At 57.0% G+C, this 57,671-nt stretch carries 45 protein-coding genes, 1 pseudogene and 2 riboswitches (1 of these 48 running past the window's edge); of the genes and pseudogenes, 23 read left to right on the forward strand and 23 right to left on the reverse strand.

The genetic code is table 11. The features are described 5' to 3' along the window. On the reverse strand, positions 1–1,954 hold a 1,954-nt coding region (locus GYRE_RS24840), incomplete at its 3' end, for a beta strand repeat-containing protein (protein WP_038256431.1). Positions 1,955–2,230: 276 nt separating this feature from the next. Here GYRE_RS24840 and GYRE_RS15445 point away from each other — a divergent pair. Continuing rightward, on the forward strand, positions 2,231–2,701 hold the full coding sequence (locus tag GYRE_RS15445) for a YehS family protein (RefSeq protein WP_038256432.1): 471 nt from the start codon (positions 2,231–2,233) through the stop codon (positions 2,699–2,701). A gap of 111 nt (positions 2,702–2,812) precedes the next feature. Here GYRE_RS15445 and metG read toward each other — a convergent pair whose 3' ends face one another. Then, positions 2,813–4,846: a methionine--tRNA ligase gene (gene metG / locus GYRE_RS15450; protein WP_038256433.1), complete on the reverse strand. Its 2,034-nt coding sequence runs from the start codon at positions 4,844–4,846 to the stop codon at positions 2,813–2,815. Positions 4,847–4,982: 136 nt separating this feature from the next. Between metG and apbC the strand changes: the two genes are divergently transcribed. After that, the gene (gene apbC / locus GYRE_RS15455; protein WP_038256434.1) at positions 4,983–6,092 is read left to right on the forward strand and encodes an iron-sulfur cluster carrier protein ApbC; all 1,110 of its coding nucleotides are present in this window, start codon (positions 4,983–4,985) and stop codon (positions 6,090–6,092) included. 49 nt (positions 6,093–6,141) lie between these two features. Here apbC and GYRE_RS15460 read toward each other — a convergent pair whose 3' ends face one another. Beyond that, positions 6,142–6,465, reverse strand: coding sequence for an RcnB family protein (locus GYRE_RS15460; protein ID WP_006820812.1), 324 nt, complete (start codon positions 6,463–6,465; stop codon positions 6,142–6,144). 163 nt (positions 6,466–6,628) lie between these two features. Between GYRE_RS15460 and GYRE_RS15465 the strand changes: the two genes are divergently transcribed. Further along, positions 6,629–7,537 (forward strand): LysR family transcriptional regulator, encoded by a 909-nt coding sequence (locus tag GYRE_RS15465; RefSeq protein ID WP_038256435.1) that lies wholly within the window; start codon positions 6,629–6,631, stop codon positions 7,535–7,537. A 10-nt stretch (positions 7,538–7,547) separates the two neighbouring features. On the opposite strand, the gene GYRE_RS15470 is transcribed toward GYRE_RS15465, so the two are convergent. Next, positions 7,548–8,891, reverse strand: coding sequence for an NCS2 family permease (locus GYRE_RS15470; RefSeq protein WP_038256437.1), 1,344 nt, complete (start codon positions 8,889–8,891; stop codon positions 7,548–7,550). Further along, positions 8,891–10,702 (reverse strand): adenine deaminase, encoded by a 1,812-nt coding sequence (locus GYRE_RS15475; RefSeq protein ID WP_038256439.1) that lies wholly within the window; start codon positions 10,700–10,702, stop codon positions 8,891–8,893. Before GYRE_RS15475 ends, GYRE_RS15470 begins: the two co-directional genes overlap by 1 nt. Before the next feature lie 125 nt (positions 10,703–10,827). Here GYRE_RS15475 and GYRE_RS15480 point away from each other — a divergent pair, with 125 nt between their 5' ends. Continuing rightward, positions 10,828–11,739: a LysR family transcriptional regulator gene (locus GYRE_RS15480; protein ID WP_038256441.1), complete on the forward strand. Its 912-nt coding sequence runs from the start codon at positions 10,828–10,830 to the stop codon at positions 11,737–11,739. Here the strand turns inward: GYRE_RS15480 and crcB are convergent. From crcB to GYRE_RS23260, 4 genes are all read right to left on the reverse strand, one after another. Further along, positions 11,736–12,110, reverse strand: coding sequence for a fluoride efflux transporter CrcB (gene crcB, locus GYRE_RS15485; RefSeq protein ID WP_006820807.1), 375 nt, complete (start codon positions 12,108–12,110; stop codon positions 11,736–11,738). The genes GYRE_RS15480 and crcB overlap by 4 nt on opposite strands. A 2-nt stretch (positions 12,111–12,112) precedes the next feature. Beyond that, a complete protein-coding gene (locus GYRE_RS15490; RefSeq protein WP_038256443.1) occupies positions 12,113–12,544 on the reverse strand; it encodes a universal stress protein in 432 nt (143 codons plus the stop codon). Between the two features lie 76 nt (positions 12,545–12,620). Then, a riboswitch (Fluoride riboswitch) is annotated at positions 12,621–12,691 on the reverse strand. 70 nt (positions 12,692–12,761) lie between these two features. Further along, positions 12,762–13,136, reverse strand: a complete 375-nt coding sequence (locus tag GYRE_RS23255; protein WP_051860969.1) for a hypothetical protein — start codon at positions 13,134–13,136, stop codon at positions 12,762–12,764. Positions 13,137–13,260: 124 nt separating this feature from the next. Further along, on the reverse strand, positions 13,261–14,079 hold the full coding sequence (locus GYRE_RS23260) for a YadA-like family protein (protein ID WP_245939537.1): 819 nt from the start codon (positions 14,077–14,079) through the stop codon (positions 13,261–13,263). A gap of 622 nt (positions 14,080–14,701) precedes the next feature. Then, positions 14,702–14,798: riboswitch (TPP riboswitch) on the forward strand. Positions 14,799–14,832: 34 nt separating this feature from the next. Between GYRE_RS23260 and thiM the strand changes: the two genes are divergently transcribed. The 3 genes and pseudogenes from thiM to GYRE_RS23890 all read left to right on the forward strand — a co-directional run. After that, the gene (thiM, locus tag GYRE_RS15505) at positions 14,833–15,615 is read left to right on the forward strand and encodes a hydroxyethylthiazole kinase (protein WP_038256445.1); all 783 of its coding nucleotides are present in this window, start codon (positions 14,833–14,835) and stop codon (positions 15,613–15,615) included. After that, positions 15,612–16,412: a bifunctional hydroxymethylpyrimidine kinase/phosphomethylpyrimidine kinase gene (thiD, locus tag GYRE_RS15510; protein ID WP_006820802.1), complete on the forward strand. Its 801-nt coding sequence runs from the start codon at positions 15,612–15,614 to the stop codon at positions 16,410–16,412. The genes thiM and thiD overlap by 4 nt, the downstream gene beginning before the upstream one ends. Before the next feature lie 78 nt (positions 16,413–16,490). Then, positions 16,491–17,225: pseudogene (locus GYRE_RS23890) on the forward strand (GntR family transcriptional regulator); the annotation flags it as partial. On the opposite strand, the gene GYRE_RS15515 reads toward GYRE_RS23890, so the two are convergent. The 3 genes from GYRE_RS15515 to GYRE_RS15525 are packed head-to-tail and all read right to left on the reverse strand — an operon-like array spanning position 17,195 to position 20,456. Beyond that, entirely contained in the window at positions 17,195–18,175 is a 981-nt protein-coding gene (locus GYRE_RS15515; protein ID WP_038256447.1) for a PfkB family carbohydrate kinase, read from the reverse strand. The pseudogene GYRE_RS23890 and the gene GYRE_RS15515 overlap by 31 nt on opposite strands. Further along, a complete protein-coding gene (locus tag GYRE_RS15520; RefSeq protein WP_038256449.1) occupies positions 18,172–19,176 on the reverse strand; it encodes an ADP-ribosylglycohydrolase family protein in 1,005 nt (334 codons plus the stop codon). Before GYRE_RS15520 ends, GYRE_RS15515 begins: the two co-directional genes overlap by 4 nt. Continuing rightward, the gene (locus GYRE_RS15525) at positions 19,173–20,456 is read right to left on the reverse strand and encodes a nucleoside permease (RefSeq protein WP_038256452.1); all 1,284 of its coding nucleotides are present in this window, start codon (positions 20,454–20,456) and stop codon (positions 19,173–19,175) included. The genes GYRE_RS15520 and GYRE_RS15525 overlap by 4 nt, the downstream gene beginning before the upstream one ends. Before the next feature lie 252 nt (positions 20,457–20,708). Between GYRE_RS15525 and fbaB the strand changes: the two genes are divergently transcribed. From fbaB to GYRE_RS15565, 8 genes are all read left to right on the forward strand, one after another. Beyond that, positions 20,709–21,761 (forward strand): class I fructose-bisphosphate aldolase, encoded by a 1,053-nt coding sequence (gene fbaB, locus GYRE_RS15530; RefSeq protein ID WP_006820796.1) that lies wholly within the window; start codon positions 20,709–20,711, stop codon positions 21,759–21,761. Positions 21,762–22,203: 442 nt separating this feature from the next. Continuing rightward, positions 22,204–22,758, forward strand: a complete 555-nt coding sequence (locus GYRE_RS15535) for a fimbrial protein (protein WP_006820793.1) — start codon at positions 22,204–22,206, stop codon at positions 22,756–22,758. A 12-nt stretch (positions 22,759–22,770) separates the two neighbouring features. After that, on the forward strand, positions 22,771–23,484 hold the full coding sequence (locus GYRE_RS15540; protein WP_006820792.1) for a fimbrial biogenesis chaperone: 714 nt from the start codon (positions 22,771–22,773) through the stop codon (positions 23,482–23,484). Further along, positions 23,471–25,951 carry a fimbria/pilus outer membrane usher protein gene (locus GYRE_RS15545; protein WP_038256454.1) on the forward strand — a complete coding sequence of 827 codons (2,481 nt, stop codon included), beginning with the start codon at positions 23,471–23,473 and terminating at the stop codon, positions 25,949–25,951. Before GYRE_RS15540 ends, GYRE_RS15545 begins: the two co-directional genes overlap by 14 nt. Next, positions 25,948–27,285 carry a fimbrial protein gene (locus tag GYRE_RS15550; protein WP_038256456.1) on the forward strand — a complete coding sequence of 446 codons (1,338 nt, stop codon included), beginning with the start codon at positions 25,948–25,950 and terminating at the stop codon, positions 27,283–27,285. The genes GYRE_RS15545 and GYRE_RS15550 overlap by 4 nt, the downstream gene beginning before the upstream one ends. Further along, the gene (locus GYRE_RS15555; protein WP_006820789.1) at positions 27,257–27,949 is read left to right on the forward strand and encodes a fimbrial biogenesis chaperone; all 693 of its coding nucleotides are present in this window, start codon (positions 27,257–27,259) and stop codon (positions 27,947–27,949) included. The genes GYRE_RS15550 and GYRE_RS15555 overlap by 29 nt, the downstream gene beginning before the upstream one ends. 54 nt (positions 27,950–28,003) lie before the next feature. Next, on the forward strand, positions 28,004–28,780 hold the full coding sequence (locus tag GYRE_RS15560; protein WP_038256457.1) for a winged helix-turn-helix domain-containing protein: 777 nt from the start codon (positions 28,004–28,006) through the stop codon (positions 28,778–28,780). After that, positions 28,767–29,237, forward strand: coding sequence for a hypothetical protein (locus GYRE_RS15565; protein WP_038256459.1), 471 nt, complete (start codon positions 28,767–28,769; stop codon positions 29,235–29,237). The genes GYRE_RS15560 and GYRE_RS15565 overlap by 14 nt, the downstream gene beginning before the upstream one ends. On the opposite strand, the gene yegS is transcribed toward GYRE_RS15565, so the two are convergent. From yegS to GYRE_RS15605, 8 genes are all read right to left on the reverse strand, one after another. Continuing rightward, positions 29,234–30,133 (reverse strand): lipid kinase YegS, encoded by a 900-nt coding sequence (gene yegS, locus GYRE_RS15570; protein ID WP_006820786.1) that lies wholly within the window; start codon positions 30,131–30,133, stop codon positions 29,234–29,236. The genes GYRE_RS15565 and yegS overlap by 4 nt on opposite strands. Before the next feature lie 266 nt (positions 30,134–30,399). Further along, entirely contained in the window at positions 30,400–31,761 is a 1,362-nt protein-coding gene (trhP, locus tag GYRE_RS15575; protein ID WP_006820785.1) for a prephenate-dependent tRNA uridine(34) hydroxylase TrhP, read from the reverse strand. Between the two features lie 138 nt (positions 31,762–31,899). Continuing rightward, positions 31,900–32,622 (reverse strand): envelope stress response regulator BaeR, encoded by a 723-nt coding sequence (baeR, locus tag GYRE_RS15580; RefSeq protein ID WP_006820784.1) that lies wholly within the window; start codon positions 32,620–32,622, stop codon positions 31,900–31,902. Next, the gene (gene baeS, locus GYRE_RS15585) at positions 32,619–34,022 is read right to left on the reverse strand and encodes an envelope stress sensor histidine kinase BaeS (protein ID WP_006820783.1); all 1,404 of its coding nucleotides are present in this window, start codon (positions 34,020–34,022) and stop codon (positions 32,619–32,621) included. Before baeS ends, baeR begins: the two co-directional genes overlap by 4 nt. Beyond that, positions 34,019–35,434, reverse strand: a complete 1,416-nt coding sequence (mdtD, locus tag GYRE_RS15590) for an MFS transporter (RefSeq protein ID WP_038256461.1) — start codon at positions 35,432–35,434, stop codon at positions 34,019–34,021. Before mdtD ends, baeS begins: the two co-directional genes overlap by 4 nt. A gap of 1 nt (position 35,435) precedes the next feature. After that, the gene (mdtC, locus tag GYRE_RS15595; protein ID WP_038256463.1) at positions 35,436–38,513 is read right to left on the reverse strand and encodes a multidrug efflux RND transporter permease subunit MdtC; all 3,078 of its coding nucleotides are present in this window, start codon (positions 38,511–38,513) and stop codon (positions 35,436–35,438) included. Then, positions 38,514–41,636 carry an MdtB/MuxB family multidrug efflux RND transporter permease subunit gene (locus tag GYRE_RS15600; RefSeq protein WP_006820780.1) on the reverse strand — a complete coding sequence of 1,041 codons (3,123 nt, stop codon included), beginning with the start codon at positions 41,634–41,636 and terminating at the stop codon, positions 38,514–38,516. Then, complete coding sequence (locus GYRE_RS15605; RefSeq protein WP_006820779.1) at positions 41,636–42,880, reverse strand: MdtA/MuxA family multidrug efflux RND transporter periplasmic adaptor subunit; 1,245 nt, start codon at positions 42,878–42,880, stop codon at positions 41,636–41,638. Before GYRE_RS15605 ends, GYRE_RS15600 begins: the two co-directional genes overlap by 1 nt. Positions 42,881–43,156: 276 nt before the next feature. Here GYRE_RS15605 and GYRE_RS24565 point away from each other — a divergent pair, with 276 nt between their 5' ends. Next, complete coding sequence (locus GYRE_RS24565; protein WP_072062224.1) at positions 43,157–43,216, forward strand: type I toxin-antitoxin system Ibs family toxin; 60 nt, start codon at positions 43,157–43,159, stop codon at positions 43,214–43,216. A gap of 102 nt (positions 43,217–43,318) precedes the next feature. Here GYRE_RS24565 and yegD read toward each other — a convergent pair whose 3' ends face one another. Beyond that, positions 43,319–44,671, reverse strand: a complete 1,353-nt coding sequence (yegD, locus tag GYRE_RS15610; protein WP_038256465.1) for a molecular chaperone — start codon at positions 44,669–44,671, stop codon at positions 43,319–43,321. Between the two features lie 148 nt (positions 44,672–44,819). On the opposite strand from yegD, the gene alkA reads away from it, so the two are divergent. Then, a complete protein-coding gene (gene alkA / locus GYRE_RS15615) occupies positions 44,820–45,668 on the forward strand; it encodes a DNA-3-methyladenine glycosylase 2 (RefSeq protein WP_038256467.1) in 849 nt (282 codons plus the stop codon). Here the strand turns inward: alkA and GYRE_RS15620 are convergent. Continuing rightward, positions 45,661–48,987, reverse strand: a complete 3,327-nt coding sequence (locus GYRE_RS15620) for a diguanylate cyclase (RefSeq protein ID WP_038256496.1) — start codon at positions 48,985–48,987, stop codon at positions 45,661–45,663. The genes alkA and GYRE_RS15620 overlap by 8 nt on opposite strands. 343 nt (positions 48,988–49,330) lie before the next feature. Here GYRE_RS15620 and udk point away from each other — a divergent pair, with 343 nt between their 5' ends. From udk to asmA, 3 genes are all read left to right on the forward strand, one after another. Beyond that, the gene (gene udk, locus GYRE_RS15625) at positions 49,331–49,972 is read left to right on the forward strand and encodes a uridine kinase (RefSeq protein WP_006820774.1); all 642 of its coding nucleotides are present in this window, start codon (positions 49,331–49,333) and stop codon (positions 49,970–49,972) included. An 88-nt stretch (positions 49,973–50,060) separates the two neighbouring features. After that, the gene (gene dcd, locus GYRE_RS15630; RefSeq protein WP_006820773.1) at positions 50,061–50,642 is read left to right on the forward strand and encodes a dCTP deaminase; all 582 of its coding nucleotides are present in this window, start codon (positions 50,061–50,063) and stop codon (positions 50,640–50,642) included. 26 nt (positions 50,643–50,668) lie between these two features. Beyond that, the gene (gene asmA, locus GYRE_RS15635) at positions 50,669–52,516 is read left to right on the forward strand and encodes an outer membrane assembly protein AsmA (protein WP_038256469.1); all 1,848 of its coding nucleotides are present in this window, start codon (positions 50,669–50,671) and stop codon (positions 52,514–52,516) included. A gap of 45 nt (positions 52,517–52,561) precedes the next feature. Here asmA and GYRE_RS15640 read toward each other — a convergent pair whose 3' ends face one another. Then, positions 52,562–54,142 carry a TerC family protein gene (locus GYRE_RS15640; RefSeq protein ID WP_006820770.1) on the reverse strand — a complete coding sequence of 527 codons (1,581 nt, stop codon included), beginning with the start codon at positions 54,140–54,142 and terminating at the stop codon, positions 52,562–52,564. 582 nt (positions 54,143–54,724) lie between these two features. Here GYRE_RS15640 and GYRE_RS15645 point away from each other — a divergent pair. The 3 genes in view from GYRE_RS15645 to wzc are tightly spaced (at most 5 nt apart) and all read left to right on the forward strand, a layout consistent with a single transcriptional unit that may run on beyond the window. Next, positions 54,725–55,858, forward strand: coding sequence for a polysaccharide export protein (locus tag GYRE_RS15645; protein ID WP_006820769.1), 1,134 nt, complete (start codon positions 54,725–54,727; stop codon positions 55,856–55,858). Positions 55,859–55,863: 5 nt separating this feature from the next. Continuing rightward, positions 55,864–56,307, forward strand: a complete 444-nt coding sequence (gene wzb, locus GYRE_RS15650; protein WP_038256497.1) for a low molecular weight protein-tyrosine-phosphatase Wzb — start codon at positions 55,864–55,866, stop codon at positions 56,305–56,307. Between the two features lie 2 nt (positions 56,308–56,309). Then, positions 56,310–57,671, forward strand: the 5' portion of a protein-coding gene (gene wzc / locus GYRE_RS15655) for a tyrosine-protein kinase Wzc (RefSeq protein WP_006820767.1). 801 nt of this gene lie beyond the right edge of the window; 1,362 of the gene's 2,163 nt are visible here — the first part of the coding sequence; it begins with the start codon at positions 56,310–56,312; its stop codon lies beyond the right edge, outside the window.

Consider the following 57,671-nt stretch of genomic DNA (forward strand, 5'->3'; position numbering starts at 1 on the left):
CGACCATAAAACCCTGAGTGGTTTGATCAAAACTGCTGCTTGCCTGATTCATACTCTGACGGTGGTTACTGCCGTAGTAGCTGCCCCAAACGCCCTCACTGTCGCTACGGCGTTCGCTATCCATACGCAGCAGCAGAGCATCTTCTTCGTCATACCACAGGTTAACCGCGGCGGCGCGGGTATCGACGACGGCCTGTGAAGCGGTAGAGAGTGTCGGACGCGGGGTAGCGTTGTTATCCGGTGTGGCATCGCCCTGGTCAGGATCGGGTACCGGATCTGGTGTCGGAGCGGGGTCAGGCTCCGGTGCTGGGGTTGGGTCTGGTGCTGGTGTTGGATCAGGATCCGGGTCCGGGGCAGGCGTGGGGTCTGGCGTGATGGTGCCGAGCACGACGCTGACTGACCCATCAGTATTGGCAACGGCTGCGGTGGTATAGCGGTAAACGCCGACATCCGTCTGCAGGCTATTAAAGGTGGCACCTGATGCATCATTGACGTGCATCACCTCATCCCCGGTCATATCACCGGCAGCGCCGCTGGTGGCAGAGGAAACGCCTACGCTAAAGCTTCCGGTGGCGCTGCCGGCGGTCAACAGCCTGGCGGCACTGGTGCTCGGATCCCATGTGGTATAGATACTGGCAGGGCCTGCATCGAAAGCCGTATCGCTTGCCAGTGAATTGACAGAAACATTCCCTCCCTCCATGACAATGGCACTACCGTTGGTCATGGTGATGTCATTGACGACAGAGTCACCGGTGGTGGTCCAGACGGCGCCGTTGCTGAGATTAAGGTTGAGTGCCCCCGTCTCTTCGTCGGCATACGTCACGGCACCTTGCCATGAGGAAGAATCCATACTGACGCTCTGGTTAGCCGCAGATGCCTGATGGATATTGCCGGTCAGTGTGGATTGGCTGAAGGAGAGTGAAGCGGTATCCCTTGAGCTGATATCGAGCGCATTGGTGGTACCAGAAATGACGGCACCGGAAGCGCTTATGTGATTGTTTGAACCGTACACCCCGAGTGCGGTATCACCTGAAACCACGGCACCGTTAGCAATAGACACGGTTTGATCGGAGCCAGCTAAATTAATGCCATACTGCTCACCGCTCACCAGAGTGCCGTTACCGTCAATGGCGATAACATCTCCGACATTTTCTTCACTAATATAAATGCCCGAACCCTGGCTAATGACATGCGCACCGTTAAAAACGTTAATGGTCGAGTCGTGACCGTAATAATTGGCGGTGATACCGGCATTCCCCCCTGCGACCACAGTTCCTTCATCAGAAATGTTGACGGTATTGTTATCCATGGTGACAGTGATACCCTCGCCGCCACCCAGTATTTGAGCTCCGCTGTCGACAGTAATATGGGTATTTGAATTGAGCGCATATATACCGTCGTAACCATCCAGCACCGCTACGGTAGCACCATCAGAAACCGTTACTGACTGATTTAACCCGCCGAGCAAAATACCGTCTCCGGCGGTAGCGGTTACCACGCTACCAGAGCCGCTGACCAGAATCGTTGAGCCAATGGATTTGCTGGTGGTATCAATACCAACTTCTCCTGATATTTTTGCGCCATTAGTGATTGTGAGAGCACTGTTAGCAGCATTCAGGTATATGCCGTTACCTTCGGCATTTATTTTGGTATCAACACCGTCAACGGTGACCTGCGCATTGCTTCCACCTACCGCAATGCCGTTGCCGGTCACATTTATCACTGAGCCATCATTGAACGTGAGAGTCTGATTTTTCCGCTTTAAGCCAATGCCGTCGCCGCTGGCTTCAATGACGGTGCCGGCAGTAAAAGTATACTCTTCATTATCGTCATTAAGGGATTGAGTATCAGTAAAAATCTCATCGGAGAAGGTATCTTCCGCCATCGCATTAACGGCAGAAAATGCACTTAACACCATGATGGAGATAATGCTTTTTTTGAAGTTTATAGCCATGATAAATACCGCTAATTTGTTAACTATTAAATGTCATTTTTATTTCCATGCATAAATTATGATGGGAGTTGTTTTGTGATGTATTAACGACACAAGCTCATATTGATTGTTTTTATTTTATGTGTTTGGGTGATGATTTCTATAAATAGTTACCTCCGATTTCAGAGTCTATTTTTATTAACCTTGAATCCTTTTTTGCAACATGAATGTCAATAAAAGAGGTGAATGCCCCGGTAATGAGGTAAACTACGCTTTTGGCCTTTTACAGAATTCAACATGCTGAGTAACGATATAATCCGCGCCCTGCGCTATGCACTGAAAACCAACAACGAAGGGCTGGCACGTCTGTGCGCGCTGAGCAATACCGACGTCACCGCCGCGCAGTTCACACCGTGGCTGCTGAAAGAAGAGGAAGAGGGGTTTCAGCGCTGCCCGGATATCGTGCTGTCGGCGTTGCTGAACGGTCTGATCTACGACAAACGCGGTAAAGACGAAAGCGCACCGCCGCTGGCGCTGGAGCGTCGGGTGAACAACAACGTGGTGCTGAAGAAGCTGCGTATCGCGTTTATGCTCAAAACTGACGATATTCTGGCTATTCTCACCGAGCAGAAATTCCGTGTCTCAATGCCGGAAATCACCGCCATGATGCGCGCGCCGGAGCATAAAAACTTCCGCGAGTGCGGCGATCAGTTCATGCGTTATTTCCTGCGCGGGTTGACCAACCGGGTGCATAACGCGAAGCCCTGAGTATTTGCCGGGTGGCGGCTTCGCCTTACCCGGCCTACAAAACCCGCAGGCCCGTGCAAGCGTAGCGCCGCCGGGCAAAAAAAAAGCCGGATTTTAATCCGGCTTTTTTATTTACTTCACCTGCTGACCCGGCTGCGCGCCGTCATCCGGGCTTAACAGGAAGATATCTTTCCCGCCAGGGCCAGCAGCCATCACCATCCCTTCAGAGATGCCGAAGCGCATTTTACGAGGCGCCAGGTTGGCGACCATCACCGTCAGGCGGCCGATCAGCGGCTGCGGATCCGGATAGGCTGAACGGATACCGGAGAAGACGTTACGCTTCTCACCGCCGATATCCAGCGTCAGGCGCAGCAGCTTGTCAGAACCTTCGACGAATTCCGCGTTTTCAATCAGCGCAATGCGCAGATCAACTTTGGCGAAATCATCAAAAGCGATGGTTTCCTGAATCGGGTCGTCCGCCAGCGGACCGGTAACCGGCGTTGCTGCGGCTTTCACTTCTTCTTTTGAGGCTTCAACCAGCGCTTCGACCTGTTTGACATCGATACGGTTATACAGCGCCTTGAAGGTGTTGACCTTGTGCGCCAGCAGCGGCTGCTGAATGCCGTTCCAGGTCAGTTCGGTATTCAGGAATGCTTCAGTACGTTCGGCAAGCTGCGGCAGTACCGGCTTGAGCCAGGTCATCAGCACGCGGAACATATTCAGACCCATGGTGCAGATGGCCTGCAGGTCGGCATCGCGGCCTTCCTGTTTCGCGACAACCCACGGTGCCTGCTCGTCGACATAGCGGTTGGCCACGTCGGCAAGCGCCATGATTTCACGTACCGCTTTACCGAACTCACGGCTTTCCCAGGCTTCGGCAATGGTGTCCGCGGCATCAACAAAGGTCTGATACAGCGCCGGGTCTGCCAGTTCAGCAGCCAGCACGCCGTCAAAGCGTTTGGCGATAAAGCCAGCGTTACGCGAGGCCAGGTTAACCACTTTGTTGACGATGTCAGCATTCACGCGCTGAATGAAATCTTCCAGGTTCAGGTCGATATCATCAATGCGGGAGGAGAGCTTCGCCGTATAGTAGTAGCGCAGGCTGTCGGCATCCAGGTGCTTGAGCCAGGTGCTGGCCTTGATGAAGGTACCGCGAGATTTGGACATCTTCGCGCCGTTCACCGTCACGTAGCCGTGAACAAACAGGTTGGTCGGTTTACGGAAACCGCTGCCTTCCAGCATGGCAGGCCAGAACAGGCTGTGGAAGTAGACAATGTCTTTGCCGATGAAGTGGTACAGGTCGGCATCAGAATCTTTCTTCCAGTATTCGTCGAAGCTGACGGTGTCGCCGCGCTTGTCGCACAGGTTCTTGAAGGAACCCATGTAGCCAATCGGCGCATCCAGCCAGACGTAGAAATATTTGCCCGGTGCGTTCGGGATTTCGAAGCCGAAGTACGGCGCATCGCGGGAGATATCCCACTGCTGCAGGCCGGATTCGAACCACTCCTGCATCTTATTCGCCACCTGCTCCTGCAGCGCGCCGCTGCGGGTCCACGCCTGCAGCATTTCGCTGAACGACGGCAGGTCGAAGAAGAAGTGCTCGGAATCACGCATCACCGGCGTCGCGCCGGAGACGACGGATTTCGGGTCGATAAGCTCGGTTGGGCTGTAGGTCGCGCCGCACACTTCGCAGTTATCGCCGTACTGATCCGGAGATTTACATTTCGGGCAGGTGCCTTTGACAAAACGATCCGGCAGGAACATGCCTTTTTCCGGATCGTAGAGCTGAGAGATCGTGCGGTTCTTAATAAAACCGTTCTCTTTCAGGCGACCATAAATCAGCTCGGACAGCTCGCGGTTCTCGTCGCTGTGCGTCGAGTGGTAGTTGTCATAGCTGATATCAAAGCCAGCAAAATCGGTCTGATGTTCCTGACTCATTTCGGCAATCATCTGCTCTGGGGTGATCCCCAGCTGCTGGGCTTTCAGCATGATAGGTGTGCCGTGAGCATCGTCGGCGCAGATGAAGTTTACCTGGTGGCCGCGCATTCGCTGGTAACGGACCCAGACATCAGCCTGGATATGCTCCAGCATGTGGCCGAGGTGGATGGAACCGTTGGCGTACGGCAGTGCGCACGTTACCAGAATTTTTTTCGCGACTTGAGTCATAGTGGATTTTACTTCTTTGAGTTGTGAAAAGGGCTTCCGATATTACCAAAAGGGCCATTATTAAGTAAGCACAAACCGTACCCTTTCAGGTAAACTTGTCGCACAGGCTTTTCTACACAATAACAAAGGAGTCGGGATGAGTTCACAATCCCAGGCCAGAACCCCTGAGCGTCTGCGCGCGATGGTTGCCGGTCAGCTTTCTAATTTTCAGCACCCCACCCTGAAGCACAATCTGACCGCCCTGAAGGCGCTGCACCACGTGGCGTGGCTTGATGACACCGTGCATATCGAAATCCAGATGCCATTTGCATGGCACAGCGGTTTTGAGGAGCTGAAAGAGCAAACCAGCGCCGACCTGTTGCGTATCACCGGGGCTAAAGCTATTGACTGGAAGCTGTCGCACCACATTGCCACCCTCAAGCGCGTGAAAAACCAGCCTGGCATCAATGGTGTTAAGAACATCATCGCGGTGAGCTCCGGCAAGGGCGGCGTCGGGAAATCTTCCACGGCGGTGAACCTGGCGCTGGCGCTGGCGGCAGAAGGGGCAAAAGTGGGCATCCTTGATGCCGATATCTACGGTCCGTCCATTCCGATGATGATTGGGGCTGAAGGCAGCCGCCCAACGTCACCCGATGGCACCCACATGGCGCCAATCATGAAGTTTGGCCTCGCCACGAACTCCATCGGTTACCTTGTTACCGACGATAATGCCATGGTCTGGCGCGGCCCGATGGCCAGTAAAGCGCTGATGCAGATGCTGCAGGAAACCCTGTGGCCGGATCTGGATTATCTGGTACTGGACATGCCGCCAGGCACCGGTGATATCCAGCTGACGCTGGCGCAAAACATTCCGGTAACCGGCGCTGTGGTGGTTACCACGCCGCAGGACGTGGCGCTGATCGACGCCAAAAAAGGCATCGTGATGTTTGAGAAAGTGGAAGTGCCGGTACTCGGCATCGTCGAGAACATGAGCATGCACATCTGCAGCAACTGCGGTCACCATGAGCCGATTTTCGGCACCGGTGGCGCCGAGAAGCTGGCGCAGCGGTACCACACCCAACTGCTGGGGCAAATGCCGTTGCACATCAGTCTGCGTGAAGATCTCGATAACGGGACGCCGACGGTTATCCACCGTCCGGACAGCGAATTTACCGCATCCTATCGTCAGCTTGCCGGGCGTATTGCCGCGCAGCTGTACTGGATGGGGGAAGTTATTCCGAGCGAAATCGCCTTCCGCGCGGTGTAAAAAACAGAGGTGCTGCGCGCCCGCGTAGCACCTGTTTTCTTAACGAAGATTAACGATGGTAGAAAATGTCCCCATCGTAGGCTTTCAGGATCTTACCGTCCGCCTCGTTTACCAGCACGTAGTTCTCGCCCATGTAGGTCCAGTAGGTCCCTGCCGCCGGTGCAGGCAGGTTACGCTGCTGCCACTGTTTGATTTTGTACTCGTCGGTGCGATACAGCTCCGGCACGGTGTCGCCAATTTTGAAGCGAGTGAAATCGGCGATGAAGCCATCAAGCTCGTATTTCTGGATCCCGGAAGAGGACGTTGGCGCCGCCCACGCGGCTCCGGCCATTGCCAGCAGAGCGCCCAGAAGCATCACTTTTGTTTTACGCATACCTTCTCCAATTATCTGGACTCAAATTTTTAGCCCCGTATGATTCCCGATGCACGGATAGAATAGCAAGAGTCGGGCGGGTAAAAAATGTAAGCAAGCCGTACCGTTTGGGAAATCGACGTATTCTGAAAGCATCACGTTATCAGGCTTAAGGCAGGAAAAAATGTTCAGGCTGGAAGATTTAACCCTGTTCGTGCGCGCGGCGGCACTGAGCAGCTTTAGCGAGACCGCGCGGGAAGCGGGGATCCCCCCGGCGCAGGTCAGCTCTGCGATCAAACGGCTGGAAACCAGCCTGAATATTCGCCTCTTTGCCCGTTCTACCCGCAGCCTGCGCCTGACGCCGGAGGGAGAAAGCTGGCTACCGTTTGCCACGCAGATGCTCGATACCCTGCAGGCTGGACTGCAAAAAATTCAGACCCATGGCGATGCGCTGAGCGGTACGCTGCAAATTGCCGTGCCGTCCGATTTGGGACGCAATCTGCTGCTGAACGTGTTCCAGGATTTCCGCCAGCAGCATCCGGCGCTGCGGCTGCGTATTCTGTTTTCCGACCAGATTGCGGACGTCTTTAAAGATCCGGTCGACGTGGCGTTTCGCTACGGTCACATCGAAGACGCCTCTTACGTTTCCCTTCCCGTGGCGAGCGAAAACCGCCGCGTGCTGGTGGCTTCTCCGGCGTGGCTGGCGCGTCACGGTGAACCGCAGACCCCCGCCGATCTCGCACATCTCAACTGTCTGACCTACGTGTTGCGCGGCAGGGTCTACGACCGCTGGACCTTTACCGCCAACGGAGAGGTGCATGACGTGCAGGTACAAAGCACCATCACCAGCGATGACGCCGAGGTGATCCGTCGCCTGGCGATAGCCGGGGAGGGGATAGCCACTAAATCCTGGCTGGACGTCAGTGAGGATGTGCAGGTTGGCAGGCTGAAGCTGCTGCTGCCGGGGTATCAGGGTGACCGGGTGCCGCTGAATATGATTTGCCCGCACCGCAAACAGCTTTCGCCGGCGGTACGGTTATTGTATGACGCCGTCAGGGCGCGCTGCGAGGCGCTACAGGCGCGGATGCCCTGACGGCATCATGTTAGTGCTTCACGAGTGTCGCGAAGTAGTAAACCAGCGGAACGGCGAGGATCCAAAGGCCAATGGGGATCTCGCGCCACTTTCCGGCAATCGCTTTAATAACGATAAAGAACAGCAGCCCGCCCGCAATCCCGGTACCAAAGCTGTTGGCAATCAGCGTAATCATCACCATCATCAGCACCGGTAGGCCGTCGGTAAAGCTTGCCAGATCCACTTTGCGCAGGCCGCTGAACATGTTCAGGCCAATCAGGATCAGCGCCGGCGCGGTGGCTTCTCTCGGGATCATCAGCGCAATCGGGGTGAACAACAGCATCAGCAGGAACATCATCGCGGCGGCAAGCGCCGTCATTCCGGTCTTCCCCCCGGCCTCGGCAGAGGCGGATGATTCAATCAGCGCCGTCGCCGCCGGAATACCAACCCATGGCCCAAGCGCTGCGGCAATGGAATCCACCATGAATGGGCGATTAATCTGCGGCATATTGCCGTGCTCATCCAGAAGACCTGCTTCACCGCCTACCGCCAGCGTCGTGCCCATGGTGGAGAAAAACTCCGAGGCGAAAAAAACAAACAGGAACGGCAGGAAGGCGATATTCAGCGCACCAAGCATGTCGACGTGGCCAATTACCGGTGCCAGTGAGTGCGGCGCGGAAATCACGTTCTGCGGCAGGTGGGTGACCCCCATCGGAATACCGACCAGCGTGGCGAACAGAATCGCCCACAGGAACGAACCCGGAATACGGCGCGCCTGCAGGGCTATGGCCATAAAGAGCCCGCTCAGCGCCACCAGTGCACCCGGAGAAAGAAAATCGCCCAGCATTAAGGCGTTGGTTTTGGCATTAGCCAGCACTAAGCCCGCGTTACGAAAGCCGAGGACCGCGACATAAAGCCCAATCGACGCGGTGAGACCCAGCTTTATTGACTGCGGCACCGAGCGGGTGACCACCTCACGCAGGCCAAAGCGGGTTAACAGGAAGAACAGAATGCCGGACCAGCAGGCGATACCAAGGCCAATCTGCCAGCCAATGCCTTCGCTCCCGGCAAGCGTTACGCCAACCAGCACCGACCCCCCAATGCCAGGTCCGACGATAAACGGCAGGTTGGCGTAAAACGCCATCAGCAGCGAACCGAGGACGAACACCACGATGGTGCCGGTCGTGGCCGCGCCGCGATCCATTCCGCCGACCGCCAGCAGACCCGGGATCACCACCAGCAGATAGGCGGCGGCGAGAAAGCCGGTGACGCCGGCAAGACATTCGGTGCGCACATTGCTGCCTCGCGCGCGGAGCGCAAAACGGCGCTCCAGCCAGTTCCCTGGTGCGGGCGTTTGTAGGGTATTGTCGGCCATTATCCGGCTCTCCTGTGGGTATTTTTATGTTGTGCATTTACCGGGGTTTCCCGGCAGCTAATCACCGGATCGACAATCTGGCGGGTGGTGCCGTCGGTCAATCCTAAATCGGTCAGATGCGGCCCTGCGTTACAGGCAAGACAGGTCCCTTCAATGGCCTTAAACACCCGGTATGGCGGCTCCCAGTCGGCGATGTCGCTGCTGCGATCGCGCAGTTCGCGAAAGGCGACCGCCAGTTCTGCCGGAGGTAAATCAGAGAGCATTCCGGCGATCGGCATCGCCACGTGGGCGATAATCTGCTGTTCTTTCGCCAGCGCCATTCCGCCGCCGCTGGCGATGAGGGTATTGGCGGCAAGCGCCATGTCTTCAGCGTTACGGCCAAGCACCACCAGATTATGCGAGTCGTGCGAGTAGCTGGTCGCAATCGCGCCACGCAGTTCTCCCCAGCCTTCGAGCAGGGCAATCTGCGGTACTGCGGCGTGGCGGGCATGGCGATGCTGAACCCAGATCAGGCTAAAACCGTCCGGGATCTGCACTTTGCCGTCGCGGATTTGCACATCCACTTCGCCCCATTGGGTAAAGCGGGCGCCGCTGATATGGCGCAGACGCGCTTCGCCGTGGGTGATGTTGCCGATTTTCAGCGCGAAATCGTCAGCGCTGACGGCAGAAAGCTGCATGGTATCGCGAGGTGGCAGCACGTCGCCGCCAACGGAAGGGGTCAGCAGTTCACCGTTGCGGGCTGTCAGTTTACCGGCAACGTAGACGCGGCGGGCCTGCAGTTTTTCCAGCGAATCGAAAACCACCAGGTCAGCGCGACGTCCGGCAGCAATCAGTCCCAGATCATTACGCTGCAGGCGGATTGCGGCGTTGAGCGTGGCAAAACGCAGCACGTCGGTTGCCGCCATTCCGTGCTCGATCAGCAGATTCAGCAGGGCGATGATGCCGCCTTTTTCCAGCAGCATATCAGGGGGAACATCGTCAGTGCAGACGGTAATTTGCGATGACAGATGCGGCAGCGTTTTCAGCGCCGCGACGATATCCGGCAGCAGGTAGGGGTGTGATCCACGAATTTCGAGGGTCAGCCCGGCGCGCAGTTTTTCCAGCGCGTCTTCGGCGGAGGTCAGTTCGTGATCCGAGGTGACGCCTGCCGCCAGATAAGCCTGTAAATCGGCCCCGCGCAGGCCGCGCGCGTGGCCCTCAATCAGCTTGCCACTGCGTAACCCGGCTTCGAGAATTTCCATCATCCGCGTACTGCCGTGCAGCACGCCATGCATGTCCATCACTTCCGCCACGCCGTTAACCTCCGGCCAGGCGAGCATGGTATCCATCTCTTTACCTGCGAAATCGGCACCGGACATCTCAAGCCCGGGGGTCGACGGCACGCTCGACGGTGCGGCGACCATCACCTGCAGCGGCAGATTACGGCTTGCCTCCACGGCGTAGCGCACACCGGCAACGCCGAGCACGTTGGCGAGCTCATGCGGATCCCAGAAAACGGCGGTGGTTCCCTGCGCCACCACAATGTCGGCGTAGCGTGCCGGGGGCAGGTGCGAACTTTCGAGATGCACGTGGGTATCCATCAGGCCAGGGGACAGAAACGCGCCGTCGAGGGCGTGGATTTCCGCGGCATCGGTACGGCTGCCTGCCGGGTGCACGCTGGCTATCATCTCACCGACAATACCGACATCGGCGCGGCGGATTTCTCCGGTGACCATATCGACAATGTGGGTGTCGGTCAGTAACAGGTCAAAGGCGGTATCGCCCCGGGCAGCCTGGACGGCGCGGCGGCGGGTTTCGGCAGTAGCGTGCATAACAGCTTCCGGCAGAGAAATAATGCGGTTACTCTAGGAGGCTGGCAAACGTTTGCCCAGCTGAATAAATTTATCGGCCGATAAGAAAACGTTATTCTGCAAAAAATTCGCACCGGAACAGCACAATGAATGAACCCTGGCAGCGCCTGCCCGCGCTCTCACTCAAGCAGTTACAGTACTTTGTCACCCTTGCGAAACTGCGTCATTTTACCGATACCGCCAACCGGCTCGCCATCAGCCAGCCGGCGCTCAGCAGTGCGCTGCGTCAGGTGGAGACGGTGCTGGGGGGAAAGCTGGTCAACCGCACCGCGGCGGCGGTGTCGTTAACCGAGCTGGGGCAGGCGATTTTGCCGCACGCCGAGCGCATTCTGAGCGTGGCTCAGCTGGCCTTCAGCGATATGCAGCAGATTGTCGAGGCTGGTGGTGATGGTACGGTGCGCATTGGGCTCATTCCCTCTGTGGGGTCACTGCTGTTCCCGGAGTTGCCGCAGCAGATTGCCCTGGCGTTTCCGCGCCTGAGCGTTGAGTTTCACGATAAAACGAACGATGAGCTGATGACCAGCCTGCAAAACGGGCAGATTGATTTCGGTATTGGCGCGCTGGATAACGCCGTACCGCCAGAGTTGCAAAGCTTCCCGCTGCAGGAGGACCCCTTTGTTGCCGTACTGCACGTCGACGATGCGCTTGCTGCGTCGGCGCATCTCACCTGGAAGCAGCTCAGCAGCCGCGACATCGCGGTGTTCTCAAAAGGGAATATCCAACGGCTGGTAGCCGCGCTTGCGGAGAGCCAGCGCCTGACCCTGCGCGCCAGCTACCAGGTTGACTACATCGAAACGCTGTACGGGCTGGTGCGCTCCCGTCTGGCCATCGCGATTTTGCCGGCGCTTTACACCACCTATCTGTGCGATCCGACGCTGAAGGTGGTGCAGCTTCAGCAGCCCGCTCTGACGCGGACCGTTGCGCTGATGCGTGGCCCACAGCCGCTGCCGCCATTGATTGAGCAGTGCTTCCAGCTGCTGCTGACGACGCTTCGCTAAAGCAGCGTCATGACAAAGAATCCGGCAGCGGTCATGGCCAGTGAGCCAAATACGTGGGCACAGACTGAGGTTATGGCCCACAGATAGTTCTCGTTTTGCAGCAGGGTAATAATTTCCGCCGAGAAGGTAGAGAAGGTGGTCATTCCGCCGCACAGGCCGGTGGTGATAAGCAGCTTCCACGCCGGATCAAGCTGCGGCTGGCGCAGAAAAAACGCCAGCGCAGCGCCAATGATAAAACCGCCCACCAGATTCACCAGCAGCGTACCCGGCGGCAGGTTGGGGAACAGGCTGTTGAGCCTTGCAGAGAGCCACCAGCGGATCACGCATCCGGCAGAGCCGCCAATAATCACGGCGAATAAAGAACGGTACATCGTTACTCCCCGGCTGGCAGATGTTTGATGAGCACGTCCACCGTCAGGTGGTTGATGTATTCCATGGAGCGTGAAGCGAGTACGCCGAGCAGACGGTTATGATGCCCGGCAATCACCAGGTCAACCCGGCGTTCCCGGACGCAGGTCTCGACATCGTCAAAGCGACGGACGGTCACCAGTGACAGGGTATGCACCGGATAGCTCACCGAGCTCGCCAGTTCGCTCAACAGGGCTTTGGCCTGGATAATTTCATCGGAAACCACGTCATCCATCAGACTGTCGGAGATGTAGTTCATGGCGCGATAGTCGGTGCTGATATGGGCTACGGTGACTTCCATGTTGCTTTCCTGCGCCAGCGCGGCGGCATGCTGCAACAGCGGGATCCCATCGATACTGTTATTAATCAGCACCAGGGCATGGTGATAAACGGGCATAAAAAAACCTCGGCGTTAAGCGAGGTATGCACAGGCGGCGAACAGCGGATAGCCTGACATACCTCCATGTTAAGAAGATATACCAGGCGTCATCAGCCCATCAGCGTGGGCGGTTGGGGAAGGTGGAACGCCATCACCTTAACCCTTAGTTTGCGCCAGTTTGCCAGCGAGATCAACGCTTGCAAAAAAAGCCCCGCGTTGCGGGGCCGTGTGACAGTTATTCGTTAATCAAACTCAGCATACCGTTATCCCGGCCTTTATGCCGGTTCCAGGATGCCGACATCAATCCGTTCTCATCCAGGGCAACAGAAATAACGTATTTTGAATTGGTGATTTCATAGAAATTACTATTCACCCGTTTAATTTTAGCTGGCTTATCGGCAATCATGGCTTTGGTATAACCATTTCCAATTGAAACCACGAAAAACTGATTAATGCCGTCCTGCCCTTTAAGCTTAATCGCATGAAGGCGGTCGGATACACCCGGTGCCGCAGCTGAGTGGGTCTCCTGCGGAGTGTTTTGCTGAGACTGTGCCAGCGCACAACTGGCGGTTAAAGACGCGACGACGGCCAGCGTTATTAGCTTTTTCATTACCAGACACCTTATTAAGGACAAAACCAGGTATGGGTTAAATAAAGGAGTGCACTCCAGAAACCCAACAGGAAAACAGAAATATAAAGCACGGCGGAAAGAAAAATGTATTTAGTCATGGTTTTTAAAAACCAATGCCAACCCCTGCGCCCATTGCAAAATCGTTATTGGTTGAATCGCTTATACCGGCTTTAACCGTCGCCACTCCGGCATGGAAGGATGCACCTACGCTCATCGCTTGTTCATCTTTAAACGAGCCGACACCCGCGGAGAACATAACGGTTTGGCCCGCTTCAACCTGAGGCATAGAAGCTATAGCTACCGCGCTTGCCGCACCGCTACGGGCCTCTTTCTTATTGCTGTCGACCTCGTCGTGCAGGGATTTAAACTGCGCGTTATTGCTGGCCTGCTGCTGGCTAAAGAAGGACTTCGCGTCTTTCAGATCCTGAGCCACGCTTGCCGCCTGACCTGAGGTGGTGGTAATGGCCTGGCTATTCTTCGCAACTTTAGCCTGTGTCGCGGCGTCTAGCTGGGTGACGGTGGTGGTAACGCCGTCTTTACCATTAATTCCGTCTTTGCCATCAGAACCGTTAGCCCCTGCGATACCCTGAGCGCCCTGGGCTCCCGTCGTCCCATCTTTACCGTCTATGCCATCTTTTCCATCGTTACCATTAACGCCAGCTATACCTTGCACACCGGTCGCTCCCGTTGCCCCCGTGTCCCCTTTATCACCCTTGAACGTACCATTAGCGGCTTGCTGGTTAATATTATCTATCTCAGTCTGCAACGCATTATCGCCATCTACGCGATCCTGGGATTCTTTAACGACTTCACCCCTTACATTATTCAAATCCAGCTTAGTTGCTGAATTGGTCTGTAATGACACAACATCATTGGCTATCAACCCCAAATCAACGTCGGCACCGTCAGGTGCTGTGATCATCACGTTGTTATTCCAGGAGGTCACGGGGTTAGGAACAGCTGGAGCTGCTCCAGCGGTAGCCACAGACCCAGCCATCACAACAGCAAAGACAGATACAGCCACAGCGGTTTTAATACTATTCATTTACAAGCTCTCATCATTAACTAAAAGTGGATTCGCTATCCTGGTGGTGAAAGATTTAACTTATTGTTAATTCTAATTAATTTTATTATTGAGTCTGCGCAATTTTCGTTTAATTGCTTTTTTCGTAACTCGAAGCAACCATCCCGGAAGGTGAGGGTAAAAATATTGATCTAAGTCACATTAAGCATTATTAGCTAAAATTATTAGCGATGATAACGGAGGGTATTAATTATTTATTAAATCGCGTAAATAAAGTGTTATATGTGATTTTATTAACTAGTAAGTGGCCATAATTAAAGGTGTAATTATCTAATTAATGGTTTTATCTATAGAAGATTTAAATAAGTGCATGAGATTCTTTTTTTTATCAATTAATCGGGCTTTAACGTGGTTTTTTTATCATTTATGCTGATAAACCCAGGAAACTCCTTGCGTTGGTTCCCTGGACCCGGCTACACTATTTACCGCAATGAATTAAATATAACTATTTGATTTTGCACTAAATGACTCGGGGTGCCCTTCCTTGTGAAGGCTGAGAAATACCCGTACCACCTGATCTGGATAATGCCAGCGTAGGGAAGTCAGTGGCCTGCCAGGTCATCGCTTCTTAACGGCCTGGCGGGAGTGCTTATGCAACCTGACCTGCTTTCCCCAGGGCAACTCGCCCACACTATCGACCACCTGAAATCCCGCTCTCCGCTGGTGCACTGCATGACCAATGACGTGGTGCAAACTTTTACCGCCAACGTGCTGCTGGCGCTGGGGGCTTCTCCGGCGATGGTCATTGACCCTTCTGAAGCTACCGAATTCGCGGCAGTCGCTGATGCGCTGTTGATTAACGTCGGTACGCTCACCGAAAAACGTGCGCGTGCCATGCGTGCCGCGGTAGATAGTGCGGTGGCCGCCGAAAAACCCTGGACGCTGGATCCGGTGGCGGTAGGCGGCTTAACGTTGCGCACCCGCTTCTGCCAGCAGTTGCTGACGCTCCACCCGGCGGTTATTCGCGGGAATGCTTCTGAAATACTCGCTCTGGCGCAGGAAAGCCGTGGCGGTCGCGGTGTGGACTCCACCGAACAGGCGCAGGCGGCGCTACCGGCGGCGCAACGGCTGGCCGCAGAGACCGGTGCGATCGTCGTGGTTACGGGAGAGGTCGATTTCGTTACCGACGGTCAGCGCACGCTGGCGGTTGCCGGTGGATCGTTGCTCATGACCCGGGTCGTTGGTACCGGCTGTGCGCTGTCGGCGGTCGTGGCGGCTTGTACGGCGCTGCCGGGCAATCGTCTGGAAAACGTCGCCGCTGCCTGCATGATAATGAAACGCGCCGGGGAGCGCGCAACCCGACAGGGGCAGGGGCCAGGCAGCTTTGTGCCGGCGTTCCTTGATGCGCTGTATACCCTGGAGGTGCGGGCATGAAGCGGATTAACGCACTTACCATTGCTGGCACCGACCCAAGCGGCGGTGCGGGGATTCAGGCGGATTTAAAAACCTTTTCAGCGCTGGGCGCTTACGGCTGCTCGGTGATTACCGCGCTGGTGGCACAAAACACGCGCGGCGTACAGTCGGTGTATCGTATCGAACCCGATTTTGTTGCCGCCCAGCTTGATTCCGTGTTCAGCGACGTGCGCATCGATACCACCAAAATCGGTATGCTGGCAGAGACGGATATTGTTGAAGCCGTCGCGGAGCGTCTGCAGCGTTATGCCATTCAGAACGTGGTGCTGGATACCGTGATGCTGGCGAAAAGTGGCGATCCGCTGCTATCGCCGTCGGCGGTAGAGAGCCTGCGCCAGCATCTGTTGCCGCAGGTGTCTCTTATCACCCCGAACCTGCCGGAGGCCGCGGCGCTGCTGGATGCGCCTCATGCCCAAAACGAGCGGGAAATGCTGGAGCAGGGGCGGGCGCTGCGGGCGCTCGGCTGCGAGGCGGTGCTGATGAAGGGCGGCCACCTCGACGATGCCGAAAGCCCGGACTGGTTGTTTACCGCTCTGGGGGAATATCGCTTTACCGCCCCGCGCGTAGTGACCAAAAACACCCACGGCACCGGCTGCACGCTGTCGGCGGCGCTGGCGGCGCTGCGTCCGCGCCACTCCAGCTGGCAGGAAACGGTGCCGGAAGCCAAAGCCTGGCTGTCAAAAGCGCTGGCGCAGGCGGATTCACTCGAGGTTGGCCACGGTATTGGCCCGGTGCATCACTTTCACGCGTGGTGGTAAATCGCGCAGGCTATCCTGATGCAACCGGCAGGGTTATGCGTATATACTGGCTGTAGCCCCCAGCCAGGAAAAGATCCGATGGAACAAGCGCATACCCGACTTATCGAGCAGTTGAATGAGCGAATCGCCGCAGGAGACAACATGCCGCTGTACCTCAAGTTTGCGGAAACGGTGAAAAACGCCGTGCGCAGCGGCTGGCTTGAGCATGGCAATATCCTGCCGGGCGAGCGCGACCTCAGTCAGCTTACCGGGGTATCGCGTATCACCGTGCGCAAGGCGATGCAGACGCTGGAAGAAGAGGGCGTGGTAACCCGGGCGCGGGGTTATGGTACGCAGATTAACAATATCTTTGAGTATTCGCTGAAAGAGGCGCGAGGGTTCTCCCAGCAGGTGGTACTGCGGGGCAAAAAGCCGGATACCCTGTGGGTCAACAAGCGTATCGTGGAGTGCCCGGAAGAGGTGGCAACGGCGCTGTCGCTCACGCCGCGCAGCGAGGTCTTTTTACTCAAACGTATTCGTTATGTGGATGAAGACGCGGTGTCGATAGAAGAGTCTTACGTGCCAGTGCCGCTGATTGCCGACGCCGACGCTATCGGCATTTCTCTGTACGACTATTTCCGCAGCCAGAATATCTTCCCCCAGCGCACCCGCTCGCGGGTCAGCGCCCGGATGCCGGACGCTGAGTTTCAGTCGCACATTCAGATGGATGACCGCATCCCGGTGCTGGTGATTAAACAGGTGGCGCTGGATCAGCTCCAGCGACCGATTGAATACAGCATCAGCTACTGCCGAAGCGACCTATACGTTTTTGTTGCGAGGAGTAGTTCCTCGCGGGTGGGGGCACAGTCGCCACCGCGATGCCCGACCACCCAGGACGCCACCGCGTTGCCCAACGTTACCGCCTCAGCAAGCGACCAGCCCGCCGCCAGCCCGGCAAGCATGCCGCCGGCATGGCTGTCGCCCGCACCAATGGTATCGACGACCGTGGTCGGGAAGGGGGCCGCAAGCCCCGACTCGTTCTCGCTGAAATACCAGGCACCGTCTTTGTCCTGACGCACAATCACCGGTGCGCCAAAGCGCGCCAGCCATTGCTCGCCAAATCCCGGCATCGAATCAGGAAGCGCCCAGCGTTCGGCAATCAGCTCCGCCTCCTGGCGATTGAGCGACACCACCGGACGGCAGGCCATGATCCGCTGCATTAGCGGCTCAGGAATATCGGCAATGCGCGGGCCGAAGTCGATAAGCGCGGTTGCCCCGGTGGCGTTCTCCAGCCAGTTGACCAGCAGTTCCCCGCAGGGAGCCGCGAGCTGGTAGCCGGAGAGCGAGACCAGCGTATGGTCCTCCAGCGGCAGTCGCGCCAGCCACTCCTCGCTCCAGGCATTCTCCACGCCGCTGAACGACATAAAGGTACGCTCACCGTCGGGCTCGACCAGCGCCAGGCACCAGCCGTTATCGCCAGAGGCGTTGTCGATAAGGCTGGTGACGCCCTCCCGTGCGAGGTTATTACGCACAATCTCCGCCCATACGCCCTGGCCGAGCGGCAGCGCGTTATGAGCGCTTATGCCAAGACGCTTCAGCGCCACGGCGATGTTCAGCGCGCAGCCGCCGATGTTCACGCTCTGCTGCTTAAGCTCGATATCGCAGCCGCGCCACGGCAGAGCGTAGGCGTCGGCGATCACGTCGATAACGGCAGCGCCTATTACCGTCACCGGGCGCTGCTGTTGCAGGTTCAGCAATCGTTCATACAGCTGCGCGTTTGTCATCGTGCCTCCCGCTGTTGACGATAGCCCAGGAGTTCACGGCCGTAGCGGGTGAAATCAAGCTGATTCACCGTATCCAGCTCCGCTTTCAGGGTTGGATCGATAGCGTCGATACCGTGCAGCGCGCCGCAGATGGCGGTAGCCATCGCACCGATAGTGTCGGTATCACCGCCCAGGTTGGCGCACAGTATCGCGCAACGGTTCGGGTCGGTCTGCGCCAGTTCAACCATCGCAATCGCGCAGGGCACGGACTCAATGGTGCTGGTACCGGCCCCCACCAGTTGGTAAAGCTGCTCGCTGGCGGACTCAACGCCGTTGGCCTCGCGCACGGTTTTTAGCGCCAGTTCAAGGCGCGCCGCCAGCGACGCGCTGAAGGTGGTAGTGCGTTTCTCCTGCGCGTGGCGGGCGATGGCTGGCAGCGAGTCCACAATGTTTGACCAGCTGTTGCCGTCAATAGCCAGCGAAATAGCCCATGCCACCACCACCGCACCGGCAACCGCCAGATCCGACTTATGCGTTGGGCTGGAGGCGAGGGCAATATCATCGATAAACGCATCGAGGTGTACGGCAGGCAGCATACAGCCCAGCGGTGATACGCGCATGGCCGCGCCGTTGGTGACGCCGTTATTCTCAAGCGAGCTTACCGGTTTGCCATCGCGAATGGCGTTGAGCGCAATCTTCGACGTCGGCCCGAGGACGTTCTTGTTAAATGCGTCGAATTCGCTTGCCCAGCGCAGAATATGGCGACCAATCACCTCCGGATCGATAACGCCGTGACATTCGAGCAGCGCATCAGCAAGGCACAGCGCCATTGACGTATCGTCGGTAAACTCGGCCTGGTTAAAATAGCAGGCGGCGTTGTTTTCAGCGGGACCCGGCAGAAAGCGGTCTATCCAGCCAAAGTGAGCTTTCACCCGGCTGCGCGGCCACAGTTCTGATGGCATGCCCATCGCATCACCTAACGCCTGACCGTACAGCGCCCCGAGAATACGCGCATATTTCATTTCACTTCCCCTTGTGTTAACCCAATATCGCCTTCGGTATCGCTCACCTTGATGGCGGTGATCTCTTTGTCCGACTCACGGAAGAACAGCATAAACAGGACGGCAATCACCGCGATCATCACCGCGCCAAAGGTCCACATTCCCGCCCAGTTGAAGGTCAGCCCGTTGACCGGCGTTTTGTATGCGAACATTTTCTCCATCATCACCCCGCCGAGGCGGTAGCCGAGCAGGCTGCCGAAGCCCTGACAGCAGAGGGTTATCAACCCCTGTGCGGCGTTACGCATGGAGACCGGTGCTTTTTTATCCACATAGATATACGCGGTAACGTAGTAGAAATCGTAGCTTACGCCGTGCAGCAGAATACCGAGGAACAGCAGGGCGTAGGTAAAGTACTGTTCAGCACCGCCGAAGACGAAGAAGCCGTAGCGGATGGCCGCAGTGATAAGACCAAGTAATAATACCTTTTTAATACCAAAACGCTTAGTGAAGAACGGCAATGCCAGCATGAAGAAGATTTCGGAGAACTGCCCGAGGGTCATCCAGCCGGTGGCGTTTTTCATCCCCACTTCCGTCAGGTAGCCGTTGGCGAAGATGTAGTAAAAGGCCAGCGGCATCGCGAACAGAAACGAGCAGAAGAAAAAGACGAGAAAGTTTTTGTCGCGCAGCAGAATCAGCGCATCGAGCCCCAGCATTACCTTCAGGCTGAGCTTACCGGTGCTTCTTGGCGGCGTGTCAGGCAGGAAGAAGGCGAACACGCCGAGCAGCGCAGAGCTACCCGCGGTAATCAGCAGCGGAATGCTGGTGGGAGAGATATCGGCATAGCCCAGCATCTCTGGCAAAAATCCGCATACCAGCCCCGAGCCGATCCAGCCGATAGTGCCCATTACGCGGATGCGAGGGAAATCTCGCTCCACGTCATCAACGTTTGAGAACGCGATGCTGTTGGTGAGCGCAATGGTCGGCATATAGGTCAGCGAGTAGGCCAGCAGGAGCGGGAAGAAGCCAGCAAACGTTGTTTGTTGGGCGGCGAAATACATCAGCACCGCTCCGGCAAACATCAGTACGCCGAGCACTTTCTGCGCCGGGAAGAAGCGGTCCGTCAGTGAACCAATGAGGATCGGCGAGACGATCGCGGCAATGGCGGTACAGGCATAAGACCAGCCGATCTCACCGGCGCTGAAGCCGTTTTTACTCAACCACAGCCACAGCGGCACAAACCAGGCGCCCCAGATAAACCACTCAACAAACATCATGAACGACAGCTTTACTGTAGTTTTCATCGATAAATCCTTCATGACAGGTAAGGTACGCCTTTACGATACCAATGAATAATACCTTTTAAATACCTTTGTGGTGGTTATTTGATCGCCGTAACACTTTATCGTACGTGAATCGTGCCAGCAGATTGCCCCGAAAAGCGCACGTTTAGGCTGGAAAAACCTGGCTGAGAGTACCAGGCTTATCTCTGCTCGCCAGTCAGCGAGCCAGGACAATCCACTTCCGACACCCGTCGGAACTTACGGGAGTTAGCTATGACTGATATTGCGCAATTGCTGGGCAAAGACGCCGACAGCCTGTTACAGCATCGTTGTATGACCATCCCGGCCGACCAGCTCTACCTTCCCGGCCATGACTTCGTAGACCGCGTGATGATGGACAATAACCGTCCGCCAGCCGTACTGCGAAATATGCAGACCTTGTATAACACCGGGCGTCTGGCAGGAACGGGTTACTTGTCGATTTTACCCGTAGACCAGGGCGTGGAGCATTCCGCCGGGGCATCGTTTGCCGCCAACCCGCTCTATTTTGATCCTAAGAATATTGTAGAGCTGGCGATTGAAGCTGGCTGCAACTGTGTGGCTTCTACCTATGGTGTGCTGGCGTCGGTATCCCGCCGTTACGCGCACCGCATTCCTTTCCTGGTGAAGCTTAACCATAACGAAACCCTGAGCTACCCGACCCAGTACGACCAGACCCTGTATGCCAGCGTCGAGCAGGCATTTAACATGGGCGCGGTCGCCGTGGGCGCCACCATTTACTTTGGTTCTGAGGAGTCCCGTCGCCAGATTGAAGAGATCTCCGCGGCGTTTGAACGTGCGCACGAGCTTGGTCTGGTGACCGTGCTGTGGGCCTACCTGCGCAACCCGGCGTTCAAAAAAGATGGCGTTGACTACCATGCTTCTGCCGACCTGACCGGTCAGGCAAACCACCTGGCGGCCACCATTGGTGCAGATATCGTGAAGCAGAAAATGGCCGAGAACAACGGCGGCTATAAAGCGGTGAATTTTGGCTACACTGATGACCGTGTTTACAGCAAGCTGACCACCGATAACCCAATCGATCTGGTGCGTTACCAACTGGCAAACTGCTATATGGGCCGTGCTGGATTAATTAATTCTGGTGGTGCGGCTGGCGGTGAAACAGACCTCAACGATGCGGTACGTACGGCGGTAATTAATAAACGTGCCGGCGGCATGGGGCTTATTCTGGGGCGTAAAGCCTTCAAGAAAACCATGGCCGATGGCGTGAAATTAATTAATGCCGTGCAGGATGTCTACCTTGATACTAAAGTGACTATTGCCTGAACCAGGTTCTCCCTCTCCAGCCGGAGAGGGAGAACCCCTTCCGTTGTGCAAAATCTCATTTTTACCCGATAATTAATATTAAATAAGTTTTTTCTTCGTAGGTTAATACTCCATCTTAACATTAATAATCCAACATTTATCGTGATTATTAACACGCTGAGTGCCATAAAATCCATGTAATAACAGATGGTTGCCGAATTTTTTGTTAAGTCTTATTTCTTATTTAAGAACTCACCTCAGGCGATTTGAGAAAACAAACGTTTTCATTCGTAAGAATTTTCTTAAACTACCTTCAATCATAGGGCTATTCCTGTGATTCATTAAACTTTGTCTGAACCCATCAAACGCGTTTAACAGATTAATAATCCGCAATCTGCGGGTGGGGTGTATTTAAAAAACGCATCAGGATGGGCAGGCTTTTTATTCTATAAAGGATGTAAGAATGAACGTAAATAATATCATAAAGACCCGTGTTTTTGCTTTTGCAACACTGCCGTTATTATTTAGCAGCGTAGCAATTGCGGATTCTGCAAATACCATCACCTTCAAAGGCGAAGTCACAGAGCAAACCTGTGAAGTTTCCGTTAACGGGGTAAATGCGCGCCCGGTCGTGCTGCTGCCAACCGTATCGAAAAGTGAACTGTCTCAGCCAGGTTCGTTTGCGGGTCTTACCACCTTCACCCTCGGCGTTACCGGCTGTACCGCTTCCGCCAGCGCCCTGGATATTAAAACCATCTTTGTTGCCAACAATATGACCGCGCTGGGCAACCTGGCGAACACCGGTACCGCTACAGACGTTGAGCTGCAGCTGATGACCGACGGTACCGGCACTACGCCAATCGATCTGCGTAACGCCACGGGTATTGCGGGTATCAGCGTACCGGCAGGCAGCACCTCTGGCGAGCATGACTACGGCGTGCGTTACTTCAGCGCGGCGGGCGGTGCTGGTGCTGGTACGGTCGTGGGTTCCGTGCAGTACGCCGTTTCTTACCTGTAAGCGAGTCGAACGATGAAAGGGATAGCCAGTGCCCTGGCAGGGATGCTGCTGTGCTTTAGCTCACAGGCAAGCGTAGTGATGACCGGTAGTCGGGTGATTTATCCGGTAGGGGCGGCAGAAGTGAACGTGCAGCTCACCAACCGTGATGATTTCCCGGCCGTGGTCCAGGTCTGGCTGGACGCGGGCGATGAGCATTCAACACCGCAAACCGCCCGCGCCCCTTTTATCACCACGCCACCGGTCTTCCGGCTGGCGGCGAAGGCGGGCCAGACCGTTCGCCTGCGCTACACCGGCGGTCAAATGCCTGCCGACCGGGAATCGCTGTGGTGGCTGAACTTTATTCAGATCCCGCCTGTCCAGGCTCAGGAGCGGGAAACTAACCAGCTGCTGGTGATGCTGCGCAGCCGGGTGAAGGTGCTGTACCGCCCGGCGGGGCTGAGCGGCTCGCCGCTGAAAATGGCGCAAACCAGCCGCGTGTGGCTGGCGAATGGCAAACTGAATTTACGTAACGACAGTGGTTATTACCTGGCGATGTCGGTGTTGACGGTGAAGGGGGGTGGGCGACAGCAGGTGGTTCGCTCACAGACGATTGCCCCGTGGTCCAGCGTGTCGTGGGCCGCGACAATCCCTTCCGCGGACGCTATCCAGATGAGCTGGATCAACGATCAGGGTGCGGAGATGACCGCGCGCGTAACAGCAGGGGCACCGGACCATGCGGCGCGTTAAGCGCTTCGGCTGGTGCCTGCTGCCGCTTGCCGGACACGCGTGGTCAGAAGAGTACACCTTCGACGAGACGCTGTTGCTGGGGAGCGGCTACGAGCGAGGGCTGGCGCAGTTCAATCAGGCCGATACGATCCCGCCGGGCCGATACAGCGTTGACCTGTGGCTGAACGGTCAGTTGATGGGGCGCGAAGAGGTAACGTTTAGCCGTAACGCGGCGGGTAAAACCGAACCCTGTCTGCCGCTGACATTCTGGGAAGCACAGGGTGTGCAGGCCAGCGAACCCGCGCAGGCGGAGTGTCTGACCCCTGCACAGCGCGTCAACGGCGGTAGCTGGCAGTTTGAGCAGGCGACGCTGCGGCTGGATATCAGCGTGCCGCAGGCGGCCATGAAGCGCAATCCGCGGGATTATGTCCCCCCGGCCTTATGGCAAAGCGGGGAGAACGTACTGTTCAGTAACTACAACACCCATTATTACCATAACACCAACGCCGGACGTGAAAGCGATTACGCCTGGCTTGGGCTGAACAGCGGTTTTAACCTCGGGGCCTGGCAGTTTCGTCAACAGTCATCGGCCAACTGGCGGCGGGACGACACGCGGGAAACGCACCGCTGGGACGCCCTACAAACCTGGATGCAGCGCCCCATAGCGCCGCTTGAAAGCATGCTGACAGCAGGAGAGAGCTACACACCAGGGAATCTTCTTGGCAGCATGGCGTTTACCGGTATCAAACTTGAGACCGACCAGCGTATGTGGCCGCAGTCGCGGCGGGGCTATGCGCCGGAAATTCGCGGCACGGCCACCACGCCTTCACGGGTGGTGGTGAAGCAGAACGGTCGTACTTTGTACGAAACCAGCGTGTCGCAGGGACCTTTTGTGCTCGACGATCTGCCGAACACGGCCTGGGACGGCGATTTGCAGGTGCTGATTATCGGGGCCGACGGTAAGCAAAGTGGTTTTACGGTACCGTTCGCCAGCGTGCCGTTATCGCTGCGCCCCGGCGTCTGGCGCTATGGCGCGGTGGTGGGGAAGACCCGCGACTACGGCGCTGAAGATAGTTATTTCTCTGATTTTACGCTGGAGCGCGGTATCGCCAACGCCCTGACGGCGAACGGCGGACTGCGCATCGGTGCCGATTACCAGGCTGCGCTGGTGGGTGGCGTGCTGGCAACCCGCCTCGGGGCGTTTGGCATGGACGTCACTGCGTCCCATGCGCAGGTAAACGGTGACACGCTCAACGGCTGGCGCCTGCAGACCAACTGGAGCAAAAGCTTTAGCCCGACGGGCACTAACGTGACGCTGGCAGGATATCGCTATTCCACCGAGGGCTATCGCGACTACGGCGATGTGCTCGGGGAGCGCCTGGCGGCCCGCACCGGCGAAGACTGGCTCTCCGACACGCTGCGTCAGCGCAACCAGTTTACCGTCACCCTGAACCAGACCATGGGCGACTACGGCAACCTGTGGCTGTCGGGATCGATGATGGATTACTACGGCAACCGAGGGCGCACGACCCAGCTGCAGGCGGGTTACAACACCAACATCGGGCGTACCAGCATTGGGCTGGCGCTGAGCCGACAAAACACCCGCTGGCGCTATGGCGACGACAACGGTACGGATTCGCAGGTGCAAAAAGAGAATATTGCCACGCTGACCCTCTCGGTACCACTGAGCTTCGGCGAGCGGGAGCATACGCTGTCGTTCTCCGCAAGCCAGGCGAAGCAGTCCGGCGCCAGCAGCCAGGTGGCGCTGGCGGGCGCACTCGATAAAGAAGAAACCCTGAACTACGCGCTCTCCAGCGGCTGGCAGCAGGGGCAGGACGGCAGCCGCGATCGTACCGACTGGAGCGGCACGCTACAGAAATCAACCGCCTACGGCAGCCTGAGCGGCAGCTATGCCCAGGCGCAGCAGTACCGCCAGTGGACCGCCGGCATGCGCGGCGCAGTCGTCGCTCATCGTCACGGTATCGTGCTGGGGCCTTGGGTCGGCGATACCTTCGCGCTGGTGGAGGCACCGGGCGCGACCGGCGCCCGGGTAAGCAGCGGACAGGGAGCCCGGATCAACGAACAGGGTTACGCGCTGGTACCGTCGCTGACGCCATATCGCTATAACACTATCGCGCTGGACGGCAGCGAGATGGACGGACACGCCGAGCTGCAGGAGAGCCAGCGGCGGGTGGTACCGATGGCCGGGGCAGCGGTGAAGCTCTCTTTTGCCACGCTTTCCGGTTATCCGCTGCTGGTGACTCTCAAAGGCAACGATGCGTTTGCGCCGGGTGAAGTGGTGAAGGATGACCGCGGCAACGTAGTCGGCATGACCGGGCAGGGAAACCAGTTGTATGCCCGGGTCGCGGCGCAGAGCGGCGCGCTGCAGGTGAACGACTGCCGGTTGCCGTATTCGATTGATGATGAACAACGGCAGGCACCGCTGATTGCACTGACGCTTGCCTGCCAGCAGGAAGGGAAAAAATGAAACTCGCAGGATTACTGTTGTTCATTCCGCTTGCCGGACAGGCGGCGTGCGAATACATCATTTACCCGTGGCAGTCCGGAAGCAACTCGGCGATCGGTAGCCACCGGTTAAGTTCCGATACCGACGGTATCGCCAACAACTGGCGTACCGGCGGTGGTAACGACGGCTGGAACGGGCTGTTACCGGGGATCAGTAAATCCATCGACCTGACCAGCAACCAGAACTTCCAGCCGGCAGGGACAATCCTCACCTCGTCGGGCGGGATCCCGTTCACGACTTTCGCTCACAAAGGCGGGGGCTACGATCCGGAGCAGGTCTTCTTCCGCTGTACGCCGGATACCGCAGGCCAGCTCTTTGAGGCGTTCTCCACTAACGGTGATGACGCGCACGCGGGCTGGTATGAGGCGAACGACGTGCCGGGGGCGTACCTGACCAAAATAAAGAACATCGCTCTTAGACTGACCAACGACGTGACTGGCAGCTATTTTACCGACAGCTGGCAGCAGCGCCCGCTGGAGAACCTCGATACCGATAAAGACGGCAATTTCCTGATCAAAGCGAAGAACTTCTCTACCATCAGCGTCGAGCTGATTAAAACGCTGGATATCCGCTACTACGGGGTCGATGCCCCGGCAAACTACAACTCGTTTATCAACCCGAACGCCTACATGGTGTTTCGCGGACCGGGTATATCCTCGTGGGATATCAAAGTCGGGCAACCGCACCGGGGGGGGAACTGGGCCGGGTGGGCCAGCGACTGGCCGTCGGTGATAAGCCTTTACAGCAACAACATTGCGGTCAAACGCGCGGCGATGTGCCAGGTGACGGATTTCACCCCGCTGGTGCAGTTTCCGCCGATTAGCGCCGCTCAGCTGCGCCAGGGTGAATACGCTACCGCGCCGTTCCAGATTGGTTTCGCCTGCGAATCAAATGTCATTTCCGGCGTGGCAACCAATAAGAGCAACGTGGCGATGGGGTTACTGGCCCCGGACAGCAGCATTGCCAGCGCCCTGCGCTTTGGCCTGACCAGCGGCAGTGCGGTGAGCTGGCTGCTGGATGAAAACTACGGCGCGACCGGTAAAGCGCGCGGTGTGGGGGTACGGGTCTACCGCGACGGTACGGCGATTAACTTCCTGACGACGACGGTGGCGGGTACCGGTACAGCCGGGGGCTGGATGCCGGTGCTGGGAAACAGCACCCAAAACACCGGCTCCCAGAACGGGGTTAACTATTACAACGAAACCTTTGAAGCCAGACTCGCAAGCTTTGGCGGCGAGGATGTCACCGCGGGGAGCTACCAGTCGCATGCGCAAATTCTTTTACGTATTCAGTAGCCTGTTATGGCTGGTTACCCACGCAGATGCGGCGGTGAATCTGAATACCACCCGCGTAGTGTTCAACGCCGGGGCGACTCAGCGCAGCGTCACGCTCAGCAACGACGGTGACTACCCGGTGGTGGTGCAAAGCTGGGTGGATGATGGTAATCCGGAGAATACCCCCTCGCAGGCCAGCGCACCGTTTGTGGTGCTGCCGCCGGTGATGAAGCTGATGCCCGGTCAGCAGCGAGAGATCCGCGTGATGACGACCGGGCAGGGGTTGCCGCAGGATCGTGAGTCGCTCTACTGGCTTAATGTCTACCAGATCCCCGCGCTGCCGGTGTCGGCGACGGCGGGAGAGAAGGTCCGACTGGTGCTACGAAACCAGCTCAAGGTGCTGTGGCGGCCAAAAGCGGTAGGGCGTCTTACGGAAAAATCCATCAATCAACTAACTTTCATTCGAAAGTCTGGTGTGATTTATGCTAAAAACGACAGTATGTGGAATATCACACTGGCAGAGGCTTCGTGTGGGGCCTTTTCTTCCGGTGGAATGGTTGTGCCACCCTGGGCAGAACGCCCACTTTCGGCCTTAGTGACTGCAGTTTCCGGATGTAATACGATAAACTTCACCGTGATAAACGATGACGGAAATCGTTGGGGATTTCGTGCTGAGGTAAATTAATGACGAAAAAGACATTTTCGTTTTAATTTTGCATATCCAAAATCAGGGAGCAAGATGGAAATAGTATTTCTGCTGGGGGGACGTGTTTTCTTCTGGCCTGAACGTAATTTTTTAGTTTTAGCCAGCGACCAAAGCAAGCGGATTTCGCTAAGTAATCCGGCAAGTCGCTGTTTGTCTTTGTTAATTCAGGCACATGGTACGGTCGTTGAGCGGGATTATTTCTTCCAGCAGGTGTGGCTGAATAACGGTGCGCAAGTCAGTAACAACACCTTTTATCAGAATATTTCGCTGTTACGCCGGGCATTTAAAGATTTGGGTCTCAATGAAGAGTGGATAGTCACTATCCCAAAGGTCGGGATTAAGCTCGACGCGGCGCTCGAGGTGAGTGCACAGGAGATGGCGATACACCCGGAGGCGGAATCAGTCCCCGAGACGCCAGAGCCTGCACCAGCTACCACTTTGGTACGACAAAACGACCGCCGACGGCAGCATCTGGCTTGGGCCATTGGGGCTTTTTTACTGTGCCTGCTGGCGGGAAGCCTGACGTGGATATCCGAATTTGATACCCGCCTGCTTAGCTATATTCCGCTGGAAAGCCAACAGGAATGTCATTTTTTTGCTAATGCGGACGCGCTTGATTTTGAAAAACATCAGTATTTTGTCGATAACACGCGTTTCGAATGTCGTCTCTATCCGTGGGTATATTTGACGATGTATCCCAACTTTGCGCGAATATCAGCACTGACCTGTCGCCAGCAGTATAGCCGCTGGCATGAGAATCAATGTGTGACGCATTATTATTTTCGGGAAGAGAAGAATGTCGGTGTTTAATATCAAATGGCTGGGGCTGACCGTCATCGCCGTTATTATCACGGTGGTTGTAGTAAATGTTATTCAGGCATGGCAAAGCACCCATTTTGACTGCAGCGGCGATATGCTGGCGCATTATTCGGATGGCAAAGGCGATGTGACAATACGCTATATCTTCAGCGGCGATCGTGGAGTGGCGATTTTGCGGGGTGAAGTGGTGCCGGATAACGGCGCGAGGGTGCCGGTCAATCAGAACGTCTGGTTCTCATTTACCCGCAAAGGTAGCGACTATTTCTTGCGCTCGGAAAACGTCTCAGCCAGCACCGGTACTGACAAGATTAACCCGGTGCTGCTAAAGGCGCTGCCGGAGTTTTACCTGCTGGCGAACGAACCGTTTTATCTTAGTATCTCCCGGCTGGACAGCCGCAGCTGGCAATTTTATACCAGCCGCGCGCCCTCGGTATTCTGTCAGCGTTAACGCAGCAGCGGGCAGTCCGGCGGCAGCCGGCAGCGTATCGCGCCAGGCAGCACCTCAATATGAAACTCGCGTCCGCACAGCGGCTCACCGTCGAGATTAAAGGTGATGTCGTGTGGTGCGGTGATACTGAAGCGGGTGGAGGCGTGCTCGATAATATTGCTGTTATCCTCCGCGCGTGAAAGGGCGCCCAGCAGAGCAGGGAGCAGCTCCTCGCCGGTAAAAATGCGCAGGTTCAGCAGTCCGTCGTTGATAAATGCCTCGGGGCAGAGCTGCTGGCCGCCGCCCGCCTGTCGTCCGTTGCCGATACCAATGACCAGCGCATCCCCCTGCCAGTGAAAGTCTTCACCACGAATTTCGCAGCGGTCGGGTTTCAGGGTATCCATGCGCATCAGGCCGTGAATGAGATACGACACGCCGCCGAGCGCGGCTTTCAGTTTCTCCGGCGTTTCGGTGGTGATGCGGGTACCAAAACCCCCCGTCGCCATGTTGATAAAGCAGGTTTCATTATTCACCCGGGCGATATCGACGGCGATGGCGTTACCGGCGATGGCAAGCTTGAGCGCGTTGGCAAGGTCGTCCGGGATCCCTACGCTTGTCGCAAAGTCGTTCGCCGTACCCAGCGGCAGGATGCCCAGCGCCGGAATGTCTTCCCCCCGGCAGGCAATCAGCGCGGTCGCCACTTCGTTAATCGTACCGTCGCCGCCGCCTGCGACCACCGTCGCCACGCCCAGCTCTCGCGCCTCTGCCACATAGCGCTCCGCATCGCCTTTCTCCCACGTTACGCGCACGTGCACCGTCGCGCCGCCTTCACGCAGCGTCGTTACCGCGTCGCGCAGCAACGGTTCACCGGCGCCTTTCCCGTTAAGGATCAATAAACTGGCTGGAAATGTCGTCATCCGTTTCGCCTCTTTTTTAACCTGCTTTCAAGTGTACCGCAGGATAGCGTAAGCGGGATAGGAACGGGCTGATTTGTGATGGGAGTGGGGTAGTGACAAAAAATAAGCCCGCGTAAGGGAGATTACACGGGCCAAGGAGGTGGTTCCTGGTACAACTAGCATTTATGGGTTATGTTTTTCAGCGCAGTGATAATACCCTTATTGAACGAAGCGGTATGTGATCCGATTCTAAGAATCTTCCGAACAGAAAAAATAACCCAAATGAACTATTTACTGTGCGGGTTACGGGTCGACTCACCGGTAAAATTGCGCATCAGCAGTGCATAATCCAGGTTCATCTCTTCCGGAACAGGCAACCATACGGTGTAGCCATCGCCTGGGGCTACCGGCATTGCTTCGCCTTTGGCATTTTCCATATGCTCGAGGGTGAAGTTAACGTTGCCCTGCGGGGTCATCAGCTCGAAGTTATCCCCTACGCAGAACTTGTTTTTCACCGCGACGGCCGCGAGGTGGCCTTTGCGCTCGCCGGTAAACTCACCGACAAACTGCTGGCGTTCGGAAACGGAGTAGCCGTATTCATAGTTCTGGTAATCATCGTGGGTGTGACGACGCAGGAAGCCTTCGGTGTAGCCACGGTGCGCGAGGTTTTCCAGGGTTTCCAGCAGGGTAGTGTCGAACGGTTTGCCAGCGGCAGCGTCGTCAATGGCCTTGCGGTACACCTGGGCGGTACGGGCGCAGTAGTAATGCGATTTGGTACGGCCTTCGATTTTCAGCGAGTGCACGCCCATCTGGGTCAGACGCTCAACGTGGGCGATGGCACGCAGATCTTTCGAGTTCATAATGTAGGTGCCGTGCTCGTCTTCAAAGGCGGTCATATACTCGCCCGGACGTTTGGCTTCTTCAATCATGAACACGCTGTCGGTAGGGGCACCGAGGCCGAGGGTTGGTTCGATGTTCTGCACCGGAATGGGCTCGTGCTTATGCACGATGTTGCCGACGTCGTCCTCTTTACCTTCCTGCACGTTATATTCCCAACGACAGGCGTTGGTGCAGGTGCCCTGGTTCGGGTCGCGCTTGTTGATGTAGCCCGAAAGCAGGCAGCGGCCAGAGTAAGCCATGCACAGCGCGCCGTGAACGAAGATCTCAATCTCCATTTCCGGTACCTGACGGCGGATCTCTTCAATCTCTTCCAGCGACAGTTCGCGGGAGAGGATCACGCGGGTCAGCCCCATCTGCTGCCAGAATTTCACCGTCGCCCAGTTCACGGCGTTGGCCTGAACGGAGAGGTGAATATCCATCTGTGGGAAGTGCTCGCGCACCAGCATAATCAGGCCCGGATCGGACATAATCAGCGCATCGGGACCCATTTCCACAACCGGCTGCAGATCGCGGATAAACGTTTTCAGCTTGGCGTTGTGCGGCGCAATGTTAACGACCACGTAGAATTTTTTACCGAGCGCGTGGGCTTCGTTGATCCCAAGCTGCAGGTTCTCGTGGTTGAATTCGTTATTACGCACGCGCAGAGAGTAACGCGGCTGGCCCGCGTACACGGCATCGGCGCCATAGGCGAAAGCGTAACGCATATTTTTCAGCGTTCCCGCCGGGGAAAGGAGTTCCGGTTTAAACATGATGTTCTCGTTCTGATGACAGGTCAGACAGCCTCACGGTGTGAGGCCGTAGGGAGAGTTCCCATACTTTAAGGGCGGGAATTGTAGCGCCGCAGGCGGGGAGAGTAAACCTTTGCGCGTATTGTGCCGGATAGCGCGTTACGCCATCCGGCAGGCGTCAGCCTCCCAGCGGTAGCCAACGCCGTATACCGCGCGAATAAACGACTGCTCGGCGTCCTGCGCCTCAAGCTTACGGCGCAGGTTCTTGATGTGGCTGTCGATGGTGCGGTCGGTCACCACGCGGTAGTCATCATAAAGATTATTCAGCAACTGCTCGCGGGAGAACACTTTGCCAGGTTCGCTGGAGAGGGTTTTCAACAGGCGGAACTCTGCGGGAGTGAGATCCAGCAGTTTGTTGTGCCAGGTTGCCTGGAAGCGGCTTTCATCGACGATGAGCGGACTCTCGGCGTCCATGGTTTGCAGTTCACGCTTCGGCTTACAGCGGCGCAGAATCGTTTTCACCCGGGCGACCACTTCGCGCGGGCTGTAGGGCTTGCAGATATAGTCATCCGCGCCAATTTCCAGCCCCAGCAGACGGTCAATTTCTTCGATTTTGGCAGTAACCATAACGATCGGCACTTCGGAGAAACGGCGAATCTCCCGACATAGCGTCAGGCCGTCGGTGCCGGGCAGCATCAGATCGAGCAGAATGAGGTCCGGCGGCGTCTGGCGAACGTAAGACAACACCTTATCGCCATGGCTAATCAGCGTTGGGGCGTAGTTCCCGGCCTGCAGGTAGTCAATCAACAACTGACCCAGCTTCGGTTCATCTTCCACGATAAGAATACGTGGCGCATTTTCATCTATCGGTAAAACCGTCATACGTCTCTCGGTAAATCTCTGTCCAGCGGTAACTCTACTGTAATGCTAACCCCGCCAAAAGGCGAATGGCTGGCGTGCAGCGTGCCACCGTGGGCCGCGACAATATTGACGCAAATAGCCAGCCCAAGGCCCGAGCCGCCGCTGGCGCGGTTGCGCGAACCTTCGGTGCGATAAAAGCGCTCGCACAGCCGCTCCAGCTGTTCATCGGTGACGCCGGGCGTGCTGTCGGCAAATTCGAGCTTCACGGTCTGACCGTGTTCGCGACCGCTGATCACCAGCTTGCCGCCGCTGTCGGTATAGCGCAGGCTGTTTTCCAGCAGGTTGTTGAAAAGCTGCATCAGGCGGTCGCGATCGCCGAAGACGTCGATGCGCTCCGGGAGCGAGAAAGCGATGGTCAGCCCACGGCTGGCAAAACGCTCGCGGAAGGCCCCGGCCGCCATCTCCAGCAGCGTAACCACGTCGACGGAGGATTTCTGATAGGCAAGCGCCCCTTCGTCGGACATCGATAGCTGATGCAGGTCGTCGACGAGTTTGGTCAGCGTACCAACTTCCGCCTGCAGCGAAGCCACAGACTCCGGGGTGAATTTCCGCACACCGTCCTGAATGGCCTCAAGCTCGCCGCGCAGCACCGCCAGCGGGGTACGCAGCTCGTGCGAAATGTCCGCCATGAAGTCGCGGCGCATCTGCTGGTTGCGCTCAAGGGTAGTGGCCAGCTGGTTAAAGTCCTGCGCCAGTTTGCCCAGCTCATCGCCACCGGTGGCGGTCACCCGGGTGGAGAAATCGCCTGCCGCCAGACGGTGGATCCCTTCCACCAGCCGTTTCACCGGTGCCAGCAGACCGCGTGCCAGCGGGAAGGTGGCCAGTGCGGCGAGCAGCGTCGCCAGCGCGACAATCAGCCAGCTGGTGCGCTTCTGCTGGCGGTCGAAGTTGATGTCGGTGTTGCGCGTCAGGCGTTCAACCGGTGAAGCAACCACCGAGCCCACCTGTACGCCGTTGACGATTATCTCGCGTCGTTTCCCATCCGGTGGGACGGGCGAGCGTGGGCCGACCATGACGCGTCCTGCCTGGTCGACCACCCAGAACTGAGTACGCCAGCCGTGTGGCGGCATGCCGGGCCCGGGTTTGTCGTCGCCAGAGTCGTGCTCCAGCGAGCGCAGAACCTGAAACACGAAGCGGTCGTTATTGCGTAAGAAACGCCAGTTGCCGTGCTGGGCATACTGCTCGCCGAGCGCTTCGCTCAGAAGCTGCAGGCGCTGCTCGTTGCCGCGCTTAATGTAGTCGATAAAACCGCGTTCAAAACTTAAACGTACCGCCCAGTGCATTGAAATCAGCAGCACAATACAGGTGGCGAGGATGGCAAGAAACAGTTTACCGGTGATCCCGGGGCGCCAGAATTTCACGATTCACTCCTTTTACGTCGGGCTATCACCACGTTTTTGCTCACATCGTCAGGCACTCGGGCAAAAATGAGTGCCGGAAGCGCAATAATCAACGCCATGCTGAGATAGGTATAAATAAAGATCTGGTGGCTGGCACCGCTGTCGGCGGCAATATGCTGCTGACCATAAAGGCCGAGCAGCAGCCCGGCTACGGTCACGCCAATACTCATCGCCAGCTGCATAATCATCGACAGCAGGCTGTTACCGCTGCTGGCGAGGTCATCGGGCAGATCTTTCAGCGTCAGGGTATTCATTGAGGAGAAACGGCTGGAGTTAATCATCCCCTGCAGGAACAGCACCACCGGCAGTAGCCAGAACCAGCCCATTAGCGCCACGGCCATAAACAGCAGGCTGATGAGCGCAAGCCCAAGCGTTGAAGCCACCAGAACCCGGCGATAGCCGAAGTGGTTCACCACCTGCACCACGATACGCTTCATGCCCATACTGCCGAGCACCATCGGGATCATCATCAGCCCGGCATGAAACGGCGAAAATCCCATCCCAATCTGCAAAAACACCGGCGTCATAAACGGCAGCATCCCGCTGCCGATGCGCCCGGCAAAGCTGCCCGCAAGGCCAAGTGAGAAGGTGCGGTTGCCAAAGAGCTTCAGGCTGAACAGCGCGCTGTCGTTGTCGCGGGCGTGCCACAGATACAGCAGAACCGATGCCGCGCCAATGACCACCAGTCCGGCAAGCAGTAAGGGCGTGATGCCAAGCCCCCGCTGCCCGTCCAGCGCCAGCGTTAACGTTGCCATCCCGAGCGCCAGCAGCACAAAGCCCCAGATGTCAAAGCGGCGGGTTTGCAGTGTGTAGTTCGGCATCAGCCACAGCGTGGCGATGCCGCCGATAACCCCCACCGGGAGGTTAATCAGGAAGATCCAGTGCCAGGAGGCATATTCGACCAGCAGACCGCCGAGCGCCGGGCCGAGCAGCGGCCCCACCTGGCCGGGCAGGGTCACGAACGTCATCGCCGCCATATACTGATCGCGCGGGACGATTTTCATCACCGTCAGCCGTCCAACCGGCACCATCATCGCGCCACCCACCCCCTGCAGAACGCGGGCCATGATCAGCTCATTGAGCGTATTGGCCTGGGCGCAAAACAGCGAGCCAAGGGTGAACAGCACAATGGCGGTAAAGAAGATATTGCGCACGCCAACCCTGTCCGCCAGCCAGCCGCTGGCGGGCAGCATGACGGCGACCGTCAGAACATAAGAGACGACCACCATATGCATATGCAGCGGGCTTTCCCCAAGGCTTTTCGCCATCGAGGGGAGGGCAGTGTTCACGATAGTGGTGTCCAGCGACTGCATAAAGAAGCCGAACGCCACAATCCATAGCTGCCAGCGCACGCTGCGCGGAAGGTTAACCATACTATTCGTTCACCGTTTCGGGAGTACGACGGGAGAAACGCGCCCCAAGTCTGTCGAAGAACAGATACACCACCGGGGTAGTGTAGAGCGTTAACAGCTGGCTCATCACCAGCCCGCCGACAATGGTTATCCCCAGCGGTTGACGCAGCTCTGAGCCATCTCCGGCGGAGAGCACCAGCGGCAGGGCACCAAACAGCGCCGCCAGGGTCGTCATCATGATCGGGCGAAAACGCAGCAGGCAGGCCTGGAAGATGGCTTCTTCCGGGGTGATGTTGCCGGTGCGCTGGGCCTCAAGCGCAAAGTCCACCATCATTATCGCGTTCTTCTTCACTATCCCTATCAACAGCATGATGCCGATAAGCGCAATCAGGCTGAACGGCGCGCCGAACAGCTCCAGCGCCAGCAGCGCACCAACCCCCGCCGAGGGCAGGGTAGAGAGGATTGTCAGCGGGTGGACGTAGCTTTCATACAGTATCCCAAGCACGATATACACCGTGGCAATGGCGGCGAGAATTAAGATCACCTGAGATTTCATGGTGTCCTGGAACACCTGCGCAGTACCGGCGAAACTGCCGCGCACGCTCGACGGCACGCCGAGCTGGGTCATCGTCCGTTCAATGGCGGTGGTAGCATCCGAAAGCGATTTCCCGGTCGGCAGGTTGAAAGAGACCGTCGACGCCGCCGACAGCCCCTGATGGTTGACCGACAGCGGCGCGTTGGCCGGTTGCCAGCGGGCAAACGAGGAAAGCGGAATGGATTTACCTTCGCTGTTAATCACAAACATTTTATCCAGGGCACTGATGTCCTGGGTATAAACCGGATCGACTTCCATCACCACTTTGTACTGGTTAAGTGGCTGATAGATAGTGGATATCTGCCGCTGGCCGAAGGCGTTATTCAGCAGGCTGTTGGCCGCCTCCACGCTGATGCCGAGCCGTGACATGGTGTCACGGTCATACACCAGATCCATCTCGGCGCCGTTGTCCTGCTGGTCAGAACTGACGTCCGCCAGATCCGGCAGGGCCGACAGCGCCCGGGTGATTTTCGGCTCCCACTCGCGCAGGGCGCTTAAATCATCCGACAGCAACGTGTACTGGTAGCTGGCGTTCGCCTGGCGTCCGCCCACGCGAATATCCTGCACCGCCATTAAAAACAGGCTGGCGCCCGGCTCTTTCACCAGTTTTTTACGCAGGCGGTCAATAATCTGCTGGGCCGACAAATGCCGCTGGTCGCGCGGCTTGAGGGTGATAAACATCATCCCGCTGTTCACCCGCGAGCCCCCGGTAAAGCCGGTGACGTTATCCACCGCCGGATCGTCGCGGATGATTTTCATAAAGTCCTGCAGCTTGCCGCGCATCGCCTGGAAGGAGATGCTCTGGTCGGCCTGGATCCCGCCAATCAGTACCCCGGTATCCTGCTCCGGAAAGAAGGTTTTTGGGATAGCGATGTACAGCCACACGTTGAGCGCGATGGTGCCAAGCAGCACCACGCCAACCAGCCGCGTATGGTTAAGCACCCATTTCAACGAGCGCCCGTAAGCGCCGGTGAGCGCCACCAGCAGGCGACCAAAGCCGCGGTTGCGGGTCGGCTGGTGGGCGTTGCGGCCTTTCAGCATCCAGCCGCACATCATCGGTGTGAGGGTCAGCGATACTGCAAGTGAAATACCGATGGCAACGGAAAGGGTCACCGCAAACTCGCGCAATAACCGCCCCGGCAGACCGCTCATCAACAGCAGCGGCAGGAACACGGCCACCAGCGACAGGCTCATCGACAGCACGGTGAAGCCAACTTCACGGCTCCCCTGCAGCGCTGCCTGCATCGGCTTCATCCCGGCTTCAATATGGCGGGAGATGTTCTCCAGCACCACGATGGCATCATCGACCACAAAACCGGTGGCAATGGTCAGCGCCATCAGCGACAAATTGTTGAGGCTGAAATCGCACAGATACATCGCCGCAAAGGTGCCAATCAGCGACACCGGTACCGCCACCGCGGGAATGAGCGTCGCTCTGCCGGATCGCAGGAACAGGAATACCACGAGAATGACCAGCCCCACCGAAATCACCAGCGTCTGCTCAACTTCTGCCAGCGAAGCGCGGATGGTCGGGGAGCGGTCCTGAGCAATCTGTAAATCGATGGCCGCCGGAATGGTTGCCTTCAGCTCCGGCAGGCGGGCGCGGATGGCGTCAACGGTCTGGATGATGTTGGCTTCCGGCAATTTGCGGATCATCAGTAGGATCGCCGGCTTAGCGTTGGTCATCCCGGCGTTACGCACGTCCTGCACCGAGTCGCTGACCGTGGCGACATCGCTGAGGCGAACGGCCGCTCCGTCGTTGTAGTGGACAATCAGCGGCTGATACTCACTGGCTTTTTTCAGCTCATCATTCGTGGCGAGCTGGAAGCGTTGGGAGGCATCGTCGATGGCACCCTGTGGATTACGCACGTTAGCGTTGGTAATAGCCGTGCGGACATCGTCGAGCGACACGCCCTGGTTAAACAGCGCCTGTGGATTGAGATCGACCCGCACCGCCGGGAGCGAACTGCCGCCGATATCGACATCACCGACGCCGCTTATCTGTGAAATGGTCTGCGCCAGCTGGGTGGAGGCAAAGTCGTACAGCTCGCCCTGGGAGTAGGTATCGGACGTCAGGGTCAGGATCATCACCGGCGCATCGGAAGGGTTGGCCTTACGATAGGTCGGACGGCTTGGCATACCGGTCGGCAGCAGGCTCTGCGCGGCGTTGATCGCCGCCTGCACGTCGCGGGCAGCACCGTTGATGTCGCGGGTAAGATCGAACTGCAAAATAATACGCGTGCTGCCAAGCGAGCTCATGGAGGTCATTTCATTGACCCCGGCAATGCGCCCGAGCGAGCGCTCCAGCGGTGTGGCCACCGACGAGGCCATGGTCTCTGGTGCCGCGCCCGGCAGCGAGGCGCTGATCATGATGACCGGGTAATCCACCTGCGGGAGCGGGGCGACCGGCAGCAGCCGGAACCCCAGCACGCCGCAGAGGGTGATGGCGAGTGAGATCAGGATTGTCGCCACCGGGCGGTAAATGAAGAGGGCGAAAAACTTCACTTACGCCTCCTCTTCACGCTTCGGGAAGCGGCTTTTCAGGTACAGCGACAGACGGTCGAACAGCAGGTAAATCACCGGGGTGGTGAACAGTGTTAATACCTGGCTGACCAGCAGACCGCCGACCATGCCGATCCCCAGCGGGCGGCGCAGCTCTGCGCCGACGCCGGTGCTGAGCATCAGCGGCAGCGCACCGAGGAGGGCGGCAAGCGTGGTCATCAGGATCGGGCGAAAACGCAGCAGACAGGCCTGATAGATGGCCTCACGCGGCGGCATACCCTGTTCACGCTCGGCGGCAAGCGCGAAGTCGATCATCATGATGGCGTTTTTCTTAACGATACCGATAAGCAAAATTATCCCGATGATGGCGATAACGTCGAGCTCGCTGCCGGAGATCATGAGCGCCAGCAGGGCTCCGACTCCGGCAGTCGGCAGCGTCGAGAGAATAGTTATCGGATGGATAAAGCTCTCATACAGCACGCCGAGCACGATATACATCGCCACAATGGCCGCTACGACAAGCCAGACGGTACTGCCAAGCGCCGACTGGAAGGCGAGCGAACTGCCCTGGAACTCGGTACGAATATCGGCCGGCAGGTTCAGGGTCTTCTCGGCGTTCAGAATGGCATCTACCGCTTCGCCAAGCGATGCGTTCTGCGCCACGTTGAAGGAAATAGTGGTCACCGGGAACTGGTCGAGGTGGTTAATCGACAGCGGGGTAAAGCGCTGCTCCACTTTAGCAATGGCGTTCAGCGGGACAATACCGCCGCTGCTGCTGGTCAAACGAATATTATCGAGCGCCGACAGCCCTGGCGTTTCGCGGGTGTCGTGCTCCAGCACAACCCGGTACTGGTTTGCCTGGGTGTAGATGGTGGAAATAAGTCGTTGTCCAAAAGCGTTATACAGGGCGTTATCGACGTCTGCCATGGTGATGCCAAGACGGCTGGCGCTGTCGCGGTCGACGTTAACATAGGCCTCGAGTCCTTTATCCTGCCAGTCGCTGCTGACGTCGGAGATCTGCGGTAGCGCCTGTAGCTGCGCCATCAGTTGCGGAACCCAGGTACTCAGCGCATCCAGTGAGTTGGCCTGCAGCGTGAACTGATACTGAGTGCGGCTGACGGTGGTGTCGATGGTCAGATCCTGCGTTGGCTGCAAATACAGGTCAACGCCGGGAACCCGGTCAACCGACTGTTGCAGACGGCGGATAACCGTCTGTACCCGGTCGTCGCGATCGCTCAGTGGTTTAAGGTTTATCTGTAGCCGTGCGCTGTTGAGCGTTGGGTTGGTGCCATCGACCCCCACAAAGCTGGTCATGCTGGCCACCGCGGGATCTTTAAGAATGATATCCGCCACCTGCTGCTGGCGCTGAGCCATGCTGGCAAACGACGCTGACTGCGGCGCCTGCAGCGTGCCCTGAATGATGCCGTTGTCCTGTATCGGGAAAAAGCCTTTCGGAATAAATACCCACAGCAGAATGGACAGTGCCAGCGTGCTGAGCGCCACGCCGAGCGTCAGCCACGGGTGATTCAGTACCTTCGCGAGCCAGCGACCATAGCCCGCAATAACCCGCTCAAAGAAACGTTCGCTCGCCTGAGAAAAACGGTTCTGTTTACGCAGCGATTCGTGGCTCAGCATGCGGGCACACATCATCGGGGTCAGGGTCAGCGAAACAATCGCCGAAATGAGGATTGCGACCGCGAGGGTGACCGCAAATTCGCGGAACAGACGGCCCACAATATCGCCCATAAACAGCAGTGGGATCAGTACCGCAATCAGCGAGAAGGTCAGCGAGATAATCGTAAAACCGATCTCTCCGGCACCTTTCAGCGCCGCCGTCAGCGGTTTTTCGCCTTTTTCGATATAGCGGGAAATGTTCTCGATGACCACGATAGCATCGTCAACCACGAATCCGGTGGCGATGGTCAGCGCCATCAGCGTCAGGTTGTTGATGGAGAAGTCGAGGAACACCATCACCGCGAAGGTGCCCACCAGCGACAGCGGTACCGCGACGGCCGGAATAATGGTGGCGGGCACGTTGCGCAGGAACAGATAGATAATCATCACCACCAGGGCAATCGCCAGCATCAGCTCGAACTGGGTGTCGTTAACCGACGCGCGAATGTTGGTGGTACGGTCGGAAAGCACCTTCACGGTCACCGATTTCGGCAGGCTCTCGGTGAGCTGCGGCAGCATCTGACGAATACTGTCGGCGGTGTTGATGATGTTAGCCCCCGGCTGGCGCTGTACGTTCATCACGATAGCCTGTTGGCGGTTCGCCCATGCGCCGAGCCAGCTGTTTTCTGCCCCTTGTTCAATGGTTGCGACGTCGCCCAGGCGTACCGGTGCGCCGTTCTGATAAGCAATAATCAGTTTGCGATAGTCTTCCGCCGACTGCATTTGATCGTTGGCGGAGAGCGTGACCGCGCGCGCCGGGCCGTCGAGGCTACCTTTCGCCGAGTTGACGTTAGCGTTAGTAATCGCAGTGCGGATGGTTTCGCTGGTTAAGCCGAGGGCGGCAATCGCCTGGGCATTGAGCTTCACGCGGACCGCCGGACGCTGACCACCGGCAAGCGTTACCAGACCCACGCCGCTGACCTGGGAAATCTTCTGCGCGACCCGGGTTTCCACCATGTCTTCGACCTGGGTCATCGGGATCGCCGTGGAGGTGACCGCGAGCGTCATGATAGGCGGATCGGCCGGGTTAACCTTGCTGTAGATGGGTGGGTTCGGCAGGTCAGACGGCAGCAGGTTGGTGGCGGCGTTAATCGCGGCCTGCACCTCCTGTTCGGCAACGTCCAGCGACAGGGCCAGCTGGAATTGCAGCGTCACCACCGAGGCTCCACCGGAGCTTTGGGAAGACATCTGCTTCAGGCCAGACATCTGACCGAACTGACGCTCCAGAGGAGCTGTCACCGAGGAGGTCATGACATCCGGGCTGGCACCAGGGTACAGCGTGATGACCTGAATGGTCGGGTAATCGACCTCTGGCAGGGCAGAGACCGGCAGAAAGCGGTAACCGATGATCCCGGCAAGCAGGATAGCCACCATCAAAAGCGTAGTGGCGACAGGACGCAGAATGAACAGGCGGGACGGGCCGCCGGTGCTGTCCGGGGGTAATACGTGCATCAGGAACGTGCTCCCTTATCCGCTGCTCCCTGCGCTGGCGTTTTCTGTTCAGGGGTTGCCGTGGCGCTGTGGGCTTCAACCACTTCCACTTTTGCACCTTCGGTCAGACGATCGATACCGTCGGTCACTACGCGTTCACCGGCGGAAAGCCCGGCGCTAATCACCACCTTCTGGCTATTCTGGATCCCCGGCGTCACGCTGTGCTTGCTGACCTTATTGTCGCTGTTAAGCACCCAGACGAAGTTTCCTTCGTTACCCATCTGCAGCGCAGCGGTGGGGATGACGACCGCATTCTGCTCGGTATCTACCAGCAGGCGGGCGTTCACGAACTGATTGGGGAACAGGGCGTCGTCCTGGTTATCAAAGCGAGCTTTCAGCTTGATGGTGCCGGTAGTGGTATCAATCTGGTTATCAAGACTCAGCAACGTTCCGCTGCTGAGCTTCTGTTTGTTGGTACGGTCCCAGGCTTCTACCGTCAGGGTTTTCCCGGCTTTTTGTGCGCTCACGATGGTCGCGATATTGCTCTCTGCAAGCGTAAAGACCAGATCGATGGGATGCGTCTGGGTCAACACCACAATACCGGTGGTATCGCTGGTGGAAATCTGGTTGCCAATATCTACCTGCTTCAGGCCGACGCGGCCATCAATGGGGGCCGTAATGCGCGTCCAGTCGAGCTGCAGCTGCGCGCTGGCAACGCTTGCCTGATCGGCTTTGATCGTGCCTTCGGTTTCACTGACCAGCGATTGTTGGGTGTCGAGCTCCTGACGTGAAATCAGGTTGGTTTTCACCAGTTGCTGATAGCGCGCCAGATCGCGACGGGCGTTGGCCAGGGTGGCGTTATCTTTTGCGAGCTGCCCCTGAGCCTGTGCCAGCGCTACTTTGAACTGGCTGGGATCGATTTCGGCAAGCAGCGCACCGGCTTTCACCTGCTGCCCTTCCTGGAAGTTGATAGTCATAAGCTGACCGTCGACGCGACTGCGCACCGTCACGGTATTGGCAGCGGTTATGGTGCCAAGGCCGGTGAGATAGCGGGGAACGGCTTCACTGGTGGCCGTCGCGGCCTGAACGGGGGCGAGTGCCGCGCCAAAGCGGCCGCCATGACGACCGGCAGACGCACTTTTCCCAGGCGCCGCGGCAGTAGTGTTTTCCGCAGGGCTACGGCTCTGCCAGTACCAGACGGCAGCAAGCACCACAGCAATCACCGCAATGGCGGCTCCCCAGCGGGTTTTATGACTGGCTTTCATAGTCTTTCGTATCTCATCCTGAAACGTTGCAGCGATGATACTAGTTTAGTCAGCTAACTCAGCGAAAAAATGGAGGAAATATGAAAGACGGTCTGGAATCGTCTGAGAACAGCTTTTTACGAGGAGGTTCGCAAGCCTGAAGGAAAGGCGTTCGGTATAAATTCGGGGCGCGGTAAAGTGCGTAACGGCAAGGAGGTCGGGCTGGAAAGGATTTCAGCAAAGGGCTGAAACGGGAAAGCCCCTCCCGAGGAAGGGGCTAACAGAAGGAAAGGGCATATGATGAAGTTAGTCATCATACTGGTGATACTCTTAGTCATAAGTTTCGCAGCTTACTAAGACACCAGGGGGAGGATAATTCCTCCCTTTCCCTTGTACCTTCCACGTTAGGACGAAAAAGCAGCGGAGTCAATCCCCGCTTTTTCGAGGTTGCTCGCGATTTCAGGCAAACACGACCTGAGCCCAGCGGGCAAGACCGGCGGTAACGGAACCGAAGTCGTCACCACCCGCAATCTCAATCCCCGGCAGCTGTTCGCTGAGCGCTTTACGAATAAGCGGCGAGCGGGCGCTCCCCCCGGTCAGGTAAATGACGTCCGGGCGCTCTTTACCGTTATCAAGGGCGAGCTGCACCTGCTCGAGGATGCGCGCCAGCGGCTGATTCAGCGCGCTCTCAAGCCCCATCTGGTTGATATCGGTGGCAAGACCTGCGCTGATGAACGGGAGCTCGGCGGTACAGGCTTCACGCCCGGAGAGGGCAATTTTGCTCTCCTCGGCGCTGCGCACCAGCCGGTAGCTGAGACGCTGCTGCCAGACCTTCAGCAGATGCGCCACCTTATCGGCATCCCGCGCGTCACGAATCATATCGCGCAGGGCGCGACCGTTGGCGGTGCTGTAAAAATCGCTTTGGGCTGGTACGTCGTTAATCGCAACCGCGTTCCACCATGGGAGGACCGGCAGGGCGATCCCTTTTTCGGTGTCACCCCCCATACCGAGCAGCGGCATCAGGCATTTAAACGCCAGGGCGATATCCAGATCGTTACCGCCGATACGACAACCGCTGTGGCCCAGCAGGCTGTGCTCACGGTCGCGACGATTTCGCCACTGCGGCCCCATCAACAGCAGCGAGCAGTCGGTGGTACCACCGCCGATATCCACCACCAGTACGCGTTTTTCTTCGGTCAGCGTGGCCTCGAAATCAAGCCCCGCCGCGACCGGTTCGTACTGGAAGATAACGTCACGGAAACCCGCGCGATGTGCGGCACGTTCGAGGATCCCCTGAGCCTGCTGGTTGGCCTCATCACCGCCCAGCCCCTGGAAGTTGATCGGACGGCCAATCACCGCCTGGTCAATGCTTTCCGGCAGCTGCGCCTGCGCCTGCTGGCGAATATGCAGCATCATGGCGCAGACCAGATCTTCAAACAGAGCTACCTGCTGTGGCTTCAGGCCGCTGGCACCGAGGAACGACTTCGGTGATTTAACGAACCAGACCTCTTCCGGGTCATCCATATACTGCTTCAGCGACGACAAACCAAACTGCACGCTGTTGCTGAGCACCTCGATATCCTCATCGCGGTTGTAGCTGATAGCCCGGCGCAGCAGTGCCTGCGTCTCATCGGCGGTGGCAGGCACGTCGTGATGACGGTACAGCCATTCGCTAATCGCTTCACGCGTGGGAGCGCACAACATTGACGGCAGCAGGGTGCTGCCATTTTCCATGGTTAACAGCTGCGGTTGACCATCGCGCATGACCGCGACGGAGCAGTTGGCTGTTCCATAATCAAAACCAATAAACATGTCACTATCCCCATGCCAGTGAAGAAGGGGGGCGACTTTAGCGGATTGCGGCACGCACGACAACTGCAACGTGAGGGAGGGTGAATATAAAAGCAAAGCGTTTTCCCGTGCGGCCCGTTATGCTTGAGCGACTGACGGAGGAGCGAATATGTACACATTGCGCTGGCAGCCCCCCTATGACTGGGCATGGATGTTTGGCTTTCTGGAAATGCGTGCCGTAGAAGGCGTTGAGGTGTTCAGCGACGGGCGCTACATGCGCAGTTTCTCGCTCGATGGCCACCGCGGGTTAATTACACTCGAACCGGACGACGCCGCGCATTTGCTGCGAGTGACCTTGAGCGAAGGGCTGCATCCGGTGGCAACGGAATGTCTGGTGCGTATTGCGCAGCTGTTCGATCTCCACTGTGAGCCGCAGAAGGTGGCACAGGCGCTGGGAACGCTTGGCGAAGCACGTCCCGGTCTGCGCCTGCCTGGGGCAATGGATGCGTTTGAACAGGGCGTTCGCGCGATCCTCGGGCAACTGGTGAGCGTGGCGATGGCGGCGAAGCTTGCCGGTAAAGTGGTGCAGCTGTGCGGTGATGCTCTGGAAGAGGCGCCGGGTTTTTACTGCTTCCCCACGCCGGAACAGTTGGTGAAGGCCGATCCGCTGGCGTTAAAGGCGCTCGGGATGCCGGTGAAAAGGGCAGAAGCGCTTATCCATCTGGCGCAGGCGGCGCTTTCCGGTGCGCTGCCTTTGCGAGCGCCTGCCGATGTGGAGCTGGCGATGAAAACCCTGCAAACTTTTCCGGGGATTGGCCGCTGGACGGCTAACTACTTTGCTCTGCGCGGCTGGCAGGCGAAGGATGTGTTTCTACCGGATGATTATCTTATCAAGCAGCGTTTCCCCGGCATGACCCCCGCGCAAATCCGTCGCTACGCTGAACGCTGGCAGCCCTGGCGCTCCTATGCGCTGCTGCACATCTGGTACACCGAGGGCTGGGTACCCGACGTTAGTTGATGGCGAAATAGCTGCTGCTGAGCACCAGCTCCAGCGGCTGATTTTGCGCAATGGTGTCGCCGTAGATCATGTCGATGCCAATGCCGGAGAGCGTATCCATGACCAGCGACTCGTTCGTTGGTCCGGCAATGGTTTTCATCCCCAGACGGTGCGTGTGCCCCTGGATGATCGTCACCAGCATCTCATCCATCAGATTGAGATGCACATTCAGAATGGTGTCGGGATCCAGCAGGACATAGTCGGCCATTTCCGGCGTCAGCTGGTTAAAGACCTCCAGATCCTGCCCTATGTGATTGAGGATAATTTTGCATCCTGCTTCGCGCAGGCGGCCGATGCCCTGGCGAACCAGGGTTTCTTCACTGAGCATCACTTCGCTGTCGATAATAAAATGCAGCAGCCGGGCAGGGATCTGGCGCTGGTTCAGCTGGTTCAGCAAATCGTCAATCAGCGCCGGGCGCGCCAGGCCGGCAGTAGAAAGCGACAGCGCAACGCTGATGCCTTTTGCCGCCACTTTGGCTGACCAGTCGTGGAAAAACAGCTGCAATACACGGCTATCAAGCGCCCGCAGCTGCTCGCTCTCCGTCAGGCCCTGGCGGAACGCGCGCTCTTCCACCATATCGCCTTCGCTGGTCCACAGACGCAGCGACAACAGCCAGAAATGACTCGCCTCCGGTACACGCGGTGAAGCCACGCTGCGCGCCATGAAGACCAGGTGATTGTCTTTGATGATGTGCCACTTCTCTTCCTGCGACATCATGCTGCGCGGCACCAGGTTCTCCTGCTGAGGCGAATAGACCGTGACCATGCCGCGGCCGTTATTTTTCGAGGCATAGCAGGCTATATCCGCCTGCGACATCACTTCTGTTGCAAGATTATTATTCTCATCGATGAGGGTTATCCCGGCGCTGGCACCGATACGGTGGTGCTGGCCCTCCCACAGGAAGTGATAATCATTGATAGCTTTGATAATGCGTCCGGAGATATAGCGGGCGCTCTCAATATTACAGTCTGGCAGCAGCAAACCGAACTCATCGCCGCCGAGGCGTGCTAATACATCGCTGGTACGCAGCATGTTGAGCATCAGCGCCGAGAGCTCACGCAGCAGGGCATCACCGGCGGCGTGGCCCGCCGTGTCGTTGACCGCTTTAAAGCGATCGAGATCGATAAATACCAGCGCGTGCCGCTGGTGGTTCTCATAAACCGTATGCAGAAGCCGTTTCAGATGGCTTTCGAAGCTGACGCGGTTGGCAAGCTGGGTCAGCGCATCATGAGAAGCGCTGTAGGTCAGCTGGCGCAGCATTTTGCGCGACTCGCTTACGTCCTGGATAACCAGCACCGAACCGATATTTTGCCCGTCCAGGGTGCTGAGAGGGGTAATGCTGTAATGAATGTCGAAGCTACCGCCGTTGCGGCAGTGCAGGACCAGATCCTGTTCAATATCAGAGCGAGAGAAGTCGCCGCTGTAGATATTCTCCATCATCGGGCCTGCGTCACCGAAGGTAATACGCAGTACGTTCAGCAGCGGCTGACGCAGCGCCTGCTCCTGGCTCCAGCCGCTCATTTTTTCCGCCACCGGGTTCATAAAGGTGACGTTCATCTCCACGTCGGTACAAAGCACCGCTTCGCCGATGGAGTCGAGGGTGATGTGTAAACGCTCTTTCTCCTGGAACAGGGCCTCGTTCAGCTGTTTAACCTCGGTCATATCCATATTGATACCGAGCAGGCGCTCGACCTCGCCATTCTTATTCAGCACCCGGTTAGCGAGTGAACGAATGTGGCGTACGCCGTCCCGGGCGTGAATACGGAACTCGAGCTTAAACGGCGAGCGGTTGCTCAGTGCGTTACGGATGGTACTTTCTGCATGGTCACGATCGTCTTCCACCACGCAGTTGTACCACAGTTCCCAGGTCGGCTTGAGATGTGAAGGCACGTCGTAAAGCTCAAACATGCGTTTATCCCAGCTGATCACATCCGGTTCGAGCTCCCATTCCCAGATGCCGATGCCCCCGGCCTCATTGGCGAGAGTGATGCGCTCCATCAGCCGTTTATTGACCCACTCGGTATGTTTAAGATCGTTAATATCTTCGACCTGGGCGATAAAATAGATTGGTGTACCGTCGGCGTGGCGCACCAGAGAGACGGTCAGCATCGCCCACACTACATCTCCTTTGCGGGTGTAATAACGTTTTTCCAGCGAATAGCTTTGAATATCGCCGTTAACGAGCTGCTCGAGCTGCTCCAGGTCGCTGTTTAAATCTTCCGGCCAGGTCAACTGCTGGAAAGTGAGTGCGCGAAGCTCGTCCTGGGTATAGCCGAGGAAGCGGCACAGGGCTTTGTTCGCCTGAAGCCACTGCCCTTCGGTGCCAACCAGCGCCATGCCGATAGCGGAATACTCCATGGCGTTGCGAAAACGCTCTTCGCTCTCGGTGATGTGTTTGCGTTCTGAGCGGAACGCGTACATCACCATCGTCATCACGTTTGCCGGCAGCAGGATCATCAAAAACGGCATCCAGGCGGCGTTATCAAGCGCATACTGGTGCGGGGTTTCCAGAATCCCGGGGTTGGCGGCGATCAACAGCGAGACCATCATGACCGTGGAGAGGAAAATCAAAAACGCCTCCATGCGCGGCAGACGCACGGCGCTCCACATCAACAACACAATGATGCAGGTAAACGGCCAGGGGAGCCAAAGCATGGACAGACAGCTGAGCGCCAGCGTGACGGCAAGGGTCACCAGCGTTTCCAGTAATAGCCGCGGATCGCGGTGACGCAGTAAATAGTGGGGCTTAAACAGCAGCCCCAGCGGTACCAGGGCCAGCGCGCCGATGGCCTCGGAGAGTACCCAAATAAAGACCGACTCCAGCGGTCGTTCGCCCGGGAAGAACATCAGCAGCAGCAGGGCACCTACCAGCGGCGGCACAACGGCGCTGCCAAACGCGAGTCGTATCCAGTCGTTTAAATTTTGCAGCGGATTGTACATCGGCAGCAGTTTGCGCAGCAGCAGCGCGCCGACGACCGCTTCGATGATGTTGATGGTGGTGTAGCCCAGGTTCAGGGCTGTTGGAGGGAACAGGATGCTTGAGGCAAGCACATTGCCGAGCGAACACACCACCGCGATCCCCGGCCAGAACTTTCCGGCATGACGATAGAACGCCACCATCATCACTGAGGTTGGGAACCACAGCGGTGCCAGTGTCGCCCCGAAACGCGTCAGTTCGAGCGAGAAAAGGGTAAAGATAAAGGTTATCAACCCCAGACTGACGAGATGCAGTAAAGGGCGATTTGGAGCGACTAATACACGCTGGTAGGTTTTATTCATTAGCGCTTCATCCGCAATGCTTTCTCGCCAGGAGCAAGCCCGGACGTCTGTGGTGTTAATCTTACCCATTCTAATACAAACACTTTACAATTCCTGCAGTGGGCGCTCATATTTTGTCATTCTTAAGATATTAAACACTTACGCCGTGGAAAGTTCGCCAGGCCTGCTTTAAATGTAGACATAAAAATTTGCTATTAGTCAGTTATTGCGCGTTTGTGCACAGCCTGTGCGACTCGCCGTAAGCTTCACTGGTATCGCGGCGCTGAAATCCCTATAATTGCCGCGTTTGACGCCTCAGGCGTCGCCCTTCCAAATTTCCAGGTTAATCAGGTCGCAAAAATTTATGACTGATAAGTCTCATCAGTGCGTCATCGTAGGTATCGCAGGCGCATCTGCATCCGGTAAAAGTTTAATTGCCAGCACGCTTTACCGCGAATTACGTGAACAGGTTGGCGATGAGCACATCGGCGTCATTCCGGAAGACAGTTACTACAAAGACCAAAGCCATCTGTCGATGGAAGAACGTGTTAAAACCAACTATGACCATCCGAACGCGATGGATCACAACCTGCTGTTCCAGCATTTGCAGATGCTCAAACGCGGTAACCCGATTGAACTGCCGGTTTACAGCTACGTGGAACATACCCGCACTCAGCAAACCGTGCACGTTGAGCCGAAAAAAGTCATCATCCTTGAAGGTATTCTGCTGCTTACCGACGCGCGCCTGCGTGAAGAGATGAACTTCTCTATCTTCGTCGACACGCCGCTTGATATTTGCCTGATGCGCCGCATTAAGCGTGACGTCAACGAACGTGGACGTTCAATGGACTCGGTCATGGCACAATATCAGAAAACCGTGCGCCCGATGTTCCTGCAATTTATCGAACCTTCCAAACAGTATGCCGATATTATTGTGCCGCGCGGTGGGAAAAACCGTATTGCCATTGATATTCTGAAGGCAAAGATAAGTCAGTTTTTTGAATAACCCCCGCGAATTGTGTAACGTTCAAAGATAATCTGTTGAGCCCTTCTGCGCGAAAAGCGCAAGGGCTGACGCCGAAAGGAGACCGCGCATGCGTCTGTGTGACCGAGATATAGAAGCCTGGCTGGATGAAGGCCGCCTGTCGATAAACCCGCGTCCGCCGGTAGAACGCATCAACGGTGCGACGGTCGATGTTCGCCTCGGCAACAAATTCCGTACCTTTAGCGGCCATACGGCGGCGTTTATCGATCTCAGCGGACCGAAAGCAGAGGTGAGCGCAGCGCTTGAGCGCGTGATGAGCGAAGAGATTGTGCTGGCCGAAGGCGAAGCATTTTATCTGCATCCGGGCGAACTGGCGCTGGCGGTAACCTATGAATCTGTCACCTTACCGGCGGATCTGGTGGGCTGGCTTGATGGTCGCTCCTCGCTCGCGCGTCTTGGCCTGATGGTTCACGTGACGGCGCATCGTATCGATCCGGGCTGGTCCGGCTGTATCGTGCTGGAGTTCTACAACTCCGGTAAGCTGCCGCTGGCGCTGCGTCCGGGGATGCTCATTGGGGCACTGAGTTTTGAACCACTTTCCGGCCCGGCGGCGCGTCCGTACAACCGCCGTGAAGACGCCAAATATCGCAACCAGCAGGGTGCTGTTGCCAGTCGTATTGATAAAGACTAAGTCGATTCAGTCGGATTGAGGATGCCATGAGACGAGTTCTGACAACGCTGATGATCCTGCTGGTGGTGGTCGTCGCCGGCCTCACCGCGTTGGTGCTGTTGGTCAACCCTAACGATTTCCGCGCCTATATGGTGCGGCAGGTCGAAACGCGCAGCGGTTATCAACTGAACCTTGATGGTCCACTGCGCTGGCACGTCTGGCCGCAGCTCAGCATTCTCTCCGGACGTATGTCACTCACCGCGCCGGGTGCCAGCCAGCCGCTGGTTCGCGCTGAGAATATGCGTCTTGATGTGGCGCTGATGCCGCTTTTGTCGCACCAGCTGCAGGTGAAGCAGGTGATGCTCAAGGGCGCAGTGGTACAGCTGACCCCGGCGACCGAAGCCGTGCGGGGCCAGGATGCGCCCGTCGGGCCGAAAGATAACTCGCTGCCCGATGTCGCCGAAGATCGCGGCTGGTCGTTTGATATTGCCAGCCTGCAGGTGGCTGACAGCCTGCTGGTGTTCCAGCGCGCTAACGATGAACTGATTACCGTGCGTGATATCCGTCTGGAGATGGATCAGGACCGGCAGCACAAGGGCACCCTCGATTTCTCCGGTCGCATTACCCGCGATCAGCAGGATACCTCGCTCTCTTTTAGCGCTGACATTGATGGCAGCGATTACCCCCATTCACTGACCGCGAATCTGACGAAGCTGAACTGGCAGATGCAGGGCGCAGATCTTCCCACCCAGGGGATCAGCGGGCAGGGAAGCATGCAAGCGCAGTGGCTGGAAGATGAGAAGAAGCTCAGCTTCAGCAATCTGAAGCTGACCGCTAACGACAGCGCCGTCGCCGGAGATGCCAGCGTCGTACTGGCCGATAAGCCCGAGTGGCTGTTCAATCTGCAGTTCGACAAACTGGATCTGGATAACCTGCTGTCGCAGGGGGCTCCGGAAAATAATAACGGGACGAGCCAGCAGGCGCAGAGCCAGAGCACTCAGCCGCGACCGGTGATTGCCGACAGCAATCAGCAGTCGCCGTACAGTGCGCTGAAGGGCTACCAGGCGATGCTGAACCTGAAAGCAAACCAGGTGTTGTGGCGTGGAATGAACTTTACCAACGTCACCGGCAACCTCAGCAATCAGGCCGGGCTGCTGACCGTGTCTGAACTGCAGGGCGAACTCGGCGGCGGTAAAATGTCACTGCCCGGCACGCTGGACGCACGTAAGGATACCCCGCAGGCGGATTTCCAGCCGAAAATCGATAATATTGAGATTGGAACCATCCTCAAAGCCTTCGATTATCCGATCCAGCTCAGCGGCAAACTCAGCCTGGCGGGCGACTTCAGCGGCAGCAAAATTGACGCCGACGATTTCCGTCGCCACTGGCAGGGCAACGCCCACATCGAGCTGCTGAACTCCCGGGCAGAAGGGCTGAACTTCCAGCAGCTGGTGCAGCAGGCGGTTGAACGCAGCACCAACGTGCAGGCGAAGGAAAACCTCGATACCGCCACGACGCTTGATAAAACCTCCGTCGACCTCGAACTCGACAACGGTCAGCTGACGATGAGCAACATGGACGGTCAGTCCTCGCTGCTGGCTGTCACCGGTGGGGGCACCCTGGATCTGGTGAAAGAGCAGGGCGACATGCAGTTTAACGTGCGCGTTACCGATGGCTGGAAAGGCGACAGTAAGCTTGTGGAAACGCTGAAGAAAACCGCCGTTCCGCTGCGGGTTTATGGCCCATGGCAACAGCTGAGCTACAGTCTGCAGGTCGATCAGGTGCTGCGTAAGCAGCTGCAGGATGAGATGAAGCGTCGTCTTAACGACTGGGCAGAGCGTAATCAGGAGAGCCAGGGCGGCAAAGACGTGAAGAAGTTGCTCGATAAGCTTTAATCAGCAGACCAGATAAAAGGGCGGCCACTGGCCGCCCTTTTTGTTTCAGACCTGGTAATCCAGCGCATCTTCGGCCGGCGGGAATATCTGCACCCGCTGCACGCGGTGGTTCTCAACCGCTAACGTTTTCAGCACATAGCCACCGACGTTGACGCTTTCGCCCGGTGTCGGGACGCGCTGCAGATACTCCATCAACAGACCGGCAATGGTGTGGTATTCCCGTTTTTCATCGAGCGGTACCGGGACGTACTGCACCAGATCTTCAAGCGGCATATGACCGTTGGCCGTCCAGCTGCCGTCTGCATTTTTCTGGATATCGTGGCGGGCGTCGGTCTCCTGTGCTTCGTTAGGCAAATTGCCGGCGATGGTTTCCATCACGTCGCTCAGGGTGACAATACCTTCCACGGACCCAAACTCATCCACCACAAAGGCGAAGTGGGTGCGGGCGTTACGGAACTGCTCGAGTGCGGGCAGCAATGGCAGCGTTTCCGGGAATACCAGCGGCTGGCGTAACAGTACCCGCAGATTGAGTGGCTCGTGGCGCAGCGATTGCTGCAGCAGGTCGTTAACGTGCACCACACCAACCAGCTCTTCATCATGCTCGCCGCCGGTTACCACCAGACGGGTGTGCTGGTTCTTCTCAAGCAGTGCACGGATCTCACTCTCCGGCGCGCTGAGATCGATATGCTCAATATCATGCCTCGAGGTCATAATGCTGCTGACCGTACGCTGGTTGAGGTTCAGCACCCGCTCAATCATTTGCCGCTCTCGTGGGTCAAACAGTTCGCTGTCATCGTGGTCGGCAATCAGCGAAGCGGTTTGCGCATCCAGCTCGGCGTCCTCTTTTTGCCCGCTTAACAGCCGCATCACGGCTTCGGTCGTGCGGCTGCGCAGCGACTGATTGGCGGAGAGGAAACGGCGGCGGTTGAACATGGCGAGCTGGTTCAATGCTTCTATCATCACCGAGAAACCAATGGCGGCGTACAGGTACCCCTTCGGAATGTGGAAGCCGAAGCCGTCAGCAATCAGGCTAAAGCCAATCATCAGCAGGAAGCTCAGGCACAGGATTACAATCGTCGGGTGGCTGTTGACGAAGCGGGTCAGCGCTTTGCTGGCAAGCAGCATCAGGGCAATAGCGATGATGACCGCAGCCATCATCACCGCCAGATGGTCAACCATCCCGACGGCGGTGATCACCGAATCCAGTGAAAATACCGCGTCCAGCACCACAATCTGTGCCACCACGGCCCAGAATTTAGCCCCACGCCGCTGGGTGGGGTTCTCGCTGTCTTTTCCTTCGAGCCGTTCGTTAAGCTCTACGGTTGCTTTGAACAACAGGAACAGGCCACCGAACAGCATAATGAGATCGCGGGCGCTGAAGCTAAAGTCCCCGACGCTGAACAGCGGTTGCGTTAATGTCACCAGCCAGGAAATGGAGGCCAGCAGCAGCAGGCGCATCAGCATTGCCAGCATCAGGCCCGTGACGCGTGCGCGGTCCCGCTGGGCGGGGGGCAGTTTTTCCGCGAGGATGGCGATAAACACCAGGTTGTCTATACCTAACACCAGTTCGATGACAATAAGCGTCACCAGACCGGCCCAGATTGAGGGATCTGCTACCCATTCCATATGTGGATTAATGCCTTATGTCTGACCATTATTATCAGTAGTAGATCATGGATAATAGCGGCGCAAATTGCAATCTCTTCTTGCGATTATTCTTAATAGCTGATGGCGATAATCCGAAAATATAATCTTATTATTTCCGGGGTTAACGTTTATTTTCTTTAGGATAATAGCCAGGAATTATCTGTATTAGGTTAGATAACCTCTCTCTGTCAATATAAATATAATCCTAAAAACTCAGAAATTAGCGGTTAATATTATTCTTAAAATTTAATTTGTCGGAATTGTTGCCTTGCCTGCTATTGGCTTAGCTGTAACAATTCCAGACGCAATATCGGGATCATTATTTTATTTTCTTTTTTTAGAAGTCTGGGTCGGAAGCCAGGGGCGGTAGCGTGCCTGACGGCGCGGTGAATGGCTGAGATTATTCTGTCAATAGCCTGCGAGTAAACAGGCTCTCTTTTAGGATAGATGCCAATTATATTACGTTTCGATTAAATGCATCCTGCGGTTCGGGATAATGGGCTGGGACGTTTTATTTAATTCGAACAGGATAATTTTTTCTGCCATAGTGATAAATAATCAATGATGAATTGCAAACCAAAATTGATACCTTTGCTGGTGTCGGTAACCCTTATGAGCGGTTGCACGGTCTTTCCGGGCAGTAATATGTCGACCTTCGGTAAAGACGTTATCAAGCAGCAAGATGCTGACTTTGATATCGACCGAATGGTGAATGTTTATCCGCTGACCCCGCGACTGGTTGAGCAATTACGGCCACGGCCGAATGTGGCGCAACCCAATGCCTCGCTGGATCAGGAGTTAAACAATTACCAGTATCGGGTTGGCCCGGGAGATGTTCTGAACGTTACGGTCTGGGATCACCCGGAACTGACGACGCCGGCGGGGCAGTATCGTAGCTCCAGTGATACCGGGAACTGGGTCCAGCCAGACGGCACTATTTTCTACCCCTATGTCGGCAAAGTGAAAGTGGTCGGCAAAACCCTGTCGGAAATTCGTTCTGACATTACCTCACGGCTGGCGGCCTATATTAGCGATCCGCAGGTCGATGTGAACGTGGCCGCGTTCCGCTCACAGAAAGCCTACGTTTCCGGACAGGTCAACAAATCCGGGCAACAGGCGATCACCAACGTACCGCTGACCATTCTTGATGCGATAAATGCCGCAGGTGGCATGACCGATGCTGCCGACTGGCGCAACGTGGTGCTGACGCACAACGGTCGCGAGCAGCGGGTTTCTCTGCAGGCGCTGATGCAAAACGGCGATCTCAGCCAGAACCGTCTGCTCTATCCGGGCGATATCCTCTTTGTGCCGCGCAATGACGACCTGAAAGTCTTCGTGATGGGTGAAGTGAAGAAGCAGAGCACCCTCAAAATGGACTTCAGCGGTATGACGCTGACCGAAGCGCTGGGCCAGGCGGAAGGTCTCGACCTGACTTCGTCGAACGCCAGCGGCATTTTCGTTATCCGTCCGCTGCAGAAAGACAAGTCCGGCAAGATTGCCAGCGTTTATCAGCTTGATATGTCTGATGCGACTTCGCTTGTGATGGCGACCAACTTCGAGCTGCAGCCGTACGACGTGGTGTATGTGACAACCGCGCCAGTCACGCGCTGGAACCGTCTGATTAACCAACTTCTGCCAACCATCAGTAGCGTGCGTTACATGACGGATACGGCAAAAGACATCCATACGTGGTGATGCGCATGTTTAACAAAATTCTTGTGGTCTGTGTGGGGAACGTATGTCGCTCCCCAACCGCTGAGCGTTTGCTGAAAAACTACCATCCGGATCTTACCGTGGAGTCTGCAGGTCTTGGGGCGCTGGTCGGTAAAGGCGCCGATGACGCCGCCGCCCGCGTTGCGGCGGAGCACAACATTTCGCTCGACGGGCATTGTGCGCGGCAGATCTCGGGCAGCATGTGCCGGGATTACGACCTTATCCTCGCGATGGAAAGGCGTCATATCTCCCGACTGTGTGAAATTGCCCCGGAGATGCGGGGCAAAGTGATGCTGTTTGGTCACTGGGATAACGAGCGAGAGATCCCCGATCCGTACCGCAAAAGCCGGGACGCTTTTGAAGCGGTGTATCAGTTAATTGAACGGTCTGCCCGCCAGTGGGCAAAGGCTCTCAACGCTCAGCAGGGATAATAATGACAGAGAAAATGAAACCTTCTGCATCGCAGGCGACCGGGAGCGATGAGATTGATATCGGCCGTCTCATCGGCACCGTTGTGGAGGCCAAATGGCTGGTGCTGGGCGTCACCGCCGTATTCGGTCTTGCGGCAGTAATCTATGCCCTGTTCGCAACCCCCATCTACAGCGCCGATGCGCTGGTGCAAATTGAACAAAACAGCGGCAGTTCTTTGGTGCAGGATCTGAATTCTGCCCTTAACAGCAAACCTCCCGCCTCGGCCTCGGAAATTCAGCTCATTCAGTCGCGCATGGTGTTAGGCAAAACCGTCGAAGACCTGAACCTGGATATCGCGGTGAACAAAAACACCTTCCCGATCCTGGGGGCAGGGTGGGATCGCCTGATGGGTCGTAAAGACGACTATGTGCGGATTGAAACGTTCAATCGTCCCGAGAGCATGAAGGAGCAGGAGTTTACCCTTGAGGTGTTGGGGCCGAAATCCTATCGCCTGACCACCGACGACGGCTTCAGCGCCCGTGGTGAAACCGGGAAACTGCTAAGCCGAGGCGGCGTCAGCATGATGGTTCACAGCATTCATGCCCAAACCGGAGATGCCTTCACCGTCACCAAATATTCGACGCTTGCGATGATCAATCGCCTGCAGGATAACCTGATGGTGACCGAGAATGGCAAAGACACTGGCGTACTGAGCCTGACCTTTACCGGAGAAGACCGTAACAAAATTCGGCTGATCCTCAACAGCATCACGCAAAACTACCTGGCGCAGAACGTGGCGCGTAAATCGGAAGAGGCGGCGAAAAGCCTGGCGTTCCTCGCTCAGCAGTTGCCGCAGGTCCGTAGCACCCTCGATACCGCAGAGAACAAGCTCAACAGCTATCGTCAGCAGAAAGACTCCGTTGACCTGCAGCTGGAAGCGAAATCGGTGCTCGACTCGATGGTTAACATTGACGCCCAGCTGAACGAACTGACCTTCAAAGAGGCGGAGATCTCCAAACTCTTCACCAAACGTCACCCGGCCTACCGCACGCTGCTGGAAAAACGCCAGGCGCTGGAGGACGAGAAGAGCAACCTCAACAAGCGCGTCACTGCGATGCCGAAAACCCAGCAGGAAGTGGTACGTCTGACCCGTGACGTAGAGTCCGGCCAGCAGGTGTATATGCAGCTGCTGAACCGCCAACAGGAGCTGAAAATCCAGCAGGCGAGCACCGTCGGTAACGTGCGTATCGTTGACCACGCCATCTCGCAGCCAGGCGTGCTGAAGCCGAAGCGAGCGCTGATCATTCTCGGTGGTCTGATCCTTGGCCTGATGCTCGCCATTGTTGGTGTACTGCTGCGCTCGCTGCTTAACCGTGGTATCGAA

Origin of the sequence: Yokenella regensburgei ATCC 49455 (genome assembly GCF_000735455.1) — a bacterium.
In the GTDB taxonomy this organism is placed as follows: Bacteria; Pseudomonadota; Gammaproteobacteria; order Enterobacterales; family Enterobacteriaceae; genus Yokenella; species Yokenella regensburgei.

Excerpts from the sequence above, each read along its gene's own strand:
- GYRE_RS15490 (WP_038256443.1), bottom strand. The coding sequence starts at position 12,544 with ATGCCCGTTTATCACCATGCCCTGGTGCTGATTAATAACAGTATCGAT.
- thiD (WP_006820802.1), top strand. The coding sequence starts at position 15,612 with ATGAAGCGGATTAACGCACTTACCATTGCTGGCACCGACCCAAGCGGC.
- GYRE_RS15465 (WP_038256435.1), top strand. The coding sequence starts at position 6,629 with ATGTTCAGGCTGGAAGATTTAACCCTGTTCGTGCGCGCGGCGGCACTG.
- GYRE_RS15475 (WP_038256439.1), bottom strand. The coding sequence starts at position 10,702 with ATGCACGCTACTGCCGAAACCCGCCGCCGCGCCGTCCAGGCTGCCCGG.
- yegD (WP_038256465.1), bottom strand. The coding sequence starts at position 44,671 with ATGTTTATTGGTTTTGATTATGGAACAGCCAACTGCTCCGTCGCGGTC.
- wzb (WP_038256497.1), top strand. The coding sequence starts at position 55,864 with ATGTTTAACAAAATTCTTGTGGTCTGTGTGGGGAACGTATGTCGCTCC.
- GYRE_RS23260 (WP_245939537.1), bottom strand. The coding sequence starts at position 14,079 with ATGATCACAGCACCTGACGGTGCCGACGTTGATTTGGGGTTGATAGCC.
- crcB (WP_006820807.1), bottom strand. The coding sequence starts at position 12,110 with ATGTACCGTTCTTTATTCGCCGTGATTATTGGCGGCTCTGCCGGATGC.
- GYRE_RS15555 (WP_006820789.1), top strand. The coding sequence starts at position 27,257 with ATGCGCAAATTCTTTTACGTATTCAGTAGCCTGTTATGGCTGGTTACC.
- GYRE_RS15520 (WP_038256449.1), bottom strand. The coding sequence starts at position 19,176 with ATGAAATATGCGCGTATTCTCGGGGCGCTGTACGGTCAGGCGTTAGGT.
- GYRE_RS15640 (WP_006820770.1), bottom strand. The coding sequence starts at position 54,142 with ATGGAATGGGTAGCAGATCCCTCAATCTGGGCCGGTCTGGTGACGCTT.
- GYRE_RS15470 (WP_038256437.1), bottom strand. The coding sequence starts at position 8,891 with ATGGCCGACAATACCCTACAAACGCCCGCACCAGGGAACTGGCTGGAG.
- GYRE_RS15550 (WP_038256456.1), top strand. The coding sequence starts at position 25,948 with ATGAAACTCGCAGGATTACTGTTGTTCATTCCGCTTGCCGGACAGGCG.
- fbaB (WP_006820796.1), top strand. The coding sequence starts at position 20,709 with ATGACTGATATTGCGCAATTGCTGGGCAAAGACGCCGACAGCCTGTTA.
- GYRE_RS15480 (WP_038256441.1), top strand. The coding sequence starts at position 10,828 with ATGAATGAACCCTGGCAGCGCCTGCCCGCGCTCTCACTCAAGCAGTTA.
- udk (WP_006820774.1), top strand. The coding sequence starts at position 49,331 with ATGACTGATAAGTCTCATCAGTGCGTCATCGTAGGTATCGCAGGCGCA.
- asmA (WP_038256469.1), top strand. The coding sequence starts at position 50,669 with ATGAGACGAGTTCTGACAACGCTGATGATCCTGCTGGTGGTGGTCGTC.
- GYRE_RS15535 (WP_006820793.1), top strand. The coding sequence starts at position 22,204 with ATGAACGTAAATAATATCATAAAGACCCGTGTTTTTGCTTTTGCAACA.
- GYRE_RS15645 (WP_006820769.1), top strand. The coding sequence starts at position 54,725 with ATGATGAATTGCAAACCAAAATTGATACCTTTGCTGGTGTCGGTAACC.
- GYRE_RS15600 (WP_006820780.1), bottom strand. The coding sequence starts at position 41,636 with ATGCACGTATTACCCCCGGACAGCACCGGCGGCCCGTCCCGCCTGTTC.
- metG (WP_038256433.1), bottom strand. The coding sequence starts at position 4,846 with ATGACTCAAGTCGCGAAAAAAATTCTGGTAACGTGCGCACTGCCGTAC.
- GYRE_RS15565 (WP_038256459.1), top strand. The coding sequence starts at position 28,767 with ATGTCGGTGTTTAATATCAAATGGCTGGGGCTGACCGTCATCGCCGTT.
- GYRE_RS15560 (WP_038256457.1), top strand. The coding sequence starts at position 28,004 with ATGGAAATAGTATTTCTGCTGGGGGGACGTGTTTTCTTCTGGCCTGAA.
- trhP (WP_006820785.1), bottom strand. The coding sequence starts at position 31,761 with ATGTTTAAACCGGAACTCCTTTCCCCGGCGGGAACGCTGAAAAATATG.
- GYRE_RS15515 (WP_038256447.1), bottom strand. The coding sequence starts at position 18,175 with ATGACAAACGCGCAGCTGTATGAACGATTGCTGAACCTGCAACAGCAG.
- GYRE_RS15540 (WP_006820792.1), top strand. The coding sequence starts at position 22,771 with ATGAAAGGGATAGCCAGTGCCCTGGCAGGGATGCTGCTGTGCTTTAGC.
- apbC (WP_038256434.1), top strand. The coding sequence starts at position 4,983 with ATGAGTTCACAATCCCAGGCCAGAACCCCTGAGCGTCTGCGCGCGATG.
- GYRE_RS15605 (WP_006820779.1), bottom strand. The coding sequence starts at position 42,880 with ATGAAAGCCAGTCATAAAACCCGCTGGGGAGCCGCCATTGCGGTGATT.
- alkA (WP_038256467.1), top strand. The coding sequence starts at position 44,820 with ATGTACACATTGCGCTGGCAGCCCCCCTATGACTGGGCATGGATGTTT.
- GYRE_RS15545 (WP_038256454.1), top strand. The coding sequence starts at position 23,471 with ATGCGGCGCGTTAAGCGCTTCGGCTGGTGCCTGCTGCCGCTTGCCGGA.
- GYRE_RS15460 (WP_006820812.1), bottom strand. The coding sequence starts at position 6,465 with ATGCGTAAAACAAAAGTGATGCTTCTGGGCGCTCTGCTGGCAATGGCC.
- yegS (WP_006820786.1), bottom strand. The coding sequence starts at position 30,133 with ATGACGACATTTCCAGCCAGTTTATTGATCCTTAACGGGAAAGGCGCC.
- GYRE_RS15445 (WP_038256432.1), top strand. The coding sequence starts at position 2,231 with ATGCTGAGTAACGATATAATCCGCGCCCTGCGCTATGCACTGAAAACC.
- thiM (WP_038256445.1), top strand. The coding sequence starts at position 14,833 with ATGCAACCTGACCTGCTTTCCCCAGGGCAACTCGCCCACACTATCGAC.
- dcd (WP_006820773.1), top strand. The coding sequence starts at position 50,061 with ATGCGTCTGTGTGACCGAGATATAGAAGCCTGGCTGGATGAAGGCCGC.
- baeR (WP_006820784.1), bottom strand. The coding sequence starts at position 32,622 with ATGACGGTTTTACCGATAGATGAAAATGCGCCACGTATTCTTATCGTG.
- mdtD (WP_038256461.1), bottom strand. The coding sequence starts at position 35,434 with ATGGTTAACCTTCCGCGCAGCGTGCGCTGGCAGCTATGGATTGTGGCG.
- GYRE_RS23255 (WP_051860969.1), bottom strand. The coding sequence starts at position 13,136 with ATGAAAAAGCTAATAACGCTGGCCGTCGTCGCGTCTTTAACCGCCAGT.
- GYRE_RS15525 (WP_038256452.1), bottom strand. The coding sequence starts at position 20,456 with ATGAAAACTACAGTAAAGCTGTCGTTCATGATGTTTGTTGAGTGGTTT.
- GYRE_RS15620 (WP_038256496.1), bottom strand. The coding sequence starts at position 48,987 with ATGAATAAAACCTACCAGCGTGTATTAGTCGCTCCAAATCGCCCTTTA.